This is a genomic window from Azospirillum himalayense (genome assembly GCF_042657465.1).
GTDB classification, from domain to species: domain Bacteria; phylum Pseudomonadota; class Alphaproteobacteria; order Azospirillales; family Azospirillaceae; genus Azospirillum; species Azospirillum himalayense.
Window position 1 is genome coordinate 1 of sequence record NZ_JBHSLC010000009.1, and the last position, 56,560, is coordinate 56,560.

The window sequence follows — 56,560 nt, forward strand, 5'->3', positions numbered from 1 at the left end:
CCGCCCTGGCCGACGCCGGCCCGGCGGCCCGCACGCTGGTCGCCGAGAAGGGCCTCGACGCCTCGCAGATCGCCGGCACGGGCAAGGACGGGCGCATCACCAAGGGCGACGTGATCGACCACGCCGCCAAGCCGGCCGCGGCCCCCGCCGCCGCTCCGGCCGCTGCGCCGCAGAAGTACCAGTGGACCGCCGGCACCGCGGGCGACCGTCCGCGCGCCGCGCAGGAGGAGCGGGTCCGCATGACCCGCCTGCGCCAGCGCATCGCCGAGCGTCTGAAGGAGGCCCAGAACAGCGCCGCCATGCTGACCACCTTCAACGAGGTGGACATGACCAACGTCATGGCGCTGCGCAACGAGTACAAGGACTTCTTCGAGAAGCGCCACAAGGTGCGTCTCGGCTTCATGTCCTTCTTCGTGAAGGCGGCCATCCAGGCGCTGAAGGAGATCCCGGCCGTCAACGCCGAGATCGACGGCACCGACCTCGTCTACAAGAACTACTACGACATCGGCGTCGCCGTCGGCACGCCGCAGGGTCTGGTGGTTCCGATCGTCCGCGACGCCGACAAGCTCGGCTTCGCCCAGATCGAGGGCAAGATCGGCGAGCTGGGCAAGAAGGGCCGCGACGGCAAGCTGTCGATGGACGAGCTGACCGGCGGCACCTTCACCATCTCCAACGGCGGCGTCTACGGCTCGCTGATGTCCACCCCGATCATCAACCCGCCGCAGTCGGCCATCCTGGGCATGCACAAGACCCAGGAGCGTCCGGTCGTCGTGAACGGGAAGATCGAAATCCGCCCGATGATGTATCTGGCCCTGTCCTACGACCACCGCATCATCGACGGCAAGGAAGCGGTGACCTTCCTCGTCCGCATCAAGGAGAACATCGAGGACCCGCGGCGCCTGCTGCTGGACGTTTGATACGCACAAGGGGACTGCGGGGGGCACCGTCCTCCCGCACCCGACCACCGGTGACGAAAGCCTCCGGAACCTGAAGAAAGGCGCCGCAAGGCGCCTTATTTTTTGCCGTCACACCACCGCACGTCCATCACACCAGCACGGCGGCGATCCGGGCAGCGGTGTCCTCCGGCTTCACCACCCGCTCGGCGGGCAGGCGCAGGGTCATGGTGGTCCCGGCGCCGAGCGTGCTGGCGCAGGTCAGCGAGCCGCCGTGCAGCTCCATGAAGTTCTTGGAGATCGACAGGCCCAGCCCGGTGCCCTCGAACTGGCGGCTGGCCGAGTTGTCGGCCTGCCGGAAGGGCTGGAACAGATGCTCCATGAACTCCTTTGGGATGCCGATCCCGGTGTCGGTCACCGACAGGGCCAGGGCGCCGTCCTCCTCGACGCGGGCGGCCAGGGTGACGCTGCCGCCGTCGGGCGTGAACTTCACCGCGTTGGACAGCAGGTTCAGCAACACCTGCTTGAAGGCGCGGCGGTCCACCCAGACGGCGGGGAGCCCGTCGGACACGCCGTTGCGCAGCTCCACCCCGTTGTCGGCGGCGCGGTCGCGGACCATGGTCAGGCACTGGGTCACCGCCTCGCAGGGGTCGATCACCTCCTCGGACAGCTCATAACGGCCCGCCTCGATCTTCGACATGTCGAGCACGGCGTTCACGATGTCCAGCAAATGCTTGCCGCTGTCGTGGATGTCCTTGGCACAGGATTTCTGACGCTCGTTCAGCGCACCGAAGAACTCGCTGTCGAGGATTTCCGAGAAGCCGATGATGGCGTTCAGCGGCGTGCGCAGTTCATGGCTCATGTTGGCCAGGAATTCGGACTTGGCGCGGTTGGCCATTTCCGCCTGACTCTTGGAGGCGAGCAGTTCCGCCTCCTGCTGCCGACGCTTCGTGACGTCGCGGATGACGCCGACGAAGACGCGCCGCGCCGCTCCCCCCTCCCCGTTCGACTCGCCCTCCCCGTCCGGGCCGCCCAGCCGCAGCGCGCTGACCGCCAGGTTGATCGGGAAGGTGCTGCCGTCGCGGCGCAGCGCCAGGACCTCGCGGTCGTTGCCGATGATGCGCGAGCCGGCGTTCGGGCGGTATTCGGCCATCGAGCGGTCGTGGCCGGCGCGGAAGCCTTCCGGCAGCAGGATGTTGACGCTCTGCCCCACCACCTCCGCCTCGGCATAGCCGAACATGCGCTCCGCCGCGGGGTTGAAGGTCTCGATGATGCCACGGGAATCAATGGTGACCACCGCGTCCACCATGGATTCAAGGATGCCGCGGATGCGTCGGGAGGCGCGCTCCAGCCGGTTCTGGTCCTCCTCCCGCCGGGATTGCTGCCGCTCCACGTACCAGGTCAGCAGGGCGATCACCACGGACATGGCAAGGCCCATGGCGATCCACACCGCGCTGTCGCGCTTCCACTCGCCCAGCGCCTCGGCCTTCGGCAGGGTGGCGGCGACGGTGAAGGGATAGTCGGCGACGCGGCGGACGCTGGCGATGCTGGGGCGCCCGTCGGTGGGCAGCACGCTGTCCAGCGTCGCCGCGTCCCGCGTGCGCAGCACGGCGTCGACCTCCGGCCAGTCGGCCAGCGTGGCGAGGCGCCGGCGGCCCTCGTCCCACGGGCGGTGGATCAGCACCGTGCCGTCGGCCAGCGCCAGGGTGACCGTGCCCTCCAGCCCCAGCCGCAACCCCTCGAAGCCGGCCCCCAGCCGCAGCGGGTTGATCATGGCGACGACCACCCCGGCGAAGCTTCCGTCCGGGTGGGACCAGCGGCGGCTCATCGGAATGACATAGGTGCCGGGGAAGGCCATGCTGGGGATCGGCGCGCCGATGTGAAGCCCGCCGTCCGACGCGCCCTCGTCCCGGTGGACCGCGAAATAGGGCCGGTTGGTCAGGTCGAAGGCCGGCGGGCTGCTGTCGGCGGAGTGGTGCAGCACGCGGCCCTGCTCGTCGACCACGATCAAGCCGGAGATCGGGCCGATGGCGTCGCGCCGGTTGCGCAAAAGGGCGTTCACCGACGGCGCCGCCACGGTGCGCGCCTGCGGGTGGGTGTCCAGAACGGTGACCAGATCGGACAGCAGCAGGTCCACGCTGAACACCGTGCGGACGGCCTGCTCCTCCAGGATGCGGGCGAGGTTGCGGGTCGAGCGTTCAGCCCCCTGCACCGCCTCGGCGTGGCGCTGCCAGACGCCATAGCCGATCATCGCGTTGACCACGACGATGAAGGCCACGCCGGACGCCCTCATCAGGAAGCGCACCGACCCCAGGGTCTCGAACAGGCGCTCCCCCATTCCGGCGGGCCCCGTCCCGGAGGGCGGCAAGGTCGCGTCGCGAACCGGATTGCGGCTGGCCATGGCTGTAAACAAATCTCCGCACGCAGTCCAAACGGGGCCGTTGCGGACCGCCCGCGTGGCAAATCCAACGTGAGACGGTACCGCCACCGGCCACCGTCAATCTCGCGCGAAAACCATAATGGAAGTTTAACCTTAATGCATCAATGAACCCGTTCGGCCGAACGAGCGATTGCCGCTTTGCCTGACGCTCTCCGGGCGTTAAGAATTCGCGGGGGTCGGGGACGGTTGCGCAAAGGAACAGGGACGATGGACAGCCAGAAAGACCGCAAGGCCGCGATCCTCGCCGCCACCCTGTCGTCGCTGTGGACGGACACCGAACCCGCCGTGCGCGAACGCGTGACGGCCATCGCGCTCGCCGAGGCCGAGGCGATTTCGGAGGTCTTCTACGCGATCCTGCTGGACCGCCCGGACAGCAACACCTTCCTCAGCCATACACTGGTCCAGGAACGGCTGCGCCCGTCGCTGGCGCGCTGGATCGGCGCGCTCTTCACCGCTTCCACCGATGAGGCCATCGCGGCGGTGCTGGAGCAGAATTACCAGGTCGGGCTGATCCACGCCCGCATCAACATCCCGCTGACCCTGGTCAACGCCGGGATGCGGATCGTCAAGAAGGAGCTGTCCGCCCGCCTGCTGGCCGCCGACCTCAGCCGCGCCCAGACGGCATCCGCCATCCTGTTCGTCGGCGAGTTGCTGGACACCGTGCTGGACAACATGCACGAGGCCTATCTTGGCGACCTGCTGGGCAACGTCCGCCACCAGCAGTCTCTCAAGATGTTCATGAGCGGCCCCAATCTGGCGCTGGAGGGCGAGCGGCTGAAATCGTCGCTGTTCGACTGGCTGCGCAACACGGTGGTGGCCTTCTACGCGCATGAGGACAGCAACCACGCGAGCCCGCCGCCCATCGAATCCTCCGATTTCGGCCTGTGGCTGAACCACAAGGCGGAGCTGACCTTCGGCCGCGTCACCGAACTGGACCTCATCCGCGAGCGCACCAGCCGCATCAGCGCCAAGGTGACCGCCGCGGTGGAGGGCGGCTGGATCACCCCCGCCTTCGTGAAGGAGCTGAACAACGACGTCACGGAGATCGCCTATGTCCTCGGCACCATCATCGAGAAGGCGATGGAGATCGAAAGCGGGCGCGATCCGCTGACCCGCCTGCTGACGCGGCGCTTCATGCCGGCGATCTTCCAGCGCGAGGTCGCCATCAGCCTGCGCCATGGCAAGCCTTTCGCCGTGCTGCTGATGGACGCCGACCATTTCAAGTCGATCAACGACACGCTGGGCCACCAGGCGGGCGACTCCGTCCTGTCGGACATGGCGGAACTGTTGCACACCCACGTCCGGGCTGGCGATTTCGTCTTCCGCTACGGCGGGGAGGAATTCCTGATCCTGCTGACCGAGATGGACGAGGCGGCGCTGCGCGTGAAGGCCGATCAGCTGCGCCGGACGGTCGAGGAACACCGATTCCATAGCGCCGGGGGCGCCGGGGGCGCCGGGAACGGGCTGCGGGTCACCGCCTCGATCGGGGCGGCCCTGCACGAGGGGCACCCGGATTACGAACACACCGTCCGCCGGGCCGACGCCGCGCTCTACGAGGCCAAGCGCCAGGGCCGCAACCGCGTGGTGATCGCCTGAATGGTGGTCGCCTAATGGCGGGCGCCCGAGCGCATCTGCATCCCGGGATCGGGCGTTGCCCTGCGGGGACGCATCGGCTACGTAAGACCTTTCCCTGCCGAGACCCGCGAATTCCATGTCTGACGGACCGCTTTCGCTCTACCGGGCCCGCCGCGGCACCGGAACGCTGCGCCCCGACCCCGACCAGGAGCTGGCCGCCGAGAAGCTCCAGAGCCTCTACAAGGCGCTGACGGGCTACAGCCCCCAGCCCGCCGGGAAGGCCGGCGGAGCGAAGGCCGGCTGGCTGGAGCGGTTCGGGCTGGGCCGCCCGCGCTCCGAACCGGCGGAGGCGCCGCAGGGCCTCTACATGTACGGCGGCGTCGGGCGTGGCAAGTCGATGCTGATGGACCTGTTCTTCGACACCGCCCCGGTGGAGAAGAAGCGCCGCGTCCATTTCCACGAATTCATGCTGGAGGTGCACGAGCGCATCCACCAGCACCGCCAGTCGGGCAAGAGCAAGGGCAAGGACGCCGACGACGCGCTGCCCGAACTGGCCCGCGCGCTGGCCGACGAGGCGTGGCTGCTCTGCTTCGACGAGTTCCACGTCACCAACGTCGTGGACGCGATGATCCTGGGCCGGCTGTTCACCAGCCTGTTCGACCTGGGCGTGGTGGTGGTCGCGACGTCCAACTGGCCGCCGGACATGCTCTACAAGGACGGGCTGCAGCGCGAGCTGTTCCTGCCCTTCATCGCCCTGCTCAAGGAAAGGCTCGACGTTCTGGCGCTGGAAGGGCCGACCGACTACCGGCTGGACCGGCTCCAGGGCAAGCCCGTCTATTTCTGGCCGCTCGGCCCGGAGAGCGACGCCAGGATCCGCCAGACCTTCGAAACGCTGACCGACGGCGCCCGGGGCGAACCGACCCATCTGTCGGTCCAGGGCCGGAAGGTGGAGATCGCCTGCGCCGCCAAATGCGTCGCCCTGGTGGATTTCTGGAGCCTGTGCGGCAAGCCGCTGGGTGCGGCCGACTACATCGCCATCGCGACGCACTTCCACACCGTGCTGATCCACGGCGTGCCGACGATGAAGGACGAGCTGCGCAACGAGGCCAAGCGCTTCATGACGCTGATCGACGCGCTCTACGAGCACAAGGTCAACCTCGTGGTCGCCGCCGAAGGCCCGCCGGAGCGGCTGTACCCCGAGGGCACCCACGCCTTCGAATTCGAACGCACGGTCAGCCGCCTGATGGAGATGCAGTCCGAGGACTACCTGCGCCAGCAGCATCTGACCTGAGGGGCCGGGGCGCCTCGCCCCGCCCGTGTTACCACGGCGATGCCGTCCTACTCCCGTTTCGCGCCGAAGATAATTGGGCGCCCGACGTTGTATTGCTGAACGTCGGTCCAACGGCGAGGGAGAGGGCGAAGCATGCCTTGGCGGTCCCGGTGCGGTGCACTGACGCTGGCGCTTTTTCTGACGGCACCGATCCAGCCCGCCCCCGCCGCCGGGGCGGGCAGCGTCGACTGCTGGCTGCTCGACGGGGACGCGCTGACCCAGGCGCGCGACAGCGGCTGGTGCAAGGATGCCTTTTCCCGGAATTCGCAGACCGGGGCGGCGCCCGCCGTCACGGTGACCGCGGCCCCCCTGCCCGCCCGCAAGCCCGACCCGCCCCCGAAGAAGCGGGTCGTCACCGTCCAGCGCAAGGCAAAGGCCCAGCCCGATTCCCAGGCGGCTGCCATCGTCCGCCCGGCCGGCCGCGGCAATGCGGTCGCCGAGGCGGATTTCGGCACCCAGTTCAAGCGCGACTGGAACGCTCTGATGAAGAAGCTCTTCGAGCCCTGAGGAGCCGCCGGGTCAGGTGGCGGGTCAGGTACGGGCCTCGTCCAGCCACTTCCTCACCGCCGGCGGCTCGTAGGCGGCGAAGGCGTCCAGGATGCCCGGCGCGGTGTCGCGGACGATCAGCATGTCGCGGTGTTTGGGCTGCATGAAGCGCTCCCCCGCCACATGGTCGAGGAAGCCGGCCAGCCCGTCGTAGAAACCGGAGGCGTTGAGCAGGCCGCAGGGCTTGTGGTGACGGCCGAGCTGCGCCCAGGTCCACACCTCGAACAGCTCCTCCAGCGTGCCGATGCCGCCGGGCAGCGCGATGAAACCGTCCGACAGCTCGGCCATCAGGGCCTTGCGCTCGTGCATGGTGGAGACGATCCGCAGCTCCTGGAGCCCCTGGTGGCCGACCTCCTTGTCCATCAGGAATTGCGGGATGATGCCGGTGACCGTGCCGCCCGCCGCCAGGACCGAGTCGGCGATCCGCCCCATCAGGCCGGTCCGTCCACCGCCGTAGACGAGGCCGATGCCACGCTCCGCCATGTGGCGGCCAAGCTGCTCCGCGGCCTCGCCATAGGCCGGGTTGGTGCCGGGGTTGGACCCGGCATAGACGCAAATCCGCATGTCGTTCCTCTGTGCGCGCCGTCTCTTGGACGCGTGTCGTAACAGGTGGCTTACCGGACGCGGGTGGCCGTGAAGCGCTGGCCGGGGTTCACGAACTCGTCCTGCGCCGCGATCAGTTGCAGCTCCCGCGTGCCCATCCGGCGGGTGGTCTGGAAGATGGCGTAGATGGCCGCCGCCGCCTGCTCCAGCGCGCCGGCCGGATCGAAAGCCTTCAGGTAATGGGCCAGGAACAGGGCGGCCACCGCATCGCCCGACCCGTTGGGCGGCGGGTCCAGCGGCAGCCGCGGGGTGGAGACCAGCCACGCGCCGTCCCGGTCGTCGGCCAGCATCTCGATGTGGCCGGGATCGGCGTCCTTGCGGGTCAGGCTGGTCACCAGGACCAGCCGCGGCCCGCGCTCCCGCAGGGCGGCGGTGGCGGCCAGCGCGTCGTCCAGCGTCTGCACCGTCCGGCCGGTCAGATACTCCAGCTCGAACTGGTTGGGGGTCATCAGGTCGGCGGCGGGGACGGCATGGTCGCGAATGAACTCCGGCAGGCCGGGACGCACGAAGAAGCCGCGCCCGACGTCGCCCATCACCGGGTCGCAGGCGTAGACGGCGCGCGGGTTGGCCGCCTTCAGCCGGGCCGCCGTCTCGACGATCACTTGGCCCAGCCCGACGTCGCCCATGTAGCCGGACAACAGCGCGTCGCAGGTGGGCAGGACGCCGCGCGCGGCGACGCCGTCCATCAGGTCGGCCACATGCTCCGCTGTGAAGACCTGCCCGGTCCATTCGCCGTAGCCGGTGTGGTTGGAGAACTGCACCGTGTTCACCGCGATGGCGTCGCAGCCCAGCCGTTGCAGCGGGAACACCGCGGCCCGGTTGCCGACATAGCCGTAAGCGACGTGGGACTGGATCGAAATGACGGTCTTCATGGGCGGACGATCCGAAAGGTTGGGGGCGCATCCTAAACCGTCCGCGCCACACGCTGGGGATGTTTCCATGCAGACCAGAGTTTCACGCCTCACGCGCCGCATGGACAGCCCGCGCTCCGGCGGCTAATCCTGCGGCAACAAGATCGCTTGAGGGAATGCCATGGCCGCCACCGCCCGCCCGCGCCGCAGCGTGCTCTACATGCCCGGCTCCAACGCCCGCGCCCTGGAGAAGGGGCGCAGCCTGCCCGCCGACGGGCTGATCCTCGATCTGGAGGACGCCGTCGCCCCCGACGCCAAGGCGGAGGCCCGCGCCACCATCAAGGCGTCCATCGCCGCCGGCGGCTATGGCGGGCGGGAGCTGGTGGTCCGCAGCAACGGGCTGAACACGCCCTGGGGCTACGACGACCTCGTGATGGCGGCCTCCAGCGGGGCCGACGCGGTGCTGCTGCCGAAGGTGGAGAGCCCCGACATGGTCCGCCAGGCCGAGGCGGTGCTGCGCGCCAACGGCTCGCCCGACGGGCAGACCATCTGGTGCATGATGGAGACGCCGCTGGGCATGCTGAACGCCAAGGAGATCGCCGGGGCCAGCCCGAAGCTGGGCGGGCTGGTGATGGGCACCTCGGACCTCGCCAAGGACCTGCACGCGGCGCACACGCGCGACCGGCTGCCGATGCTGACCAGCCTGGGCCTTTGCCTGCTGGCGGCGCGGGCCTACGGCCTCGCCATCTTGGACGGGGTGCATCTCGACCTGAACGACGACGCGGGCTTCGCCGGGTCCTGCGCCCAGGGGCGGGAGCTTGGCTTCGACGGCAAGACGCTGATCCATCCCAAGACCATCGCCGCCTGCAACGCCGCCTTCGCGCCGAGCGAGGACGAGGTCGCCCAGGCCCACCGCATCATCCAGGCCCATGCCGAGGCCGTCGCCCAGGGCAAGGGAGTCGTTCTGGTCGACGGGCGGCTGGTGGAGAACCTGCACGTCGAGAACGCCCGGCGCCTCGTCGCGCTGGCCGAGGCAATCCGGGCGCTGGAGGCGGCGGGCTGACGCCCACCGCCCCTCTCATGGACTGAGCGCTCAGGAATCGCGGCGCGCCTGCGCGTCCTTCACGAACTGCGACACCCGCCCGATCTCGCGCGGATCGGTGTCGACCGTCCGACGCCCGCTGGGGATCGGACGCATGCCCTTGCGGGGGGTGCGTCCGGGCGACGGGTGCTGGGGCTCCGCGTCCCTCCTGCGCTTCAGGGCGTCCTGAAGGTTGGCCTGGATGATCTCCCGCCGCCGCTCGGCGCGGAACCGCTCCAGCCGCCCGTTCACCCGCTTCAAGGCCCGCGCGTAGACCTGCTTCTTGGCGGACAGGCCGCGTTCGCTGGCGTCGGCCGATTGCTGGCCGGTGCCGCTGGCCTTTCCCCGCCGTCCGCGGCGGCGCGAGGCGATGATGTCGCGCGCCCGGTCGCGCTCCCCGCGCAGCCAGCGGGCGAGCGTCAGGGTTTCGTCGGGCGGCAAAGCCTCCAACTCCGGATAATGGCTGCGGCGGACCTGTTCGAATTCCTTCTCGGACAACAACCGTCGTTCGGCCGTGAGTTCGACTCCCATCGTTGAACCTCTCTGCTTATGGCGCTCTGCTTCGTGGTCCCGCTTCGGCTTACCCCCGTCCGCTCAACCGATCGGGAGGCGAAGCGTTCCCGGATGCAGTCCAATGGATTCCGATGCCACTTAGGGGTGCCGAAGGAATCGGAATCACGACCTCCCCGGAACCAAGTCGCCCCCCATTGGTTTTCCGACATGTGGCAGAGGTGGAGGTTGAAGATGGCCTCGAAAGACAACGGCCAAGACGAAGTCCAATCCGGGAGCGGTCGCACATCGAACCGCGGCTTCGCGTCGATGGACCGTGACCGGCAACGCCAGATCGCCAGCAAGGGCGGGGAAAGCGTGCCAGCCGACAAGCGCAGCTTCTCCAAGAACCCGGAACTCGCCGCGGAGGCGGGGCGGAAGGGGGGCCGGAGCGTACCGGCGTCCTCCCGCAGCTTCTCCAAGAACCCATCCCTGGCCGCCGAAGCGGGGCGGAAGGGTGGGCAGGCGAGTCATGGCGGACGCGGGGCCGCCATACGCCCGGGCGAAGGCGACTGACGGCACCAACGAGAAAAGCCCCTCTCCGGAACCGGAGAGGGGCTTTCTTTTCGCCGTCCGCTGGTCGTCGTGGCCCGTCGGGCCGGCGCCGCAACCGGTCAGGAGGCCAGCTTGTCCAGCTCGCGCAGGATCGAGTCGCCCATGACGGTCGTGGAGCAGCGGGCCATGCCCGGCGCCATGATGTCCGCCGTGCGCATGCCGCCCGACAGCACGTTCTGCACGGCCCTCTCCAGCATCTTCGCTTCCTCGTCCATGTTGAACGAGTAGCGCAGGCACATGGCAAAGGACAGCAGCGTCGCGCAGGGGTTGGCGAGGTCGCGGCCGGCGATGTCCGGGGCGGAGCCGTGCACCGGCTCGTAGAGCGCCTTGCGCTGGCCGTTGGCGTCCGGGGCGCCGAGCGAGGCCGACGGCAGCATGCCGAGCGAGCCGGTCATCATCGCCGCCTCGTCCGACAGGATGTCGCCGAACAGGTTGTCGGTGACGATCACATCGAACTGCTTCGGGTTCTTCAGAAGCTGCATGGCGCCGTTGTCGGCGTACATGTGCTCCAGCGTGACGTCGGAGAACTCCTCCTGATGGAGCTTCGTGACTTCCTGGCGCCACAGGAGGCCCGATTCCATCACGTTGGCCTTCTCCATCGAGTGGAGCTTGTTGCCGCGCTTGCGCGCCAGCTCGAAGGCGACGCGGGCGACGCGGCGGATCTCGCTGGTCGTGTAGACCTGGGTGTTGACGCCGCGGCGCTCGCCGTTGCCGATGTCGGTGATGCCGCGCGGCTCACCGAAATAGACGCCGCCGGTCAGCTCGCGGACGATCAGGATGTCCAGGCCCCTGATGACGTCGGCCTTCAGGGTCGAGGCGTCGACCAGGGCATCGAACACCACCGCCGGGCGCAGGTTGGCGAACAGGTTCAGCTCCTTGCGGAGCGACAGCAGGCCGGCTTCCGGACGCTTGGTGTAGTCGGTGGGGTTGTCCCACTTCGGGCCGCCGACGGCGCCCAGCATCACCGCGTCCGCCGCCAGCGCGTCGGCCAGCGTCTCGTCCTTCAGGGGAACGCCGTAGGCGTCGATCGCCGCACCGCCGACCAGCCCTTCGGTGACGTCGAAGGTGACGTTGCGCTTGCGGTCGAGCCAGTCGATGACCCGGCGCACCTGGCGCATGACCTCCGGACCGATCCCGTCGCCGGGCAAAAACAGAAGCTTCTTGTTGGCGGGCATGGCGCACGCACTCCCCATTGGAGACTTTATCAGTGTTGTCTAATCCGCGGACCGACAGGCCGGAAGGTGGCTCCCACCCCGCCGGTCCGCAAGGCCGTCATGGCCCGATGCCATTGGGCCGGTATCGGTTGGCCCTCACAGCCGGGCTGGTCAGCCCCAGAGCCAGGGCTGGCCGCCGCGCTGCTTGCCTTCATACTGGTCGATGAAGGCGGCCTGCTGCATGGTCAGGCCGATGTCGTCCAGCCCGTTGAGCAGGCAATGCTTGCGGAAGGGGTCGACCTCGAAGCTGATCTTGCCGCCGTCCGGACCGGTGATCTCCTGCTTCTCCAGATCCACCGAGACGATGGCGTTCGACCCGCGCGACGCGTCGTCGAGCAGCAGGTCCACCTGTTCCTTCGGCAGCTTGATCGGCAGGATGCCGTTCTTGAAGCAGTTGTTGAAGAAGATGTCCGCGAAGCTCGGCGCGATGATGCAGCGGATGCCGAAATCGGCCAGCGCCCACGGCGCATGCTCACGCGAGGAGCCGCAGCCGAAATTGTCGCCCGAAACGAGGATCTTGGCGCTGCGGTAGGCCGGCTTGTTGAGGACGAATTCCGCGACCTCGGCGCCGTCCGGGGTGTAGCGCATCTCGTCGAAAAGATGCTTGCCCAGCCCGGTCCGCTTGATGGTCTTCAGGAATTGCTTGGGAATGATCATGTCGGTGTCGACGTTGATCATCGGCAGCGGCGCCGCAACACCGGTGAGAACCGTAAACTTTTCCATCGCCAGAATCCTGTCGCGCAAAAGAGGCGCAAGCGTGTGCATGCGGAGTTCGGTGAATAGCAGACCCGTCCCGCCATTGCCAGAGGAAGCTTGCCGCAAATGCCGCTCGCGGCGCGCGATTCCGCATCCCGGAACACAGCCGGACGCAACGAAATTGCTCCCGATTTCCCTCCGCCGCCTCCGGCGCGGCATCCCGTCCTTGCTGCGCGGCGCTCCCTCGCCTACCAAGGGGCGGACGTCCCCCTGGGTTCCGCGACCTCCATGACCTTGCTTCCCGCCGCCCGCCGCCCGCGCATTGCGGCGCTCGCCTTTCTGCTGCTGGCCCCGCCGCTCTACGGCCTGCTCGGGCTGGCGCTGGGCATGGACGCCAACTGGGACCTGCGGAACTACCATTGGTACAACGCCTACGCCCTGCTGACCGGGCGGCTGGGCATGGACATGCTGCCGGCGCAGATGCCCAACTTCTACAACCCCCTGTTGGACGTGCCCTTCTATCTGCTCGCCAGCCATCTGCCGGCGCGCGCGGCGGGATTCGTCTGGGGGACGCTGCACGGGCTGAATCTGGCGCTGGCCTTCCTGCTGGCCCACGCCACCCTGCGCATCGGTGGCGCGGGGCAACGGGTGGCGCTGGCCGCCCTGCTGGCGGCGATGGCCGGCTTCGGAGGCGGCGCGCTGGGGCTGCTCGGCACCACCTTCCACGACAACATGGTCAGCCTGGGCGTGCTCGGCGCGCTGGTCGTGGTGGCGGGGTCGCTGCCGCGGCTGATCGACGGGCCGGTGCCGGGCGCCCTAGTGCGGGCGGCCGCGGCGGGGCTGCTGGCCGGGGCGGCGATGGGGCTGAAGAACCCCACAGTGATCTACGCGGTCGGGCTCTGCCTCGCCTTCCTGGCGCTGCCGGCGCGGCCCTGGCGGCGGCTGTGGCTGGCTTTCCTCTTCGGTGTCGGGGTGCTCGGCGGGCTGGCGCTGTGCGGCGGCTTCTGGATGGCCCATCTGTGGGTGGAGTACGGGAACCCGGTCTTCCCGCACATGAACCAGATCTTTAAGTCGCCCTTCGCCGCGCTGTCCGGCTACGTCAACGTCGGCTTCTTCCCGGACTCGCGGCTGGAGCGCCTGCTCTTCCCGCTGGTCTTCCCCTTCGCGCCGCTGAAGGTCGGCGAGGTCCCCTTCTTCGACCTGCGCGTCCTGGTGCTGTTCCTCCTCGTTCCCGCCGCCGCGGCGCTGGCGCTGCTCGCACGCGTCTTCCGCCGGCCTTCCGCGGGGCTGACCGACACCGCCGCCACCCGCTACCTGCTGACCGCCATGGCGGTGACCTACGCGCTGTGGGTGGGGATGTTCTGCATTTACCGCTATCTGGTGCCGCTGGAGATGCTGGCCCCGTTGGCCATCGTCATGGCGGCGGGCCTGCTGCCGGTGCCGCGCCGGGCGGCGCTCGTCCTGGCGGCGGCGCTTCTGCTTCTGGTCCAGGCCACCGCCCGGCCCGCCGATTGGGGCCACGTGCCGTGGAGCGACCGCTGGGTGGAGGCCGCCGTGCCGCCCATCGAGAACCCCGACGACACGATGGTGCTGATGGCCGGTTACTGGGCGAGTTCCCACGTCATCCCGGCCTTTCCGCCGCGCATCCCCTTCGTGCGCATCCAGTCCAACTTCCTTCAGCCGGACTCGGTCGGCAACGGCTACCTTGCCCTGATGCGGGACAAGGTGGGGGCGCACCGCGGGCGCTTCCTGATGCTCAGCACCATCCCCGACACGCCCGGCGCCGCGAAGGCCGCCGCCCTGCTGGGGCTTCGGGTGGTGCAGGACAACTGCCGCGTCATCCCCAACAACCTGGGCGAGCCGCTGAACCTTTGCGACGTGCAACGCATGGCGGACCATGAAAGGTCAGTGGATTAAATTGGGCAATTGTGCTGTTTAACCCTACACCGGCACCGTTTCGAAGCGCATCGCCATGACCGTCTCCACCATTGACCGACCGGCCGACCGTCAATCCGACCGGCCCGCGGCGTCCGCAACCCCGACCAGGGAGTCGGACACGGACACGGCCCCCGTGGTGGCGGTGCTGATCCCCTGCTACAACGAGGAGGCGGCCATCGCCGCCGTCGTGCGCGACTTCCGCACGGCCCTGCCCGACGCGACGGTCTACGTCTACGACAACAACTCGTCCGACCGAACGGTGGAGGTGGCGAAGGCGGCCGGCGCCGTGGTCCGGCACGAACCGTTGCAGGGCAAGGGCAACGTCATGCGCCGGATGTTCTCCGACATCGAGGCGGACGTCTATGTGCTGGTCGACGGCGACGACACCTACCACGCCCCCTCCGCCCCGCTGATGGTCAAGCGGCTGTGGGACGACCAGCTCGACATGGTCAACGGCGCCCGCGTCACCGAGATCGTCAAGGCCTACCGGCCCGGCCACCGCTTCGGCAACAAGCTGCTGACCGGCATGGTCGCGCTGATCTTCGGCGACCGCATCCAGGACATGCTGTCGGGCTACCGCGTTTTCTCGCGCCGCTTCATCAAGTCCTTCCCGGCGCTTGCCAGCGGCTTCGAGACGGAGACGGAGCTGACCGTCCACGCGCTGGAGCTGAACATGCCCATCGCCGAGATCAAGGCGCCCTACAAGGACCGCCCGCCGGGCTCGCACAGCAAGCTGAACACCATCCGCGACGGCATCCGCATCCTGCGCACCATCGTCAATCTGGTGAAGGAGGAGCGCCCGCTGCCCTTCTTCTTTGCCATCTTCGCGGCCCTCGCCGCGGCGTCGGTGATCCTCGCCTGGCCGGTGGTGGCGACCTACCTGCAGACCGGGCTGGTGCCGCGCCTGCCCACCGCCGTGCTGTCCACCGGTCTGGTGCTGCTGGGCTTCCTCAGCCTGACCTGCGGGCTGATCCTCGACACCGTCACGCTGGGCCGCCGCGAGGCCAAGCGCATGCGCTACCTGTCGATTCCCGCACCGGGCGTCCATCCGGTCCGCAAGGCCGCCGGGTCCTGACCATGGGCAATCCCATCGGCGCCCTGTCCGACAGCCGGCTCGGACGGCTGGCCGTTCAGTTCGGCAAGTTCGGCCTCGTCGGCGTGGTCGGTCTGGTGGTGGACACGGCGGTGGTCTACGCGCTGGTGTTCGGCGCCGGGTTGGAGTTCTTCGCCGCCCGCATCCCGGCCTATCTGGCCGCCGCCACCACGACCTTCGCGCTGAACCGCGCCTTCACCTTCCGCGGGGCGGCCGACGCGCCGCTCTACCGGCAATGGGCCACCTTCCTGGCCGCCAACGCCTTCGGCGGAGCGGTGAATTACGGCGTCTCGGTCGGGCTGGAAGCCGCCCTGCCGCTGGCCGAGGCCCACCCGGTGCTGGCCGTCGCCGCCGGCTCGCTGTCCGGCATGGCACTGAACTTCGCCGCCTCCAAGCATCTGGTCTTCAAGGGCGCTTGAGCCGGGACACTTGAGGCGAGGCGCCCGACCACCCTCTCCTCTTCCGCATATGACCGGAAGTCCCATTGTGCGCCGCCGCAGACACCCGAAGTCCATGGAATGGGGCGCATCCGACGGGAATGGCCCCGACACCGACCTGCCTTGGCAAAGAGCCGGGAGGGAGCCATGAACAACAGCGACGTGCTGTGGGCCTGGGTGGCTGGAGTCACCGTGTCCGTAGCCCTGCTGGTCGGGCTGTCCCGCATGGGCGGACCGCCGACCCGTGCTGTGGAGGGGCATTTCACGCTGCCCGACATGGCGATGGGAGCCGCGGGTTGGGATTACGAGGCGTGGGAGCGGACCGGCGGAACGCCGCCGCGCCCCGAGTCGGTGGACACCCTCGCCCGGATGCTCGACCTGCTGGAAGGCATCCCCCCCGCATCGGGCGCTCCCCTGCCCGACGGGGACATGGACGGGGACATCGCCGATACCGGTGCGGCCGAAACCCAGTGACTCCGTGAACTGTTTGCCGCGACCACCCCGTGCAGCCATGGACTCCGCAGGCCCGGTCGCCATATAACGGCGGTCATGACGCGCGAATTCCTGAAGATGCACGGGCTCGGCAACGACTTTGTCGTGATCGACGCCCGCAAAACGCCGTACTCGCCGGCCGAGGCCGAGGTGCGTGCCATCGCCGACCGCAAGACCGGGGTGGGCTGCGACCAGTTCATCGTGATCGAGCCGGCGAAAACGGACGGCACGGCGGGCTTCATGCGCATCCGCAACGCCGACGGCGGCGAGGTGTCGGCCTGTGGCAACGCCTCGCGCTGCGTCGGCTGGCTGCTGATGGAGGAGGCGGGGGCGGAGCGCGTCGCCTTCGAGACCAACGCCGGCATCCTGCAGGCCAGCCGCGCCGACAACGGGCGGATCACCGTGGACATGGGTCAGGCCAATCTGGACTGGACGCAGATCCCGCTGGCGGAACCGGCGGATACGCTGCGCCTCGACGCGGTGTCGCACGGCGGCTTCGCCGGTCCCACCGCGGTCAGCATGGGCAACCCGCACGCCGTCTTCTTCGTGGACGATGCCGAGGCCGTGCCGCTGGCCGAGGTCGGTCCGGTGTTCGAGAATCACCCGGCCTTCCCCCAGCGCACCAATGTCGAATTCGTCCAGGTGTTGTCCCCCACCGCCGTCCGTATGCGGGTGTGGGAGCGCGGGGCCGGCATCACCCAGGCCTGCGGGACCGGCGCCTGCGCCACCGCGGTCGCCGCGATCCGCCGCGGGCTGACCAACCGCAAGGTCGACGTGATCCTGGATGGCGGCACCCTGACCATCGAATGGCGTGAGGACGGCCGCGTCCTGATGACCGGCCCGGTTGCCCTCAGCTATACCGGGCGGCTGTCTCCGGAGCTGGTCGCCGTCTGAGCGGTCTCCATTGAAGCATAGGGCCGCCCGTTAGGCTGAAAGAGCATGAGCGACACTGTGACCAACGAGCCGGAGATCGTCACCTTCGGCTGCCGCCTGAACACCTACGAATCCGAGGTGATGCGCACCCACGCCCGCAACGCCGGGCTGGGGGACGTCGTCATCGTCAACACCTGCGCGGTGACCTCGGAAGCGGAACGGCAGGCCCGCCAGACCATCCGCAAGCTGCGCCGCGAGCGCCCGAACGCCCGCATCGTGGTGACCGGCTGCGCCGCCCAGATCGACCCGCAGCGCTACGGCGCCATGCCGGAGGTCGATCAGGTGCTTGGCAACCAGGAGAAGCTGCAACCGGAAAGCTGGGGTCTGGCCCCGGCGGAGAAGGTGCTGGTCAACGACATCATGTCGGTGAAGGAGACCGCCGGCCACCTGATCGGCGGGTTCGAGGACCGGGCGCGCGCCTTCGTCCAGGTCCAGCAGGGCTGCGACCACCGCTGCACCTTCTGCATCATCCCCTATGGTCGCGGCCCGTCGCGCTCCGTTCCCATCGGCGCGGTGGTGGAGCAGGTGCAGGCGCTGGTGAAGGCCGGCTACAACGAGGTCGTGCTGTCCGGCGTGGACATCACCAGCTTCGGCCCCGACCTGCCGGGCACGCCGACGCTGGGGCAGATGGTGCGCCGCCTGCTGGCGCTGGTGCCGGAGCTGCCGCGGCTTCGCCTGTCCTCGCTCGACTGCATCGAGATCGACGACGACCTGTGGCGGCTGATCGAGACCGAGCCGCGGCTGATGCCGCACCTCCACCTGTCGCTCCAGGCCGGCGACGACATGATCCTGAAGCGCATGAAGCGCCGGCACAGCCGCGCCGACGCCATCGCCTTCTGCGAGCGCGTGCGCTCCCTGCGTCCCGACATGGTGTTCGGCGCCGACTTCATCGCCGGCTTCCCGACCGAGACCGACGAGATGTTCGAGAACACGATGCGGCTGGTTGAGGAGTGCGGCCTGACCTGGCTGCACGTCTTCCCCTACAGCCCACGCCCCGGCACCCCGGCCGCCCGCATGCCGCAGGTCGACGGCGGCCTCCGCAAGGAGCGCGCGGCCCGTCTGCGCGCGCGCGGCGCCGAGGCCGAGGCCCGCACGCTGGCCTCGCTGGTTGGGCGCGAGGTGTCGGTGCTGGTCGAGAAGGATGATCTCGGCCGCACCCAGCATTTCGCCGAAATCCGCCTGGGCACGCCCCGGCCCCCCGGCTCCGTCCTGCGCGCCACGGTCACCGGCGTGGCCGGCGGCGCGCTGACCGGCACCCCCCTTTGAGAACAGTGGACACGCCATGATCCTGCGTTGGTTCGGCCGCAAGAAGCCCGAAGAGCAAGCCCGCAAGGACGAGACGACCGCCCCGCTCCCGGAAGCGGTCCCCGCCGAGCCTGCGCCCACCGAGCCGGCACACACGGAACCGACCCAGGAGGCGCCGGTCCCAGAACCGGTCGCCGAAGCACCCCCGGCCCCCGAGCCGCTGCCGGAACCCGAACTCCCGCCCCCGCCCGCGGTCGAGACCCCGCCCCCGCCGCCCATCGCCCCGCCGTCCGGGCCGGAGGAGCGCGAGGACACGCCGGAGATCGTCCGCGACGACCTCCCCGCGGCCCTGACGGCCGAGGAGGAGAAGCCCAAGAAGGGCTGGTTCGCCCGGCTGAAGGACGGCCTGTCCAAGTCCTCGTCCAAGCTGACCGAGGGCATCTCCGGCATCTTCACCAAGCGCAAGCTCGACGACGAGGCGCTGGAGGAGCTGGAGGAACTGCTCATCACCGCCGACCTCGGCCCGACCACGGCGGCCAAGGTGACGGCGGAGCTGGCGCGCACCCGCTTCGGCAAGGAGGTCAGCCCCGAGGAGGTCAAGGCCACGCTGGCCGCCGAGGTCGCGAAGATCGTCGGCCCGGTCGCCAAGCCGCTGGAGATCGACGCCGCGCTGAAGCCCCACGTCATCCTGGTGGTCGGCGTCAACGGCACCGGCAAGACGACGACCATCGGCAAGCTGGCCCGCCAGTTCCGCGCCGAGGGCAAGACGGTCATGCTGGCCGCCGGCGACACCTTCCGCGCCGCCGCGGTCAGCCAGCTGAAGATCTGGGGCGAGCGCACCGGCTGCCCGGTGATCGCCCGCGACACCGGGGCCGACGCCGCCGGCCTCGCCTTCGACGCGCTGGAGGAGGCACGGCGCCAGAGCGTGGACATCCTGCTGATCGACACCGCGGGTCGCCTTCAGAACAAGGCCGGCCTGATGGACGAGCTGCGCAAGATCGTCCGCGTCATCAAGAAGGTGGACGAGAGCGCGCCGCACACCACCCTGCTGACGCTGGACGCCACCACCGGCCAGAACGCGCACAATCAGGTCGAGGTGTTCCGCGACATGGTGAACGTCTCCGGCCTGATCCTGACCAAGCTGGACGGGTCGGCGCGCGGCGGCGTGCTGGTCTCGCTGGCCGAGCGCTTCAAGCTGCCGGTGCACGCCATCGGCATCGGCGAGGGCGTCTACGACCTGCGCCCCTTCGACGCCGACCAGTTCGCCAAGTCGCTGATGGGGCTGCCGTCCCAGTAACGGCGCCCCCCAAGGCACAGGCAGGGGGCTTGTGCGAGAAAGGGACTTCCGACAGCTTCGCCCAGGCCCTATCTGAAGACTATGACGGCTGCCAAGATCTCCCCCTCCCCCGTTCCCCCCGGTCCTGTCGAGCGCTTCACCGACGCGGACGCCGCCCTGGCCCTCGTCAAGGACCTCTACGACCGCAACACCGCCTATCTGCGCGATCGCTTCGCCGCCTTCACCCGCGGCGAGGACGGCGGACGGCGGGAGCAGGCCCATTACCCCTACGTCCGCCTCTCCACCGCCTCGGCGGCCACGGTGGACACGCGGCTGGCCTACGGCTTCGTCGAGGGGCCGGGCACCTATTCCACGACGCTGACCCGCCCCGACCTGTTCGACCGCTATTACCGCGAACAGCTCTCGCTCCTGCTGCGCAACCACCATGTTCCGCTGGAGGTCGGGGTCAGCGACGAGGCGATCCCCATCCATTTCGCCTTCCCCCAGGGCATGCATGTCGAGGGCGACCTGACGCCGGAGCGGCTGGCCGGCCTGCCCGACCTGTTCGACCTGCCCGACCTCGCCCGCATGGACGACACCATCGTCAACGGGACCTACGAGGAGTCGCTGGACGCGGTGAAGCCGCTGGCTCTGTTCACCGCGCCGCGGGTGGATTTCTCGCTGCACCGGCTGCGCCACTACACGGCGACGGCGCCGGAGGATTTCCAGAACTTCGTCCTGTTCACGAACTACCAGTTCTATGTGGACGAGTTCATCCGCATGGCCCGCGAGATCATGGAGCCGGCCTCCGATCCCGAGCTGGCCGCCTACCGCAGCCAATACGACCGCTTTGTCGAGCCCGGCGGCGTCATCGTTCAGAACGCCAATCTGGGGGGCAATCCCGGCGAGGCGCCAACGAACGGCGCGCGGCTGCTCCGCCTGCCGCAGATGCCCGCCTATCACCTGACCCGCCCGGACGGCAACGGCATCACCCTGGTCAACATCGGCGTCGGCCCGTCCAACGCCAAGACGATCACCGACCACATCGCCGTGCTGCGCCCGCACGCCTGGATCATGCTGGGCCACTGCGCCGGGCTGCGCAGCACGCAGCGGCTGGGCGACTATGTGCTGGCCCACGGCTATGTCCGCGACGACCATGTGCTGGACGCCGACCTGCCGACCTGGGTGCCCGTCCCGGCGCTGGCCGAGGTGCAGCGCGCCCTGGAGACGGCGGTGGAGCGGGTGACCGGCCTGTCCGGCTACGCGCTGAAGAGCATCATGCGCACCGGCACGGTGGCGACCATCGACAACCGCAACTGGGAGCTGCGCGACCACCGCGAGCCGCTGATGCGCTTCAGCCAGAGCCGCGCGGTCGCGCTGGACATGGAAAGCGCCACCATCGCCGCCAACGGCTTCCGCTTCCGCGTTCCCTACGGCACGCTGCTCTGCGTCTCCGACAAGCCGATGCACGGCCAGTTGAAGCTGCCGGGCATGGCCGACCGCTTCTACCGCGAGCGGGTCGACCAGCATCTGAAGATCGGCGTGCTGGCCATGGAGCTTCTGCGCGAGCACGGCATGGAAACCCTGCATTCCCGCAAGCTGCGGAGCTTCGCCGAGGCGGCCTTTCAGTAAACCGCCCTCCGAAAGCCATTTTGCCTCACCCGAAAGTGCAGGCGCCAAAGTGCGCCTGCGCCTTATCTTAGGGTGCTCGGCAACGAAGGGAATTCAACCAATATGGCCGTGCGTGCAGGTTGGAGCGTCATCGCCGCCCTTTCTCTCGGGCTGGCGACGGGGCCGGTGCTGGCCCAAAGCGCACCAGAGGCGGACAGCGTTCCAGAAGCGAACCATGTTCCAAACACGGACACCGCTCCGCCGGCGGAAACCACGCCCCGGTCCGGACCGTCCATCGGCGCCTGGGTCGACAACGACCTGTTCGGCGGCGGCACCGACCGCTACTACACGAACGGTGTCCAGTTCTACTACGTCTCCGGCGACCGCCCGACCTACGGCAACATCGACTGGCTGGCCAACCTCGTTCCGTGGATCGGGGAGCATGGGGTGCGGCGCTACGGCATCGCCTTCGGCCAGAACATGTACACCCCCAGCGACATCACCAAGCCAATCCCCGACCCCACCGACCGCCCCTACGCCGGTTGGCTGTACGGCCGCCTGTCGGTGATCTCGGAGGAGACGCGGCAGGTCGACCGCATCGACCTGGACCTCGGCATGGTCGGCCCGGCCTCGCTGGCGGAGCAGACCCAGAAGGCGGTGCACCGCATCGTCCCCGGCGCCCGCTGGCCGGAGGGCTGGGACTACCAGCTCAAGAACGAGCCGGGCATCATCCTCAGCTACGAGCATGTCTGGCGCGCCGAGCGGCCGGCCCGCATCGGCCCCTTCGAGGCGGACATCAGCCCTCACGTCGCCGGCAGCGTCGGCAACGTCCTGACCTTTGGCGGAGCCGGCGTCACGATGCGGCTGGGCGGCAACATGGCGCCGCCGGTCGGCGCGCTGATCCTCCGCCCGACCGCCAGCATCCCCTATCAGGACAGCGTGGCCGCGGGGGAGCCGCGCCCGCCCTTTTCCTGGTACGTCTACGCCGGGGCGGAGGGGCGCGCCATCGCCCGCAACATCTTCCTCGACGGCAACAGCTTCCGCGACAGCCGATCGGTGGACAAGCACAACTTCGTCGCCGCCTTCCAGCTCGGCGTGGCGCTGCGCTACGGCCCGTTCGGCATCTCCTACGCCCAGAACTTCCTGTCGCCGGAGTTCGAGGGGCAGAAATCCTACACCAACTACGGCTCGATCCGCGCCTCCTACCGGTTCTGACCGCTTCCATATCCCCTCGGTCTTCGATCCCTCTCCCGTCCCGGGAGAGGGAGGGACCCACCGCAATGCGGTGGGAGGGTGAGGGTGCCGCCAAGGATCAGTGCCTTGATCCTCGCAAGACCCTCACCCGGCGCCTTCGGCGCCACCCTCTCCCGGGACGGGAGAGGGATTCACTTTATCCCAGGCCCGGTTCGGTCTATGTGAGGATCATGAACCAATACGCCCGACTGCTGATCGAAGCCGGCCCGCTGGCGGCCTTCTTCATCGCCAATTCCCAGGCCGGCATCATGATCGGCACCGCCGTCTTCATGGTTGCGATCAGCATTTCCGTGCTGGTCTCCTGGCGGTTCGAACGCAAGGTGCCGGTGATGCCGGTGGTCGGGGCGGGCTTCGTCCTGCTGTTCGGCGGCCTGACGCTGTGGCTCCAGGACGATCTGTTCATCAAGATCAAGCCGACGCTGGTCAACCTGCTGTTCGCTGCGGTCCTGTTCGCGGCGCATCTGACGCGGCGCAACGTGCTGAAGCATGTGCTGGGGTCGGTGCTGAACCTGACCGATGCCGGATGGCGCACGCTGGCGATCCGCTGGGCGTGGTTCTTCCTGCTGTTGGCCGCGCTGAACGAGGTGGTGTGGCGCACCATGACCACCGATGCCTGGGTGAACTTCAAGGTGTTCGGCATCATGCCGCTGACCCTGCTGTTCAGCGCCCTGCAGGCCCCGCTGATCCTGCGCCACCAAGTGCCGGAGGAGCCGCCGGCCGAGAAGTCCTCCTCCGCCTCCTGACCGCACTCTCTTCCCTACGGAGCGCACCCGCCATGTCCCACGATTACCCGCGCGACCTGATCGGCTACGGGTCCCGTCCGCCGCACCCCTACTGGCCGGGCGGGGCGCGGGTGGCGGTGCAGTTCGTCATCAACTACGAGGAGGGCGGGGAGAACTGCGTCCTGCACGGCGACGCCGCGTCGGAGGCCTTCCTGTCCGAAATCGTCGGCGCCCAGCCCATCGTGGGCATGCGGCACATGAACATGGAGTCGATCTACGAATACGGGTCCCGCGCCGGCTTCTGGCGGCTGCACCGGATGTTCACGGAGCGCGGCCTGCCGGTGACCGTCTACGGCGTCGCCATGGCGCTGGAGCGCAACCCGGACGCCGTCCGCGCCATGCAGGACGCCGGGTGGGAGATCGCCACCCACGGCTACCGCTGGATCGACTACCAGCATCTGCCGGAGGCGGTGGAGCGCGAGCACATGCTGCGCGCCATCGAGATCCACACCCGCGTGACCGGCTCCCGCCCGCTCGGCTGGTATCTCGGGCGGTGCAGCCCCAACACCTGGAAGCTGGTGTCGGAGGAGGGCGGTTTCCTCTACAACGCCGACAGCTACGCCGACGACCTGCCCTATTGGGACGACCGCTTCGGCCGGCCGCAGTTGATCGTGCCCTACACGCTCGACGCCAACGACATGCGCTTCGCGACCAACCAGGGCTTCAACACGGGCGAGCAGTTCTTCACCTATTTGAAGGACAGCTTCGACGTGCTCTACGCCGAAGGGGAAGACCAGCCTAAGATGATGTCGATCGGGCTGCACTGCCGTCTGGTCGGGCGCCCGGGGCGCGCCGCGGCGCTGGCCCGCTTCCTCGACTATGTGCGGGGTCACGACAAGGCCTGGGTCGCCACCCGGCTGGACATCGCCCGCCACTGGATGGCCGAACACCCCTACCGGCCGACCGCCTGAACCGGGAAGAAGCGACCCGGGGTCGCGTCCGCGCCCAACTTTCTCACGCCAATTCGTCGCATCGGCGTTTGAACGAACGTCGAAATACAGTAGAAGGTCTTTGGATCGCGGCGCGGCCCTTTCGGGGCCGCGGTCCCGTGTCTGCCGATTCCTTGCGATCTTCAACTGGGTGCGCACGCCGCCGTGACGTTCAAGGATGAGATGAAGGCCGCCGGTCAGACGGCGGATCACAAGGCGCGCCCCATGGCCGATGCCCCCGCCGACGATGGCGGGGAGGCCCGGGACGACATCGCCCGCCTTCTGCGCGCCCTCAACGACGACCTGAAGGCCGACCCGGCGGAGGAGGACGATCTCCTGTCCCCGGACGCCGGGCGGAAGGCGGAGCGGCACCTGCCCATCGGCAAGATCGCCGCGGCGCTGGCCGCCGCCATCGGCATCGGCGCGGTCGTCGTGATGCTGGACCAGGGCGGGGACGCACCGTCCGCCCCCCCGGCGCCGCTCATCACCGCCGTCCCCAGCGCCCCGCCCCCCGGCGGCGCCTCGCCCGGCACCGTGGCTCCGGCAAAGCCGGAGGCGTTGATCACCCGCGCGGCCCCTGCCCCCGCCCCGGCCCAACAGCCGCCGATGCAGACGCAGACCATCGTCGCACCGGCCGCACCGGCGCCCGCCGTGGCCACGCCGCCCATGGCGCTGCCCCAGATTCCGCCGCCCGCGATGAAGGTGCCGGAACCGCCAGCCCTGCCGTCACCCGCTCCCGCCATCACCAAGCCGGCCGACCCCGTCCCCGCGCCGCACCCCGTGGAAACAGCGGAGAGCGCGAAGACCCCAGCGCATCCGCCGACATCGGCCATGGCTCCGCCCCCGGCCGAGCCCGCCAAGGCTCCGCCCCCCGTCAAGACCACGGAAACGGCAGAGCTTCAGGCCATGCTGTCGGTTCCGCCCCCGCCGGCCGCGGCCCAGCGCCAAGCCGCCACGGCGCGCCCGGCGCCGCAGCCTGCCAAGCCGGCGCCCAAGACGGCCTCCACCCCGCCCGCGCCCACTCCGCCCGCCACGGCGCCATCGTCGGGTGTGCTGACGCCGCCAGCGTCCGCCGCCGTTCCGGATGGGCGCTACACCGTGCAGGTCGGGTCCTTCCAGCAGGCCGACAACGCCGAAGGGCTGGTCCGCCGCCTGCGCGGTCTCGGCTTCAACGCCTACGCGCTGGACTGGACCGACGCCGAGCAGCGGTCCTGGCATGTGGTCCGCGTCGGCGGTTATGCCGACACCGCCGCCGCCCGTCAGGCCGCCGCGTCGCTGAAGGGCAAGGTGGAAGCGCAGCCCATCGTCGTCTCGACGCGCTGACCGCAGGCAACGGCGGCGGCGCGACAAACTGTCGCTTCTCTCTATTCCGCTTCTTTCCTTTCGGAATGCCCGCCCGCAATTTCGGTATTGCGGGCGGGCTTCGTCTTGATCTGTCCTTCTCCTTGCCGCTAACATGGGATTGAACAGGCACGCATATTAGAACAAGCGCAGCCGCAAGAAGCCGGCGCATCAGACCGGCGAACCGGAGGAAACCCTGGTATGAAGCCGACGATCCTGGTCGCCGACGATGAGCCCAGCATCGTCCTCTCCCTGCAGGTCCTGTTGCAGAAGGCGGGCTTTGCCGTGCGCATCGCCCGCAACGGCGAGGAAGCCCTTGAATCGGTTGCGGAAAGCACGCCCGACCTGATCCTGCTGGACGCCATGATGCCGCGGCGCGACGGGTTCGACGTCTGCCAGTCGCTGCGCGCCAACCCCGCCTACCAATCGCTGCCCATCATCATGCTGACGGCCAAGAGCCGCGACGTGGAGCGGCAGAAGGGCATGGCCCTGGGCGCCACGGACTACATCACCAAGCCCTTCTCGACCCGCGACCTCGTCACCACCGTCCGCAAGTACCTGCCACCCGAGAACGACCCGGACGAAACCCAGGGCGGGGCCGCGGAGCCGCAATCATGAGCGCCCCGGCGACCACCGGAAGTGCCGGAACCGCCGCTCCGGCGACCACCCCGGCGGAGCCGCGCCGGATCATCCCGCTGGCCTTCCGCGCCGCCGGCGTCGGCCTGCCCCTGTTGTCGGTGGGGGCCGCGGTCGGCTTCAGCGCGAACAACGACCCCAACGCTTTCGTCACCTACGCCGTCACCATGACCGCCGCCGTCACCGCCGCGGTCTGGGGCCTGTGGGGGCTGGTCGACCGGCGGCTGCTGCGCGCCTCGGAAACGCTGAGCCGCGAGGCCGGGCTGATCGCCCATGGCACGGCGGACGGCAAGACCGGCGCGCGCATTCCGCTGGCCCGCTACGGCGACCTCGCCCCGGTGGCCAAGGCGGTCAACGAGCTGTCGGACAAGCTGGCCGCCGCCCGCCGCGACACCGCGCGCACCGTCGCGGAGTCGACCGCCAAGGCCGAGGAGCAGAAGACGCGGCTCGCCGCCGTCCTGCGCGACCTGCACGAAGGCGTCCTGGTCTGCAACTTGAAGCACCAGATCCTTCTCTACAACCAGACGGCGCTCGACATCCTCCATCTGGCCGGCGACCTCGGGCTGGGCCGCTCCCTGCTGCATTTCGTGGTGGCGGAGCCGGTCATCCACACGCTGGAGCGGCTGACCCTGCGCGTGCGCGAGGGGCGGCATGTCAACCACGAGCATGGCACCACCGCCCAGTTCGTCGGCGCCACGACGGACGGGCACATCCTGCTGGCCGGGCGCATGAGCGCCATCCTGCAGGACCCGCCGGAGGGCTCGGACGAGTTGCCGACCATCACCGGTTACGTCATCACCCTGTCCGACGCCACCAGCGAACTGGCCGCGCTTGGCCAGCGCGACGCCCTGCTGCGCGAGGCGACGGAGGGCTTCTGCGCCCCCATCGCCAACCTCCGCGCCGTGCTGGAGACGCTGGACGACACGCCGGAGCTGGGGCCGGAGGAGCGCGCCGCCTTCCAGGCCGCGCTGATGGAGTCGTCCAACACCCTGTCGGAGCGATTGGCCCGCGTCACCAACGAGTATCGCAGCGTCGTCACCGGCTCCTGGCCGATGAGCGACATCCACTCCACCAACCTCATCAACCTGATCCGCCACCGCGTGGGGCCGGAGGCGCAGTATGGCGTGACGCTGACCGGGCTGCCGCAATGGGTTCACGGCGACAGCTACAGCCTCGTCATCCTGTTCGGCTATCTGATCGAGTACGTCTACGCGCTGACCGGGGTCCCCGCCTACGACCTGTCGGTGGAGCCGGGGGACAGCTGGGTCTATCTCGACATCACCTGGCGCGGCCCGTCGGTGCCCAGCGGCATCGTCGACAGCTGGCTCGACCACCCGCTGCCCGACGCGCTGGGCGGCCTGACGGTCGGCGACGTGCTTCAGCACCACAAGAGCACGATGTGGAGCGAGCCGGTGAAAGGGCCCGGATCGGAAGGCGAGCTGCTGTCGCGCCTGCGCGTGCCGCTGCCGCCCGCGCTGAAGCCGCCCTCCGCCCACACCGCGGCGCGCGGCGGGGCGCGGCCGGAGTTCTTCGACTTCAACCTGCTGCACCAGCCGCTGGCCACCAGCGAGCTTGGCCGCACGCCGCTCGACCAGCTCCATTACGTGGTCTTCGACACCGAGACGACCGGCCTGTCCCCCAGCACCGGCGACGAGATCATCCAGATCGCCGCCGTGCGCGTCGTCGGCGGGCGCATCCTGACCGGTGAGACCTTCAACACGCTGGTCAACCCGAAGCGGAGCATCCCGGCGGAATCGATCCCCTTCCACGGCATCACCGACGCGATGGTCGCCGACAAGCCGACCATCGACAAGGTGCTGCCGCAGTTCCGCGGCTTCGTGTCGGGCGCGGTGCTGATCGCCCACAACGCCGCCTTCGACCTCAAATTCCTGAAGATGAAGGAACGGGCGTCAGGCGTGCGCTTCGACAGCCCGGTGCTCGACACCATGCTGCTGTCGCGGATGCTGCTCGGCGAGGGCGGCGACCACACGCTGGACGGCATCGCCGAGCGGCTGGGGATCGAGGTGGTGGACCGCCACACGGCGCTGGGCGACAGCCTCGTCACCGCCGCGGTCTTCCTGCGCATGGTCGAGATGCTCAAGGAACGCGACGTCCGCACGCTCGACGACGCCATCCGCGGCGCCAACATCATCGTCGAGCTGGCGGCGCGGGAGCGCGCCTTTTGACCGGGGGGCCCGCCCCGCAACCCGCAACCCCTCCACCGCGCCGGGCGGGCGCCGACCGCCTGATCGCGCTGTTCCTGTTCGGCGTGGTCGCCTTCAACCCGCCTCTGCTGCGCGTCTTCGGCGCCGGCGACACGCTGTTCGGCCTGCCGCTGCTGTACGTGTACGCGTTGGGGGTGTGGGGCGGGGTGATCGCGCTGTCGGCGGTGCTTCTGGAACGCAGGGGGCGTTGAGATGCCCTGGCCCACCATCGTCGCCGCCAGCTTCGCCTACCTGCTCCTCCTCTTCGCCATCGCCTGGTGGGCGGACCGGCGGGCCGACACCGGGCGCAGCGTCATCGCCTCGCCGTACGTGTACGCGCTCTCCTTGGCGGTCTATTGCACGACCTGGACCTTCTACGGCTCGGTCGGGCGGGCGGCGTCGCTGGGCATCGGCTTCCTGCCGATCTATCTCGGCCCGACCCTGCTGATGCTGCTGGGGCCGCTGGTGCTGCGCAAGATCCTGCGCATCGCCAAGGCGCAGCGCATCACCTCCATCGCCGACTTCATCGCGTCGCGCTACGGGCGCAGCCAGGGGCTGGGCGGGCTGGTGGCGCTGACCGCGGTGATCGGGGTGACGCCCTACATTGCGTTGCAGCTCAAGGCCGTGGCGGTCAGCTTCGACGTGCTGTGGGGCACCGACCCGTCCGGCGCCACCGGCGGCCTGTCCCTGCCCGTGGTCCTGGACAACGCCTTCTACGTGGCGGTCGTCATGGCGGCCTTCGCCATCATCTTCGGCACGCGCCACATCGACGCGGCGGAGCATCACGAGGGCATGGTGGCGGCCATCGCCTTCGAGTCCGTGGTCAAGCTGGTGGCCTTCCTGGCGGTCGGCGCGGCGGTGGTCTGGGGGCTGCACGACGGCCCGACCGACCTGTTCGCCACGGCCGCGGAGCATCCGGAGATCCGCAACCTCTTCACCTCCGCCCCGGCGCTGGCCGACGGGTCGTGGCTGACCATGACGCTGCTGTCGATGGCGGCGGTGCTCTGCCTGCCCCGCCAGTTCCAGGTGACGGTGATCGAGAATGTGGACGAGCGGCACCTGACCCGCGCCCTGTGGCTGTTCCCGCTCTACATGCTGCTGATCAACCTGTTCGTCCTTCCGGTGGCGGTGGCCGGGCTGATGCGCTTTCCCGACCGGGCGGTGGACCCGGACATGTTCGTGGTGGCGCTGCCGCTGGCCGCCGGGAACGATTGGCTGGCCCTGCTGGCCTTCATCGGCGGGCTGTCGGCGGCCACCGGCATGATCGTGGTCGAGGCCATCGCGCTCTCCACCATGGTGTGCAACGACATCGTGATGCCGCTTCTGCTGCGCGCCCGCAGCGCCCGGCTGGAGCGGCTGCACGACCTGTCGCCGCTGCTGCTGACCATCCGGCGCGCCGCCATCGTGGCGATCCTGCTGCTCGGCTACCTGTATTTCCGCATCGCCGGCTCGGCCTACGCGCTGAGCGCCATCGGCCTGATCTCCTTCACGGCGGTGGCGCAGTTCGCCCCGGCGCTGATCGGCGGCGTCTACTGGGCGGGGGCGACCCGGCGCGCCGCGCTGGCCGGCCTCAGCGCCGGCATCCTGATCTGGGCCTACACGCTGCTGCTGCCCAGCTTCGCGCGGTCCGGCTGGCTGCCCGCCGCCTTCATCGACCAGGGGCCGTGGGGCGTCGCCCTGCTGCGGCCCTACGCCCTGTTCGGGCTGGACGGCATGGACCCGCTGACCCACGCGCTGTTCTGGAGCATGCTGCTCAACATCGGCCTCTACGTCGTAGTCTCCCTGCTCGACCGCCCCGGCCTGGGCGAGCGGGCGCAGGCGACCGCCTTCGTCGAGGTGTTCCAGCACCGCGACACCCCCCTGCCCGCCGGCGTCTGGCGCGGCACCGCCACGGTCGGCGACCTGCAACGGATCGTCGCGCGCTTCCTCGGTCCGCAGCGGGCGGAGGCCGCCTTCGCCCAGCATGTCCGCCGCAACGGCCCGCTGGAGCCGGACCGCCGGGCCGGGGCGGAGCTGGTGCGCTTCGCCGAGCGGCTGCTCGCCGGGGCGATCGGCGCCGCCTCGGCGCGGGTGGCGCTGGCCTCCGCGGTCGAGGGTGGCGAGGTCAGCTACCCCGAGCTGATGCGGATGCTCGACGAGACCAGCCACGTCATCGAGTACAGCCGCCAGCTCGAACACAAGACGGCGGAGCTGCAGCGCGCGTCGGCCGCGCTGCGCGCCGCCAACTTGCGGCTGACGGAGCTGGACCGGCTGAAGGATGAGTTCCTGTCCACCGTGACGCACGAGCTGCGCACGCCGCTGACCTCCATCCGCGCCCTGACCGAGGTGCTGCACGACAACCCCGACATCGAGCTGGAGCAGCGGCAGGAGTTCCTCGGCCTCGTCATCACCGAGAGCGAGCGGCTGACCCGCCTCATCAACCAAGTCCTCGACATGGCGAAGATCGAGGCCGGGGAGATCGACTGGCAGGTCCGCCCGATGGACCTGGGGGCCGCGCTGGAGCAGGCGGCGGCGGCCACCGCCCGGCTGTTCCATGAGCGTGGCATCGCGCTGGCCGTCACCATCCCGCAAGGCTTGCCGCCGGTGCGCGGCGATCATGACCGGCTGGTCCAGGTGGCGGTGAACCTGCTGTCCAACGCCGCGAAATTCACCCCGGCGGGGGGGCGGGCCTCGCTGTCCGTCGCGGTGGACGACGACCACCTGCGCGTGTCCGTCACCGACAGCGGCCCCGGCATCGCCGCGGAGCATCAGGCCATCGTCTTCGACCGCTTCCGGCAGGTCGGCGACACCATGACCGACAAGCCGCAGGGCACCGGGCTGGGGTTGGCCATCAGCAAGCGCATCGTCGAGCATCTCGGCGGGCGCATCCGGGTGGACAGCGCCCCCGGCAAGGGCGCCACCTTCGCCTTCACCGTTCCTTTGGCGACAGCGGCAACAGCCGTGTCACAAAACGATCAAAGCGCGAAAGAACCGGACCACACCGCCGGAACGCGCTCCGGTTGACACAGGTCAGTCCAGTTGCCTTAACGAATCCTTATACGTGTTTCAGGCAGGTTTTTTACCAAATGCCGGACATGATCAGTCTTCCGGACGGGGCATTGCCCGGTCGGGTTGCAAGGAGACGGGCGGTGACTTTGATCAAGTGGAGCGACGAGGGGGGAACGGTGCGGCTGGGCCTGCCCAGCGACCTCGACCTCGCCATGGCGCAGCCCCTGCTGGACAGCCTGCGCGCCGGCTTCGCCGCGTCCCAAACCGTGATCGCCGAAGCCGCGGCCGTGGAGCGGGTCAGCACCGCCTGCGTCCAGGCGCTGCTCGTCGCCTCCCGGCATGCCGCCGAACAGAACCGCACGTTCGCCATCGCCCAGCCGTCCGAGGTCCTGGCGGAAGCCTGCGAGGATCTGGGGCTGGACGGCTGGTTGAAGCAATGGAGCCAAGCGTGAAGAAGAAGGTACTCACCGTCGACGATTCGCGGACCATGCGGGACATGGTCTCCTTCACGCTGAAGGGCGCCGGCTACGACGTGGTCGAGGCCGCCGACGGACAGCAGGCGCTGGGCGTCATCGGCGCCAACAAGGTGGACCTCGTCATCACCGACCTGAACATGCCGGTGATGGACGGGCTGACCCTGATCCGCCGCCTGCGCGCCACCCCGGCGCACCGCACGCTGCCCATCCTGATGCTGACCACCGAGGCCGACGAGAAGAAGAAGTCCGAAGGCCGGGCCGTGGGGGCGACCGGCTGGATCGTGAAGCCCTTCAACCCGGAGAAGCTGATCTCCGTCGTGCAGAAGGTCTGCGGCTGACGCCGCGTCCTGGCTTGTGAGGGGGCGCCCGTGGAAGACCTGAGCCGGTTCAAGCAAACCTATTTCGACGAAAGCGCGGAGCTGCTGGAGGTCGCCGAGTCCGGCCTGCTGCGGCTGACGCCGGGCGAGGTCGATTCCGACGAGGTCAACGCCATCTTCCGCGCCGTCCATTCCATCAAGGGCGGCGGCGGCGCCTTCGGCTTCACCGAGCTGGTCACCTTCGCGCACGAGTTCGAGACGGTGATGGACGGGGTGCGCAACAACACCGTCCCCGTCACGACGGAGCTGGTGGACACGCTGATCCGCGCCAACGACCTGCTGGGCCAGATGCTGGCCTACGCGCGCGAGGGCGACCCCGCCCCGGCGGGGACCACCGACGGCACCGTGGCCGCCCTGCGCCGCCACCTGTCGGGCGGGGCTCCACAGGCCCAGGCTCCGGCGGCCGCTCCCGCCGCTCCGGCGCCTGCCCCCGTCTACGCCCCAACCTACGCCGACGACGAGGACGACGAGGCCGGGCTGTTCGGCGACGCCATGGCGGCCATCGCCGCCGCCCGCGCGGAGGAGGACCCGGTTCCCCCCGGCAAGCTGCGCTGGACCATCGTCTTCCGGCCGCGGTCCGATCTGCTGATGTCGGGCAACGAGCCGGCCTTCATGCTGCGCGCGCTGCGCCGGCTGGGCGACGCCACCGTCGAATGCCACACCGACGCCCTGCCCAATCTTCAGAACCTGGAGGCGGAGCTTCTTCACCTCTCCTGGACGGTCACGCTGATCGCCGACGCGGACGTCGATCTGGACAAGATCAACGACGTCTTCGAGTTCGTGGCCGACGACTGCGACATCCGCATCACTGCGGAAGCCCCGCCGCCCGCCGCCCCGGAGGAGGCGCCGCCCGTCACCGATCCGGTGCCCGTCGCCGCCCCGCCAGCGGTGGTCGTCGCGATCCCCGAAGCGCCCCCCAGAACGCCTGGGGCTGAAACCCCAAAAGCCGAGGCCGCCCGCCCGCGCCCCAACGGCGGCGGGGCGGAGCACGCCGGGCTGACCAGCCACACCATCCGCGTCGATCTCGACAAGATCGACCGGCTGGTCAACATGGTCGGCGAGATGGTCATCACCCAGGCGATGATCGCCGAGCATGTGCGCGAGCTGCCCCCCGGCGAGTTCCAGGAGCTTCTGGAAGGGCTGGAGCAGCTGGCCCAGCACACCCGCGAGCTGCGCGAGAGCGTGATGTCGATCCGCGCCCAGCCGGTGTCGAGCGTCTTCTCCCGCATGCCGCGGCTGGTCCGCGAATGCGCCGCCACGACGGCCAAGGAGGTCCAGCTCGTCACCAGCGGCGAGACGACGGAGGTGGACAAGACGGTGGTGGAGAACCTCGTCGATCCGCTGACCCACATGATCCGCAACTCCATCGACCACGGGCTGGAAGGCCCGGAGGAGCGGGAGCGCGTCGGCAAGCCGCGCGCCGGCACCGTTCATCTGTCGGCGCAACACCGCTCGGGCCGCATCGTCATCGAGATCACCGACGACGGGCGCGGCATCAACCGGCCCAAGGTGCTGTCCAAGGCCATCGAGAAAGGGCTCGTCCAGCCGGGCGCCACCCTGTCGGACGAGGAGATCGACAACCTGATCTTCCTGCCCGGCTTCTCCACCGCCGACCAGGTGTCCAACCTGTCGGGCCGCGGCGTCGGCATGGACGTGGTGCGGCGGAACATCACCTCGCTCGGCGGGCGCATCGGCGTCTACTCGACGCCGGGCGAGGGCTCGCGCTTCGTGCTGTCGCTGCCGCTGACCCTGGCCGTGCTCGACGGCATGGTGATCTCGGTCGGCGAGGAGCGCTTCGTCCTGCCGCTGACCAACATCGTGGAGAGTCTGCGCCCCAAGGCGGCGGACCTGCACGGGCTGGTCGGCAAGTGCGACGTGATGATGGCCCGCGGCGAGTATGTGCGGCTGGTCTACCTGCACCAGCTGTTCGGCATCCCCGGCGCCGTCGCCGACCCCACCCGCGCGCTGGTCGTGCTGGTGGAGACGGAGGACGGCTCCCGCCTCGGCCTCGTCGTGGACGAGGTGCTGGGCCAGCAGCAGGTCGTCATCAAGAGCCTGGAAGCGAATTTCCGCCGCCTCGACGGCGTGGCCGCCGCGACCATCCTGGGCGACGGGCGCGTCGCCCTGATCCTGGACGTCGCCGGCCTGCGCGAGATGAGCCGGCACATGGATTCCCGGGCGCCGCGTCCGCCGTCTTCGCCGGTGGCCGCGCTGCCCGCACCCGCACTCGAACCGGTCTGAGGCCACAGCGATGAGCAGTTCCACCGCGCTCGCCACCGTCGGCGGTAGCCGCACCGACGCCCGCAACGACGTCATGGCGGTCAACGCCGCCGAGGAGCAGTACGTCACCTTCACCGTCGGCAGCGAGGAGTACGGCGTCAACATCCTGTCGGTCCGCGAGATCCGCGGCTGGACGCCGGAAAGCCGCCTGCCGAACCTGCCGGACTATGTGCGCGGCGTCATCAACCTGCGCGGCATCATCATCCCCATCTTCGACCTGCGCGCCCGCTTCGGCGGCGGCGCCACGTCGGTCACCAAGCGCCACGTCGTGGTGGTGATCCAGGTGGGAGAACGCACCCGCGGCATCCTGGTCGACGCCATCTCCGACATCCTGGCGATCGGCCACGACGCCATCAAGCCGCCGCCCGACGTGGACGGCGGCATGGTCGACGCCGAGTATCTCAGCGGCCTCTACACCGCCGACGACCGCATGGTCACGCTGCTGAGCGTCGAGAAGCTGTTCTCCGTCGAGAACAGCGAGCTGGACTCGGCGACCAAGGCCCTGCCGGCGTTGGAGCGGGCGTCCTGATTGGATAACCCTCTCCCCTCCGCTCACGCGCAAACTTCGTTTGCGCTGACGCGACAGGCGGACCTTCGGTCCGCCGAAAGCGGGGAGAGGGTGGCCCGAAGGGCCGGTGAGGGGGGCGCGCTTGTGCCGGACGTGGCGCCACGCACAACCCCCTCACCCTAACCCTCTCCCCAGAGGGGAGAGGGGACATCAAAAGCAGCGACACGGGGGTGCGTCATGTCGCGGCTTTTCACACGGGTTTGTTTCAAATAAGGGCTAACGCCAGCGTGACGCGGCGGGCAAGGGGGATGGCATGGCGAAAGGGGTCGGTTCGTTCGTTGGGGCGATGGGCATCTCGAAGCGGCTGTGGCTGGCCTTCGCGCTCCTGCTCGCCCTGCTGGCCGCCCAGGTCGCCGCCAGCCTGCTGAGCATCCGCAGCCTGAACGGCAGCGTCGACGCGGTGCTCACCGGCGGCGAACTCGCCACCTTCGCCAAGGACCTCTCGGCCCGCCTCGCCAACCAGCGCATCCACGGGCGCGACTATCTGGTGTCCGGCGACCCCGCCGCGCTCAACCGCCAGCGGGCGTTGCGCACCGAGTTCGATCAGGCGCTGGCCGCCCACGGCACGGCCATCCAGCGTTCCAGCCAGGCGGCGGCCTTCGCCGAGCTGGCGCGGCTGCACACCGAGTACCACACCCAGTTCGAGGCGATCCGCGTCGTCCGCGACCGCTACGACGCGGCCATCCACCAGACCATGGACCCGCTGGGCACCCAGATCACCGAGACGCTGGAGCGCATCGTCGAGGGCGCCCAGGCCACCGGCGACAAGGACGCCGCCCTGGTCGGGGAGGAGATGGAGAAGCATTGGGTGCTGAGCCGCCTCTTCGCCAACCGCGCGCTCGGCATGCGCGACGCCGCCGCCGCCGCGCCGATGGAAAAGAACCTGGACGAGATGCTGGAGCATGTGCGCGAGGCGCAGGCCCTGCTGACCGAACCCCGCGTGGCGGCGCTGCTGCGCGAGGTGGCGGAACGGGCGCCGGGCTACCGCGCCGCCTTCCGCGACGCCGTCGCCGCCGACAAGGAGATCGACCGCCTGCGCGCCGAGATCGTCGCCAAGATCGTCACCGCCCTGACCGCGACTCTGGACTCCATCGCCACCACCATCCACGCCGAGCAGAAGGGAATCGAGACCCGCGCCGAAACCGAGGTGGAGAACAGTGTCCTGCTGGCCCTGGTGCTGGGCGGCCTGTCGCTGCTGCTGGGCATCGGCGCCGCCCAGGTCATCGCCCGTTCGATCACCGGCCCGGTCCAGGGCATCCGCAAGGTGATGACCGACCTCAGCGACGGCCATCTGTCGGTCACCGTCCCCCACACCGACGGGCGCGACGAGCTGGGCGCGATGGCCCGCGCCGTCGCCGCCTTCAAGGAGGACGCGGTGACCGCCGTGCGCGCGGGGATCGCGCTCGACCGCGTGTCGTCCTGCATCATGACGGTGGGCGAGGACGGAACCGTCACCGATTGCAACGTCGCCGCGCTCGCGATGTTCAAGGCCGCCGAGAGTGACCTGCGCAAGGCCCTGCCCGCCTTCGACGCCGCCGGGCTGATCGGGACGACTCTCGACGCGCTGGACACCGAGGCCCCGCACCTGCGCTCCAGCCTGACCGGCCTCGCCAGCCCCCACAAGGGCATGGTCAAGGCGGGCCGCCGCAGCTTCGAGATCACCGCCAGCCCGGTCGCCGGGCGCCACGGCGAGAAGCTGGGCCTCGTCGTCGAATGGCGCGACCTGACCGCCGAACTGTCCATCGAGGCGGAGATCGCCGCCATGGTCGACAGCGCCGTGCGCGGCGACTTCAGCCAAAGGATCGCGCTCGATGGCAAGACCGGCTTCTTCCGGCTGGTCAGCGAGGGCATGAACCGGCTGGCCGCCAACGTCTCCGGCGTGACCGAGGATCTGGCCGCCATGCTGGAATCGCTGTCCCAGGGCGACCTGTCGCGGCGCATCGACAAGCCGTACGAGGGCGTGTTCCTGCGCCTGAAGGACGACTTCAACGGCACGGCGGAAAAGCTGTCGGAGATCGTCCGACGCATCAACGGCGCCGCCGAATCCATCGCCGCGGCCAGCCGCGAGATCGCCGACGGCAGCCTCGACCTGTCCGAGCGGACCGAGCAGCAGGCGTCATCCCTCGAGGAGACGGCGGCGAGCATGGAGGAACTGGCGGCCACCGTCCGCTCCAACGCCGACAACGCCCAGCAGGTCAACAGCTTCGCCAACGACGCCCGCCGCGCCGCCGAGAAGGGCGGTCAGGTCGCCGCCAGCGCCGTGGAGGCGATGCGCGGGATCGAGCGCTCGTCGCAGAAGATTTCCGACATCATCGGGGTGATCGACGAGATCGCCTTCCAGACCAACCTGCTGGCGCTGAACGCGGCGGTCGAGGCGGCGCGGGCCGGCGACGCCGGGCGCGGCTTCGCGGTGGTGGCGCAGGAGGTGCGCAACCTCGCCCAGCGCTCCGCCCAGGCGTCCAAGGAGATCAAGACGCTGATCCTCGACAGCGGGGCGCAGGTCAAGGACGGGGTGGAGCTGGTCCGCTCCGCCGGCTCCTCGCTGACCGACATCGTGGCGGGCATCGCGCGGGTCGCCGACCTCGTGTCGGAGATCGCCCGCGCCACCGCCGAGCAGGCGTCCGGCCTGGACGAGGTCAACACCGCCGTCGCCCAGATGGACGAGATGACCCAGAAGAACGCCGCGCTGGTCGAGGAAAGCACCGCCGCCGCCCGCTCGCTGGAGGAACAGGCCGGGCAGCTCCGCCAGCAGATGGCCTTCTTCTCACTGGACGCCGGCCACGCCCACGGCGGGTCCGAGCTGCCCCGCGGACGGGCAGCATGACCACCGCCCCCAGCCCCGCCCCCGCCCCCGACTCGGCCCCGGCCGACCGCGGCGCCGTCCCCGCGGCGACGTCGGGCCGGCGGGAATTCCCGTTCGAGCGGCGGCACTTCGATTTCATCGCCCACATGCTCTACCAGCTCGCTGGGATCGCGCTGGCCCCGCACAAGATCGAGATGGTCTATTCCCGCCTCGCCCGGCGGCTTCGCGACCTGCGCCTGAGCGACTTCGACAGCTACTGCGCCCTGCTGGAGAGCGAGGAGGGGGCGAACGAGGTCGGCTTCCTGGTCAACGCCCTGACCACCAACCTGACCAGCTTCTTCCGCGAATCGCACCATTTCGACTTCCTGGCGAAGACCGCGGTGCCGGAGATGCGTGCCCGCCACGCCGGGGAATCCTCCCACCCGCGGCTGCGCATCTGGTCCGCCGGCTGCTCCTCCGGGCAGGAGCCCTACACCATCGCCATGGTCCTGGCCTCCAGCTTCGGGCCGGAGTTGCGGCGCTGGGACGCGAAGATCCTGGCGACCGACATCGACACCCACATGGTCGACACCGCCCGGCGCGGCGTCTATCCCGCCGATCTGGCGAACAGCATCCCGGCCCCGCTGCGCGACCGCTTCACCCGGCGCCAGCGCGAGGGCGGCGAGCCGATGGTGGTGATGGAGGAGGAGCTGAAGCGGCTGATCACCTTCAAACCGCTGAACCTGCTGGAGCGTTGGCCCATGAAGGGGCCGTTCGACGCGATCTTCTGCCGCAACGTGCTGATCTATTTCGACCGCGTCGGGCGGACCCAGGTCATCGGCAACTTCGCCCGCATGCTGGAGCCCGGCGGCTACCTCTTCCTCGGCCACTCGGAGAGCCTCTACGGCGTGTCGGACCGCTTCCGCCAGACCGGCCCCACCATCTACCGGAGGCTGTGACGCATGACCGCATTCGCAAGCCGCCGTGCGGCGGAGGCCCGGCAGACCGGCGGCTACTTCCATCCGCAGTTCCGCGCCCACACGATGAAGGTCTTCCTGGGCCATCATCTGGTCAGCGACCGCTCGGACGTGATGATGGTGACGACGCTGGGCTCCTGCGTGGCCGCCTGCGTCCACGACCCGGCGACGGCGATCGGCGGCATGAACCATTTCCTGCTGCCCGAGGTGCCGGAGTCCGAGGACGCCGGCACGGGGGCGGCGGCGCGCTACGGCTCGGTCGCCATGGAGCGGCTGATCAACGACCTGCTGGCGCGCGGCGCTCAGCGCGGGCGGCTGGAGGTCAAGCTGTTCGGCGGCGCCCGCGTCATCGATTCCAGCTTCGACGTCGGCCAGCGCAACGCCGCCTTCGCGCTCGACTATGTCCGGCGGGAGGGGCTGAAGCTGATGGGCCAGGATCTCGGCGGCGCCTCGGCCCGGCGCATCCACTATTTTCCCCACACCGGCAAGGCCATGCGCAAGATGCTGCGGCCGGAAGCCCTGTCGGAGACGGCGAACCAGGAACTGCATTTCCGCTCCAGCCTGCGGCACCAGCCGATCGAGGGCGACGTGGAACTGTTCGGGGAGGACTGAGCCATGACACGCTCCATCCGCGTCGTGATCGTGGACGACAGCAGCCTGATGCGGGAGATGCTGAAGGCCATCATCTCCGAGGAGCCCGGAATCGAGGTGGTCGGCGTCGCCCGCGACCCCTACGAGGCGCGCGACGTCATCAAGCGGACCAACCCGGACGTCGTCACGCTGGACGTCGAGATGCCGCGGATGGACGGGCTGTCCTTCCTGGAAAAGATCATGACGCTGCGCCCGACGCCGGTCGTCATGGTCTCCTCCCTGACCCAGGAGGGGTCGGAGGCGACGATCCGCGCGCTGGAGATCGGCGCAGTGGACTGCGTGGCCAAGCCCGACGGCTCCGAGGGCCACGGCTTCGAGGCGATGGCCCACGAGCTGGTCGGCAAGATCCGCATCGCCGCCACCGCCCGCCTGTCGATGCGGCGGCCCAAGCCCGCGACGTCCCCCCTCCAGACGCCGCGCCGCGCCGGGTCGGGCACCCGCTTCATCGCCATCGGCGCCTCCACCGGCGGGGTGGAGCGCATCCGCGATGTGCTGGCGGTCATGCCCGCCGACTGCCCGCCCATCGTCATCACCCAGCACATGGGTCCGAGCTACGTCCCCAGCTTCGCCGCCCGGCTCGACCGCATCTCGCCGCCGTCGGTGGAGGTCGCCACCCAGGGCGCCCGGCTGGTCCAGGGCAAGGTCTACATCGCCCCCGGCGACCGTCATCTGGTGGTGATCCGCGACGCCCAGGGCTATTCCTGCCACATCCAGGACGGGCCGGCGGTCAGCGGCCACCGCCCGTCGGTGGACGTGCTGTTCTCCTCCGTCGCCAAGGCGGCGGGGGCGAACGCGGTGGGGGTGATCCTGTCCGGCATGGGCCGCGACGGGGCGTCGGGCATGCTGGCGATGCGCGACGCGGGGGCCTATACCATCGGCGAACAGGAATCGAGCTGCGTCGTCTACGGCATGCCGCGCGCCGCCCGGGAAGCCGGGGCGGTCGCCGTCGAACTGCCGCTGGCGCAGATACCGGCCGAGATGCTGCGCGCGTTCGACGCCATCGGCGAACACCGCACGCGCGCGAACTGAGGAGCAGCACCATGTCTTTCTACGGCCGCGCGCCCCGCCTGGAAGCCGGACCGGAACCGGAGAAGCCGGACCTTCCCGACGATGGCGCTCCCGTGCACAGCCTGCCCGAGATCGGCGAGAAGATTCCGGTGACCGGGGAGCTTCTGGCGACCTGGATGGGCTACGCCGACATCCAGCGCCGCACGCTGGAGGCCGTGCAGAACGAGCTGACCCGCACCTCCTCGACGGTCGAGGACGCCACGCTGGACCTCTCCCACCGCTTCCGCGAGCTGGCCGAGAAGGCCATGCAGCAGTCGGAGCGGGTGGAGCAGATCGTCGGCATGGCCGGCTCCGTCTCCATCGACGGGGAGCGGGTGCCGATGGACCAGCTGGTCACCGGCATGCAGCAGATGATCGCGGACATGATCTCCAACATCGTCACGCTGTCGCGCCACGCCATGAGCATGGTCTATCTGCTGGACGACGTGCAGAAGGACGTGGCGGAGCTGGAGAAGTCGATCGGCGACATCGACGCCATCAACCGCCAGACCAACTTCCTGGCGCTGAACGCCACCATCGAGGCGAGCCGCGCCGGGGAAGCCGGCCGCACCTTCGCGGTGGTCGCTCAGGAGGTGCGCCACCTCTCCCGCAACACCGGGGCGCTGGCCGACCGTATGCGCTCCAAGGTCACCGCGGTGGTCAAGGGCGTGCGCAACGGCCACGACATCCTGCGCCAGATCGCCGACACCGACATGTCCCCCCAGATGCTCGCCAAGGAGCGGGTGGACAAGACCATGGACAGCCTGGTCGACCAGACCAATCACTTCCAGGCGGTGCTGGAGACGGCGGCCACCGTGTCGTCGGACATGTCGGCCACCATCAGCCGCATGGTCACCGGAATGCAGTTCCAGGACCTGACCAAGCAGCGGCTGGAGGCCATCAACGACAGCCTCGCCATCATGGCGGAAGGGCTGAACGAGCTGGAAAACCGCACCCGCGTCGAAATGCCCGCTTCCTTGGGGCCGCAGGTTCCGCAGGAATGGCTCGACGAGCTGCTGGGCCGCTTCAAGCTGAGCGAGATGCGCCAGCGCTTCGTGCGTCGTCTGCTGCTGGAAGGGACCGCGCTGGACGAGCATGGCGTCCTTGACGTCGATGCCGGCCAGGCCGACAGTTCCGGCGGCGACATCGAACTTTTCTGAGGCCAAGGGATTCTGTGGAATCCCCGGCCTGACTTGCTCCATTCTGGCGTGGTCCGCACAAGGCCACCCGCCCCATTGCCCCTTCAGGAACACCCTTCAGGAACACCGGACCGATGGACTACGGAATTGAGGACAAGGAGCAGGAGACCCTGGTTCGGTTGCGCGGTCGCCTGACCTTCAACGACCACGCCAAGCTGCGCGCCCTGATCCGGGAGATGCTGCAGAACAGGGCCAAGCGACAGGTGCTCGACCTTTCCACGCTGGAATTCGTCGATTCGGCGGGAATCGGCATGCTGCTGATCGCGCGGGAGGAGATGGCGAACGCGGACAAGCAGCTCGTCCTGCGCTCCGCCGCCGGGCAGGTCAAGCGCGTGCTGACCGTGGCCCAGCTCAACAAGATCGTCACGATCGAGGACTGACCCCCTTGGTCCCCTCCCCCACCCGCGTCGCCGCCCTGCAAGGCTTGGGCGTGCCGGCCGACCGGCTGGACCGGCTGTCGGCGGCGCTTCGGCTTCCGCCCCGGCGGCCCGGCTCCCCGGCGGGGGAGGAGTTCGGCGCCTCCGTCCTGCTTCTGGTGGGCGACGCCGGCGCCGTCGAGGCGCCGGAGTTCTGGCAGCGGCCCTTTGGTGCCTGGATCGAGGTCGCCGGCCTGTCCGACGCCCAGATCGTCGAGGCTGCGCGCCGCGCCGCCCGCGCCGACCTGTTCGCCTGCGTGACGACGGTGACCGCAAACCGGCTGCATCTCGCCGGGCGCGTCCTGAACGGGCTGGCCGCCCTGCACCCGATGCCGGAGGCCCAGCGCGACGACATGGAGCTGGCGCTGCACGAAGCGATCAGCAACGCGGTGGTCCACGGCAACCTTCAGGTCGAAGGTATGAAGGGGCTGAGCGTGGAGGCGCTGGAACGCTTCTCCCACGATCTGGCGGCGCGCATGGCCGATCCCGCTTTCGCCGACCGCCGGATCGAGGTCGCCGCCTGGCTTGAGAGCGCTTGCGCGGTGGTGGAGGTCGCCGACGAGGGAACCGGCTTCGCCCGGCCGGAGCGCATCGACTACGGCGCCTCGGGCCGCGGGCTGGACCTGATCGCCGCCATCGTGGAAGAGCTTCAGCTTCTCGACGGCGGGCGCCGCATCCGCATGAGGTTTCCCCTCTGATGGACGACGCCATCGCCGCCTGCCGCATCCTGGTGGTGGATGATACCGACTTCAACCGCACGCTGATCGGGGCCCTGCTCGGCGAAGCCGGCTTCCAGAACGTCGCCTACGCCAAGGACGGCTTCGACGCGCTGGAGCAGATCGCCGCGGAGGCGCCGGACCTGCTGATCCTCGACATCATGATGCCGGGGATGGATGGGTTCGAGGTCTGCCGCCGCCTGCGCGCCGACCACGCCTACGCCGACCTGCCGGTGCTGGTGCAGACGGCCCTGTCGTCCAGCGACGACCGCAACCGGGCCTTCGCCGCCGGCACCACCGATCTGATCTCCAAGCCGCTGGACCGGACGGAGCTGGTCGCCCGCGTGCGCATCCACCTGCAGAACCGGGTGCTGATCCGCGACCTGCAGACCTACCGGGCGCGGGTCGAGGGGGAGCTGGCGATGGCCCGCTCCATGTACGACCATCTCCTGCCCTCCCCGTCGTTGTGCGCCGCGCTGACGGACAGCGCGGGGGTGACGCTGCGGTCGCACACGGCGCTGTCCTCCGACCTGGGCGGCGACCTCTGGGGGGTGCTGCCGCTGGCCGGCGGCCGGTTCGGGCTGTTCCTGCTGGATATGGCCGGGCGCGGCGTGTCGGCGGCGCTGAACGCCTTCCGCATGCACACGCTGATCCACGAGCTGGCCCCTCATCTCGGCGAGCGGCCCGGCGCCTTCCTGACCGAACTGAACGAGCGGGCCGTCTGCCTGCTGGAGCTTGGTCAGCACGCCACGGCGATCTACGGCGTGGTGGATGGCGCGGCGGAACGCTTCACCTACGCGGCGGCGGCGGCGGCGGCCCCAGTCCTGATTCCGAACGACAACGCGGCATTGGTTTTCGGCGAGGGGGCCGGGCAGCCGGTGGGCGTCGTCGCCGGCATCCGCTACGAGGAGCGCAGCCTGCCCTTCCCGCCACATTCCGCGTTGGTCCTGCACTCGACCGCCGTGCTGGAGGCGCTGGGCGGGCGCAGCGGCGGATTCGCCACCCTGCTGCGGAGCGCCGCCGTCCGAAACGCCATGGCTGGCGGCGATGGCGATGGCGATGGCGGCGACGCCTTCGCGGCGGTGACCGCCGCGCTCGCCGCCGCCCAGGGCGACGTGCCGCTCGACGACCACACGCTGGTCTGGATCGGGCGGGGGGGTGCGCGATGAACGATCTGCCGGAGGTTCCGGGGCTGGAAACGGCCCGCGTCCTGGTGGTGGACGACAACCGCGTGAACCGCCATCTGCTCCAGGCCCTGCTGGAACGCGGCGGCGTCACCCGCATCGAGATGGCGGAGGACGGCAACGACGCCTTGGCCCGGCTCGACAGCTTCCGGCCCGACCTGATCCTGCTCGACCTGATGATGCCGAACCTGGACGGGTTCGAGATGTGCCGGCGCCTGCGCGCGCTTCCCGCCTGGAAGGATCTGCCCGTCCTCGTGCAATCCAGCCTGAACCGGGCGGAGGACCGCGCCAAGGCCTTCGCCGCCGGGGCCACCGATTACGTGACCAAGCCGATCAACGCGGTCGAGTTGCTGGCCCGCGTGCGCATCCACCTGCAGAACCGCGCCCTCCTGCACGACCTCCAACGCTTCCGCGAGCGGACGGAGAGCGAGCTGTCGCTCGCCCGCAAGATGCAGGAACGGCTGATGCCCTCGCCGGGGCGGCTGGCCGAGATGGAGGCCGCGGCGGGGGTGGGCATCGCCGCCCATTTCGCCCCCTCGTCGGAGTTGGGCGGCGACTTCTGGGACCTGCGGCACGACGGCGGCGAACCGGGCCGGGGACGGGGCCGGACCATGCTCTACATGGTCGACTTTTCCGGCCACGGAGTCGGGGCGGCGCTGAACACCTTCCGCCTGCACGCGATCTGCCAGCAGATGGACGTGTCCGGCCTGACCCCGGGCGAGTTCCTGTCCACCGTCAACCGGCGGCTGTGCGCGCTCCTTCCCAACGGCCAGTTCGCCACCATGCTGGCCGGGGTGGTCGAACCGGCGGAGGACCGCTTCGTCTACGCGTCCGCCGGATCGACGCGCCCGATGGTCTGGGCGCCGGGCGATGCCGAACCGCTGCTGGGCGACAGCGCCGGCCTGCCGCTCGGCCTGCTCGCCTCGGCGGAGTATGAGGAGCGCTCCCTCCCTCTGCCCCCCGGCGGGCGCCTGTTCCTTTATTCGGACGGCGCCATCGAGATCGCGGTCGGCAACGACGTCCTGGACGAGCCGGGCCTCGCCGCCCTGGTCGCCGAGCGAATGGGCGAGACGGACAGCGGCCGCTTCCTGGACGGGTTGCTGGACCGCCTGCGCGCCATTGGCCCGATCGACGACGACCTGACCGCGCTGCTGCTGACCCGCAAGGGCTGACCGGCGCCATGGAACCGACAGGCGCATGACCGCCAGCTCCCCCGACGACGCCCGCCTCTTCCGGGCCGTTCTGGACACCAACATCCTCGTCGGCTACGCCCTGCTCGGCGCCGAGGTGCCCCGCCGCAGCCTGGCCATCCAGCGCAGCGTCGAGGCGGTGCGGGCGCAAGGAGCCGCCTTCGTGTCCGACGCCACCCTGGCTGAGCTGCGGGAGGTGCTGATGCGCCCGGACTTCGACCGCTACCGCCCGGCCGCGGAGCGCGCCGCCTTCCTGGCCGCCTTCGCCGCGGAGGCTCAAAGGATCGAGCCCGCTCCGGTGGAGCGGCTGTGTCGCGATCCCGACGACGATATGTTCCTGGCCGTGGCGCTGGCCGTCGATGCCGACTGGCTGGTGACGGTGGACCGGCAGCTTCTGTCGGTGCGTCAGGTGGGCCGCACCCGCATCCTGCGTCCCGAGCGGTTCCTCGATGCGATCGCCTGACTCAGCGTTTCACAGGTCCGTCCTAAAAGTTTCCACTCGACTTCCGGCCTTCGTTCTCTAGAATGAAAAGAGAACACTTCGCAAACTAGCGGTGAACGGATCGCGGGTGACCGGATGAGCACGCAACCTCTCCTGTTCGACAGCCTGCCCGAGACGGAGCGGGCGCGCAAGCCGGCGCGCCGGTCCCGCGCCTCCACCGTGGCGGCGCCGGTGGCCGTCGACGTGCTGCGGGAGGACGTTCCGTCACCGTCGGCGCCGCCACCGATGACCCTCGCCCTCGTCCCGCCGCCGCCCGTCCCGATGGCGCCGCGCGCCGACTTCGACCCGGCGGCCCTGACCAACGCGGAGCTGCGGGCACTGGCGCAGGCCTTGCCCGACCAGAAGCTGGCCCATCTGCTGATCGAAGCCGCACGCGAGTTGAAGCGCCGCGCCGCGCCGGGAGTTGGCTCCGGCGCCTGGGAGGAGGATGAGGGAGAGGACGGCCCGTCCGAACCGAATCCCCTGCTGCTGCGCGCCGCCCGGCAGGCGGTCGGCGAGCTGTCGGGCGAGGACGGCTGACCAAGTCACGAACATTGACCGATTCACAGAATACGTGTCCGGACACAAAATAATCCCGCGGCAATAGATCGTTTCGTACCCCAACTTTGTACGGTTGCCTCCCCCCGATTCGGGAATGATTGCGCGACAAGACACGCACTTATGTGCAATGATGTGTCCGTAGCCTGACCAATGGCCGCGCCTGCGTTTCCCTGGCGCCTCGCCGGCGGTCCGAGCCGAAAAGGAACGACCCGCGGGGAGGGTGATTTGGACTGGATGACCTGGCTCCAGGATTGGGGCGATGCCTTCTATCCCCTGGCCTTCATATGGGCCTTTTTCGAAGGCGAGACCTTCGTGATTTTCGGCGGGATGGGCGCGCACCTGGGGATCATCAACCTCTACTGGTTGGTTGCCGCCGTCTGGATCGGCAGTTTCATGGGCGACCAGTGCTATTTCTGGATCGGCCGCAAATGGGGCGCCAAGGCGCTGGCCCGCTTCCCGGCGGCGGAGGCCCGCGCGACGCGCGTGCTGTATTGGCTGGAAACCTACGGCGTCGGCTTCATCCTGGCCTTCCGCTTCCTCTACGGGGTGCGCAACATCGCGTCGGTCGCCGTCGGCACGTCCCGCATGCCCTGGCGCAAATTCCTGTTCTGGAACTTCATCGCCGCCGGCATCTGGGCCTGGAGCTTCGCCGGGGCCGGCTACCTGTTCGGCGAGGCCGCCGCCGCCATCGGCGAGAACGGTCCGAAGATCCTCCTGCTCATCGCGCTGGGCATCGGCGTCACCATCTTCGCGGTGAAGAGCGTGATGTGGGTCCGCCGCCGCTACGCCGCGTCCGAGACGCAGGCGTAACGGCGCCCCTTCCCCCGAGACTCAGGCAGAAGGGCCGCCGCGGACGACCGCGTCGGCCTTTTTCGTTTCCAGGCTGTGGTGTCCGGGCTTGCCCTCACGCTCGGCGGGCGATCCACACGGCGGTCAGATCGTCGCGCAGCGGCAGGCTGGTGCGGGCGTAGAAGCGCTCCAGCAGCGGCCCCAGCGGGCGGGCGCGGTTGGCGGCCATGGCCCCGCGCAGCAGGCCGGGCACCCCGTCCTGACCGATCGGCTCGTTGTCCGGACCGCTGCATTCGATCAGCGCATCGCTGTAGAGGAACAGGCAGCTCCCACGCGGCAGGCGCAGACTGCGGTCGGCGTAGACGGCGCGACGCGACGCGCCCAGCACCAGCCCCGCCGAGTCGAGCAGCCGAAGCTCCCCGGCGATCCCCGCCACCGGATTGGGCGCCCCGGCCGAGGCGTAGGTCAGCGTGTCGGTGTGCAGGTCCAGGATGCCGAAGAAGGCGGTGGCGAACTGCCCGACCGGCAGCACCTCCTTCAACGCCCGGTTCAGCCCGGCCAGCCATTCCGAGGGCGGCACATGCTGCATGGGAAAGCGGTCGATCAGCGTGTGCAGGCGGAAGGTGTTGATGGCGGCGGTGATGCCGTGCCCGGCGAAATCGACCAGCAGAAAGGCGACGCGGTGGCTGTCCAGCGGGTAGACGTTCCAGAAATCGCCGCCCAGCTCCGACGAGGTTTCGAAATGGGCGTCCAGCACCAGCTCGTACCGCTCGGCGACGGCCTCCAGCTCCTTCGGCTCGGGCAGCAGGGACAGCTGCATCGCCTTGGCGTGCTTCAGCTCCCGCTCCACCCGCGCGCGGAAATCGGCAAGGTCGGTGAACAGCTTGCGCTTTTCGAGCTGGTGGCGGACGCGGGCGACGCACTCGCCGGGCTTGATCGGCTTGGAGATGAAATCGCTGCCGCCTGCCTCGAAGCAGCGGACCTGCTCCTCGTCGCTGTCCAGCGCGGTCTGGAACAGGATCGGCAGCTCCTCGTGGGTCAGCCGCTCGCGCAGGCGCCGGCACATCTCCAGCCCGTCCATCACCGGCATGCTGACGTCGAGCAGCACCAGATCGGGGCGGAAGCTCTCCACCTTGCGCAGCCCCTCCACGCCGTTCTCGGCGACTTCGATCTGGGTCAGCCCGGCGCGGCGGATCATCAGGGCCAGCGACTTCCTGTTGAATTCGTTGTCGTCGACGATCAGGACACGGCTGGCGGCGAGCGAAATGGGCATGCGCGGACCCGCCCGTCCGTCACAGGTCGAACTGCAGCAGGGTGCAGCGCCCGCCGTCGGTCACATGGATGCGCCGGGCCAGCGCCCGCATGAACACGAAGCCACGGCCGGAATGGGCGCCGCTGTCGGTGTCCTGCGGCAGCGCCGCGGCGTCGAAGCCGTTGCCCTGGTCCACCACCGCGATGGACAGGCTGTCCCCGGCCCAGCGCGCGAAGATGTCGATCCGCCGCTGCCGCACGGTCCCGTCGCCCAGCCGTTCGCGCAGCAGCCGGCTGAACAGCCGGTAGCCCTCCGGCTGCTCCTTGGTCGCGCTGGGAATCCCGAGATTGCCGTGGACGATGGCGTTGGCGATGGCCTCGTGCAGGCACAGCTCGACGTTGCCGCGCCGCTCCGGCGTCAGCACGCCGCGCCGGGCCAGCTCGTCGCAGACCAGAACCGCGCATTGCAGGCCATAGGCGGTCCCGGTGGTCAGCGACAGGTAGAAACCCTGCTCCACCGGCGGAGCACCCAGCCAGTCGGCGTCGATGGCGCCGGTCCCCTCTTCCCGCTCCGTCAGTTCCACCGTCAGGAAGCGGTTGAGCCCGAAGGCACCGCGCAGGATGTCCCGGTCGGCCTGGGCCAGCAGCACCGCGGCGGCGGCCCCGCCACCGGCCTCGTTCAGGCCGAAGCGCGCGGCGACCCGCGCGGCGATCTCCGCCGGCACGCGATCCCGCACCACGCTGAAGGGGCGCACGGCGCCGGCCGGACCGGGGGGAAGACAGGCGGGGGAACCGTCCATCACCCGCTCACCGCTCGATGGCGACGACTTCGCCGATCCGCGCCAGCTCGATGGATCGCAGCACATCGCCCTGCAGCTTGCGAAGGATCAGCTTGGTGTTGCGCTGCTCCGACTCGTCCTGAAGGATCAGCAGCATGCCGATCCCCGCGGAATCGATGAAGGTCAGCCCGTCCATGTCCAGGATGAAGCGGCGCGTGCCCTCCCCGTTCAGCAGCTCCACGATGTCGGGGAGGCTGTCATGGTCGGTGAACTCCAACCGGCCGCTCAACAGCACCTCGATGGTTTCGGAGGACCGGCGCACCTGGAAATTCATGACATCCTCTTGTGTTGCACCGCGCAAGCGGCTCCCGCGAACAGTAGTGCAAGGCCGATGCCCTCTCAAGCATCAAGTATCCAACTTGTCGTTTTTATCGATCATAAGGAGAATTTTCACGACATTCACACCATAGACGAAACGCATCGGTTGATAGTACAACCTCAATACCGGTGAAGGCGGTGCCGTGCCGCCGGTCCGCCCCGGTCATGCGCCCCCGCAGCGGGATACCCCTTCATGACGGTGATCGAGCAGGCGTGGAAGACGGTGCCGACGGTGTCGGCGAAATTCCTGCTGATCCTGATTCCCATCATGATCCTGACCACGCTCGGCTTCTCCTCGATCTTCTTCTACGGCAAGTACAAGGATCTGCGCGGCGCCCTGCGCGACCGGATCGAGGCGGTGGCGGAGATCAACGCCGTCGCCCTGTCCTCCAGCCTGTGGGCCGTGGACGTGCCGGCCATCCGCAACATCATCCAGGCGATCTCCGTCAACCGCGAGCTTCTGTGCATCGAGGTGGCGGACGAACTGGCCGACGGCCGTTTCGCATGGCCGGACTCCGATTGCCGTCCCGTCGCCGGGCGCGAGACGGTGCGCCGTCCGATCCAGGTGCAGAACCGCCGGCTCGGCACGCTGACGCTCCATTTCAGCTACGCCTCGGTGGACGAGCAGATCCGGCAGGAGATGGTCAACACGCTGTGGCTCGTGCTGCTGATGCTGGTCGGCACGCTGGTCACCGCCCTGACCGCGCACCGGCTGACCATCGGCGTGCCGCTGGGCCGGCTGATCGCCTCGATCCGCACCGCGGAGCAGGAGCATCTGCGCCAGCCCGTGCACTGGTCGTCGGCCGACGAGCTGGGGCGGGTGATCGCCGCCTACAACGGCATGCTGACCCGGCTGGACGAGGAGGAGGCCGCCCTGCGCCAGAGCGAGGAGCGGCTGGGGCTGGCCATCACCGCCACCCGCTCCTCGGTCTGGGATTACGACCTGCGGACCGGCCAGTACTGGTGGTCGAAGGAGTTTCCGGCCCTGCTCGGCTACGGCCCGGCCGAACTGGCGATGACCGCGCGGACCTGGGAATCGCTGATCCATCCGGAGGAGCGGCGGCGGGTCATCGCGGAGTCCCGCAGCCGCGTGCGCGACAAGGACAGCGCCCATTCCATCGTCTACCGCATGCGGCGGCGGGATAGCGGCTGGAGCTGGATCGAGGACCGGGCGACCGCCCTGCGCGACGGCGAGGGAACGGCGGTCCGCCTGACCGGCACCATGTCCGACGTGACGGAGCGCATGCAGGCCGAACGGGACTTGGCGCGCGAGCGGAACGTCCTTCAGATCACGCTCGACAACACCGACCAGGGCATCATCATGGTGGACCGCAACCTGCGGGTCGTCATGTCCAACCGTCGCGCCGCGGAGCTTCTCGACGTGCCGGCGGCCTTCCTGGCCCGCAACCCGCTGTTTCCCGAGATCATCCGGCTCCAGCGCGCCCAGGGCGCCTTCGAGGATTTCAGCATGGATCCCGATCTGGAGCTGGATGAGACCGCCGTGGTTCCCGACCAGCCCTTCGCCTTCAAGCGGCGGCGGCCCGACGGCACGATCATCGAGGTGCGGTCCAACCCCCTGCCGGAGGGCGGCTTCGTCCGCACCTTCACCGACGTGACGGTGGAGGCGCGCTCCGCCGAAGAGGTGTTCCACGCCATGGAGGCGCTGGAGTCCGCCTACGCCGACCTCAAGGAAACCCAGGACAGCTTGGTCCAGGCGGAGAAGATGGCATCGCTCGCCCTGCTGGTGGCCGGCGTTGCGCACGAGATCAACACGCCGGTGGGCATCGCCTACAGCTGCTCCACCCATCTGGCGTCGAAAACGCAGACGCTGACCGAGGCCTTCGCGAAGGGCACGCTGAAGAAGTCCGACCTGACCGCCTATGTGGCGGCGGCGGGTGAGTCCGCGCGCCTGATCGAACAGAACCTGACCCGCGCGGCGGAGCTGATCCAGAGCTTCAAGCGCGTCGCCGTCGACCAGACCAGCCAGGAGCGCCGCCGCTTCGACCTGCGCTCCTACCTGGACGAGATCATCACCTCGCTGGGGCCCCGCCTGCGCAAGAGCCCGCACCGGATGACCGTCGCCTGCCCGGACGGCATCACCATGGACGGCTATCCCGGAGCGCTCAGCCAGGTCATCACCAATCTGGTCATCAACGCGCTGACCCACGCCTTCCCCGATGGGCGGGAGGGGGCGATGGCGCTGACCGTGGCGGAGTTGCCGGACGGCGAGCTGGACATCCGCTTTTCCGACGACGGGATCGGCATCGCCCCGGACAATCTGCCCAAGGTGTTCGAACCCTTCTTCACGACCAAGCGCGGCACCGGGGGCAGCGGACTCGGCCTCCACATCGTCTTCAATCTGGTGACGCAATCGCTGGGCGGCCGGATCTCGGTGGAGAGCCCGCCCCCGACCAACACCCCCGGCGGGGGCACCACCTTCCTTCTGCGGATTCCCGTGTCGGCGCCCCGGATGGCCGGCACCACCGGGAAGAACCCGCCGACCGACGCAGCATGACGGACGCAGCATGGCCGACGAACTGATCATGCCCGACACCGATCCCAACCCAGACGACGAGATCCTGTTCGCCGACGAGGAGGGCGAAGACAGGGAGGAGTGCCCGCCCTGGCCCATCCTGGTGGTGGACGACGAGGACGACGTCCACGCCATGACCGCCCTGCTGCTGGACGACGTGGTGTTCCAAGGGCGCCGGCTGGAGCTGATCGGCTGCCGCTCCGCCGCCGAGGCCCGCGCCGTCCTGCGTGCCCGGCGGGACATCGCCGTCATCCTGCTCGACGTGGTGATGGAGGAGGAGGACGCCGGGCTGACGCTGGTCCGCTGGATCCGCGGCGCGCTGGGCAACCTCGACGTCCGCATCATCCTGCGCACCGGCCAGCCGGGGCAGGCGCCGCAGCGGGACGTGATCGTCGGCTGCGACATCAACGACTACAAATCGAAGGCCGACCTGTCGGCGGAGGGGTTGTTCACCGCGGTGATCGCGGCCCTGCGCTCCTACGACTACATCCGCTCCATCGAAACCAAGGTGGCCGAGCGCACGCACGAGCTGCGGCAGAGCCGCGAACAGATGCGCGTCATCCTGGAATCGAGTCCGGTCGGCGTCTGCGCCTACACCTATGACGGCGTGCTGGTGATGTGCAACGACCGGCTGGTCCATCTGCTCGGCGTGCCGAAGGAACGGCTGATCGGCGTCTCCATCGCCGACCTGTTCATCGAGCCGGACAACACCGAGGCGCACGAGACGCACTGGACCTTCTTCCGCCGCTCGCTGCGCGACGCCGAGGTGCGGGTGCGGCGGGCCGATGGTTCCATCTTCTGGGCGCTGGTGTCGGTGGACCCCACGCTCCTCGACGGCCGCCCGGTCCATCTCGCCTGGGTCTACGACATCACCCGGCGCAAGCTGGCCGAGCGCCAGATGGAACGCGCCAAGGAGCAGGCCGAGCAGACGACCACCGCCAAGTCCGCCTTCCTCGCCACCATGAGCCACGAGATCCGCACCCCCATGAACGGCGTTCTGGGCATGCTGGAGCTGCTGGAGCGCACGCCGCTCGACGGCGGGCAGCGCGACACTGTGGCGACCATGCGGGAGTCGGCGACCTCGCTGCTGCGGATCATCGACGACATTCTCGACTTCTCGAAGATCGAGGCCGGCAAGATGGACCTGGAGCAGGTGCCCGTCTCCATCTCCGCCCTGGTCGAGGGGGTGGCGGACACGCTGGCCCCGGCGGCGCGGGCCAAGGGTTTGGCGCTGCTGACCTATGTGGACCCGGCGCTCCCGCCGGCGCTGACCGGCGACCCGGTGCGGCTGCGCCAGATCCTGTTCAACCTGTGCGGCAACGCCATCAAATTCACCGAGCGCGGGCGCATCGTCGTCCAGGCCACCCTGGCCGCAAGGACGGGTCATGGCGTTCAGGGCGGCACCCGGCTGCGCATCGAGGTGGCGGACACCGGCATCGGCATTTCCGAGACGGCGCGCCGCCAGCTCTTCCAGCCCTTCACCCAGGCGGAAAGCTCGACCGCCCGGCGCTTCGGCGGCACCGGGCTGGGCCTGTCGATCAGCCGGCGGCTGGTCGCGCTGATGGGCGGGACGATCGGGGTGGACAGCGCGCCGGGGGCGGGCTCCACCTTCTGGGTCGAGCTGACGCTGAACGCCGCGGCCGCCCCGGCCGAAGCCCCCTCGGCGCCGACGCCCCCAGCGACGGCGGAGTCTGATCTTGCCGGCCTGACCGTCCTGGTCGGCCTGCCGGAGACGGCGGAGCGCCGGATCGTCGCCGACTATCTGGAGGCCGCCGGGGCGCGGGTGCTGGCCGCCGGGGAGCCGGACGCCCTGGCCGAACAGGCCCGGACGGCCCGCGAAGCCAACGGCGCTCTGAACGTCGTGGTGGTCGACGAGGCGCTGCACACCCCCGTCGCCGCCCAGGCACCGCAATTGCTGGGCCGCCGCGTCGGCGAACCGCAGGTGCCGACGGTGCTGCTGCAGGACCCCACGACCATCGGCGCGCATCTCGCCGACGGGTCGGTCCCGGTGAGCCGCCCGGTCCGCCGCGCCGCGCTGGTGCGCGCCGTCGCGATGGCCGCCGGGCGCGCCCTGACGGACGCCGCACCCGGCGAGGGCCCGTCTCCCGCCACGCCCTGCGCCCCGGCCCCGCTGAGTCCGGAGCGCGCCATCGCCGAGGCCGAGGCCCTCGGGCGGCTGATCCTGGTGGCGGAGGACAACGCCATCAACCGGAAGGTTCTGCAGATGCAGCTTATCTCGCTGGGCCACACGGCAGAGCTGACCACCGGAGGGGCGGAGGCGCTGGCCGCGCTGGGGCGGCGGCGCTACGCCCTGTTGCTGACCGACATCCAGATGCCCGAACTGGACGGGTTCGAACTGACCCGCCGCATCCGCGCGGCGGAACGCGCGACCGGCGCCCATCTGCCGATCGTCGCCCTGACCGCCAACGCCGCCCCGGCGGACATCGAGAGCTACCGGATGGCCGGCATGGACGAGGCGCTGAGCAAGCCGCTGGACCTGGCGAAGCTCGACGCCGCGCTGACCCGCTTCCTGCCACCCCCCGTGGCGGCCCCCGTGGCGGCCCCGGTGGCACCGCCCTCGTCTTCGCCGCCGGAGAGCCCGCCGGTCGACATGGCCCCAATCGACCTCGATGTCCTTCGCCAGCTTTGCGGCGACGACCGGGCGCTGATGGACGAATTGCTGAACGACTTCATCGGAATCGGCCGCCACATCGCCGATGAGGTCGCCGACGCCGTCACCGCGCGGAACGGAACGGCGATCCGCGCCGGTGCCCACAATCTGAAGGGCTGCTCCCGCAACGCCGGCGCGAAACCGCTCGGCGACGCGGCGCAGGCGCTGGAACAGGCGGTGATGCAGGGCCTGCCCTGGGAACGGGTGACCGCGCTGGCCGCGGCGTTGGAACAGGCGATGCGGGAGGTCGAACGCGTCATCGCCACGGCTTCACCCCCCTGAACACCGTCTTGCCCCCTGAACACCGCCTTGAACGTCCTTTGTCCGTTCGAACCGGCGCCCGATTGGGGTATCGTCCCCGCGACCCGCCACGCCGCGAGACGCGCATGAACCGCCGCCAGTTCTCCAGCCTGCTGCTCTCCCTGCCGGTGCTCCCCTATGCCGCCCCGGTCATCGCGCAGGAAAAGGTTCCCGCCCTGGGGGAGGAGCTGACCCCCTTCGGCGCGGTGCGCGGCGCCAGCCGGACGCGGGCCATTCCAGCCTGGAAGGGCGGGCTGACCCAAGCCCCCGGCGGCTGGAAGCCGGGCACCCCCTTGCCCGATCCCTACGACGAGGACGGGCGCTGGTTCACCGTGGGCCCCGCGGATCTCGACCGCTACAAGGTCCGCCTGTCCGGCGGCCTGCAGGAGATGCTGACCAAGTATCCGTCCTTCGAAATCCCGGTCTTCCCCAGCCGCCGCAGCGCCGCCGCCCCCCAGCGCGTCTACGACGAATCGATCGCGAACGCCAGGCGCGCCAAGCTGGGCGAGAACGGTCTGGCGTTGAGCGGGGCGCAGGTGGGCGTGCCCTTTCCCATCCCGGCCAACGGCGTGCAGGCGATGTGGAACCACATCCTGCGCTGGCGCGGAAATTCCTTCAGCCGCACCGGCGCCACCGTCCTGCCGGAGGCCGGCGGCATCCACACCGCGGCGGTCCACCGCGAGGACTGGCAATCCAGCTACGCCGCCGGGATTGACGGCGGGCGACCCTTCCACTACCGCCGCACCACCCTGATGCCCAAGGCGGAGGCCGGGACCACCCTGCTGCTGCACGGCACGCAGAACCCGATCCAGTCCGGCTTCGCCGCCTGGTACCGCCAGGGGGAGGGCGGCAAGCCCGTCCGCGCGCCCGACTTCGTCTACGACACGCCCGACCCGGCCAGCGGCGGCATCCGCACCGCCGACATGCTGGACATGTTCAGCGGCCCGCTCGACCGTTTCGACTTCGCCCTGGTGACGCGGCGGGAGATGTACGTGCCCTACAACGCCAGCCGGATGAACACGCCCGGCCTGGCGCCTGTGGATTTCCTGTGGCTGGGCCACCCCAACCCGCAATTCCTGCGCTACGAGATGCACCGGGTCTGGATCGTCGAGGCGCGGGTGAAGCCCAACTTCCGTCACGCCCTGCCGGAGCGCACCTATTATCTGGACGAGGATTCCTGGCAGATCGTCATGGCCGACCATTACGACGCCAAGGGCGATCTGGTCCGCTACGCGGAGGCGCACGGGATCGCCTATCCCCAGGTGCCTGTCTTCGCTCCGGCGCTGGAGATCACCTACGACCTCTCGGGCGACCGCTATGTGGTGAGCGGCCTCGACAACCAGCTCGCCCCGCCGGATTTCGCCAAGACCCTGCGGCCCGAGGATTTCGCCCCCGACACGCTGGAGCGCAAGCGGCGGCGCTGGTGAGCGCCGGCCGGAGACGAGGTCAGTGCCGGACCGGG

General features: G+C 69.5%; 51 protein-coding genes (1 of these 51 cut by a window edge). 41 read left to right on the forward strand and 10 right to left on the reverse strand.

The genetic code is table 11. From position 1 onward, the window contains the following. Nucleotides 1–917 (forward strand): 2-oxoglutarate dehydrogenase complex dihydrolipoyllysine-residue succinyltransferase (gene odhB / locus ACFPMG_RS06770; RefSeq protein ID WP_376994435.1); only part of this gene is annotated, 917 nt, incomplete at its 5' end. 127 nt (nt 918–1,044) lie between these two features. On the opposite strand, the gene ACFPMG_RS06775 is transcribed toward odhB, so the two are convergent. Further along, nucleotides 1,045–3,294: an ATP-binding protein gene (locus tag ACFPMG_RS06775; RefSeq protein ID WP_376994436.1), complete on the reverse strand. Its 2,250-nt coding sequence runs from the start codon at nt 3,292–3,294 to the stop codon at nt 1,045–1,047. 246 nt (nt 3,295–3,540) lie between these two features. Between ACFPMG_RS06775 and ACFPMG_RS06780 the strand changes: the two genes are divergently transcribed. The 3 genes from ACFPMG_RS06780 to ACFPMG_RS06790 all read left to right on the forward strand — a co-directional run bounded on the left by ACFPMG_RS06780 (nt 3,541) and on the right by ACFPMG_RS06790 (nt 6,745). Continuing rightward, the gene (locus tag ACFPMG_RS06780) at nt 3,541–4,929 is read left to right on the forward strand and encodes a diguanylate cyclase (protein WP_376994437.1); all 1,389 of its coding nucleotides are present in this window, start codon (nt 3,541–3,543) and stop codon (nt 4,927–4,929) included. Nucleotides 4,930–5,044: 115 nt separating this feature from the next. Further along, nucleotides 5,045–6,199, forward strand: a complete 1,155-nt coding sequence (gene zapE, locus ACFPMG_RS06785; RefSeq protein ID WP_376994438.1) for a cell division protein ZapE — start codon at nt 5,045–5,047, stop codon at nt 6,197–6,199. A 132-nt stretch (nt 6,200–6,331) separates the two neighbouring features. Continuing rightward, complete coding sequence (locus ACFPMG_RS06790) at nt 6,332–6,745, forward strand: hypothetical protein (protein WP_376994439.1); 414 nt, start codon at nt 6,332–6,334, stop codon at nt 6,743–6,745. A 24-nt stretch (nt 6,746–6,769) separates the two neighbouring features. Here ACFPMG_RS06790 and ACFPMG_RS06795 read toward each other — a convergent pair whose 3' ends face one another. Then, a complete protein-coding gene (locus tag ACFPMG_RS06795; protein WP_376994440.1) occupies nt 6,770–7,348 on the reverse strand; it encodes an LOG family protein in 579 nt (192 codons plus the stop codon). A 50-nt stretch (nt 7,349–7,398) separates the two neighbouring features. Beyond that, nucleotides 7,399–8,259, reverse strand: a complete 861-nt coding sequence (gene pdxY / locus ACFPMG_RS06800) for a pyridoxal kinase PdxY (RefSeq protein ID WP_376994442.1) — start codon at nt 8,257–8,259, stop codon at nt 7,399–7,401. Between the two features lie 160 nt (nt 8,260–8,419). On the opposite strand from pdxY, the gene ACFPMG_RS06805 reads away from it, so the two are divergent. Next, a complete protein-coding gene (locus ACFPMG_RS06805; RefSeq protein WP_376994443.1) occupies nt 8,420–9,301 on the forward strand; it encodes an HpcH/HpaI aldolase/citrate lyase family protein in 882 nt (293 codons plus the stop codon). 30 nt (nt 9,302–9,331) lie between these two features. On the opposite strand, the gene ACFPMG_RS06810 is transcribed toward ACFPMG_RS06805, so the two are convergent. Next, entirely contained in the window at nt 9,332–9,850 is a 519-nt protein-coding gene (locus ACFPMG_RS06810) for a hypothetical protein (RefSeq protein ID WP_376994444.1), read from the reverse strand. A gap of 213 nt (nt 9,851–10,063) precedes the next feature. Here ACFPMG_RS06810 and ACFPMG_RS06815 point away from each other — a divergent pair, with 213 nt between their 5' ends. Further along, on the forward strand, nt 10,064–10,384 hold the full coding sequence (locus ACFPMG_RS06815) for a con-10 family general stress protein (protein ID WP_014241644.1): 321 nt from the start codon (nt 10,064–10,066) through the stop codon (nt 10,382–10,384). A gap of 98 nt (nt 10,385–10,482) precedes the next feature. Here ACFPMG_RS06815 and leuB read toward each other — a convergent pair whose 3' ends face one another. Together leuB and leuD are read right to left on the reverse strand one after the other, a co-directional pair. After that, nucleotides 10,483–11,598, reverse strand: a complete 1,116-nt coding sequence (leuB, locus tag ACFPMG_RS06820) for a 3-isopropylmalate dehydrogenase (RefSeq protein ID WP_376994445.1) — start codon at nt 11,596–11,598, stop codon at nt 10,483–10,485. A 150-nt stretch (nt 11,599–11,748) separates the two neighbouring features. Then, entirely contained in the window at nt 11,749–12,360 is a 612-nt protein-coding gene (gene leuD, locus ACFPMG_RS06825) for a 3-isopropylmalate dehydratase small subunit (RefSeq protein WP_014241647.1), read from the reverse strand. A 261-nt stretch (nt 12,361–12,621) separates the two neighbouring features. On the opposite strand from leuD, the gene ACFPMG_RS06830 reads away from it, so the two are divergent. The 32 genes from ACFPMG_RS06830 (at nt 12,622) to ACFPMG_RS06985 (ending at nt 47,207) form a co-directional block, all read left to right on the forward strand. Next, the gene (locus ACFPMG_RS06830; protein ID WP_376994446.1) at nt 12,622–14,250 is read left to right on the forward strand and encodes a hypothetical protein; all 1,629 of its coding nucleotides are present in this window, start codon (nt 12,622–12,624) and stop codon (nt 14,248–14,250) included. Between the two features lie 55 nt (nt 14,251–14,305). Further along, nucleotides 14,306–15,346 carry a glycosyltransferase family 2 protein gene (locus tag ACFPMG_RS06835; RefSeq protein ID WP_376994447.1) on the forward strand — a complete coding sequence of 347 codons (1,041 nt, stop codon included), beginning with the start codon at nt 14,306–14,308 and terminating at the stop codon, nt 15,344–15,346. A gap of 2 nt (nt 15,347–15,348) precedes the next feature. After that, entirely contained in the window at nt 15,349–15,783 is a 435-nt protein-coding gene (locus ACFPMG_RS06840) for a GtrA family protein (RefSeq protein ID WP_376994448.1), read from the forward strand. A 165-nt stretch (nt 15,784–15,948) separates the two neighbouring features. After that, entirely contained in the window at nt 15,949–16,275 is a 327-nt protein-coding gene (locus ACFPMG_RS06845; RefSeq protein WP_376994449.1) for a hypothetical protein, read from the forward strand. A 75-nt stretch (nt 16,276–16,350) separates the two neighbouring features. After that, nucleotides 16,351–17,187 (forward strand): diaminopimelate epimerase, encoded by an 837-nt coding sequence (gene dapF, locus ACFPMG_RS06850; RefSeq protein WP_376994450.1) that lies wholly within the window; start codon nt 16,351–16,353, stop codon nt 17,185–17,187. A gap of 45 nt (nt 17,188–17,232) precedes the next feature. Then, nucleotides 17,233–18,492: a tRNA (N(6)-L-threonylcarbamoyladenosine(37)-C(2))-methylthiotransferase MtaB gene (gene mtaB, locus ACFPMG_RS06855; RefSeq protein ID WP_137139859.1), complete on the forward strand. Its 1,260-nt coding sequence runs from the start codon at nt 17,233–17,235 to the stop codon at nt 18,490–18,492. Between the two features lie 16 nt (nt 18,493–18,508). Continuing rightward, complete coding sequence (gene ftsY / locus ACFPMG_RS06860) at nt 18,509–19,768, forward strand: signal recognition particle-docking protein FtsY (RefSeq protein ID WP_376994451.1); 1,260 nt, start codon at nt 18,509–18,511, stop codon at nt 19,766–19,768. An 81-nt stretch (nt 19,769–19,849) separates the two neighbouring features. Further along, on the forward strand, nt 19,850–21,379 hold the full coding sequence (locus tag ACFPMG_RS06865) for an AMP nucleosidase (RefSeq protein WP_376994452.1): 1,530 nt from the start codon (nt 19,850–19,852) through the stop codon (nt 21,377–21,379). 102 nt (nt 21,380–21,481) lie between these two features. Beyond that, a complete protein-coding gene (locus tag ACFPMG_RS06870; protein ID WP_376994453.1) occupies nt 21,482–22,573 on the forward strand; it encodes a lipid A deacylase LpxR family protein in 1,092 nt (363 codons plus the stop codon). Nucleotides 22,574–22,782: 209 nt separating this feature from the next. Continuing rightward, complete coding sequence (locus ACFPMG_RS06875) at nt 22,783–23,355, forward strand: septation protein A (RefSeq protein ID WP_109072107.1); 573 nt, start codon at nt 22,783–22,785, stop codon at nt 23,353–23,355. A 32-nt stretch (nt 23,356–23,387) separates the two neighbouring features. Then, on the forward strand, nt 23,388–24,305 hold the full coding sequence (gene puuE / locus ACFPMG_RS06880) for an allantoinase PuuE (RefSeq protein WP_376994454.1): 918 nt from the start codon (nt 23,388–23,390) through the stop codon (nt 24,303–24,305). Nucleotides 24,306–24,488: 183 nt separating this feature from the next. After that, complete coding sequence (locus ACFPMG_RS06885) at nt 24,489–25,646, forward strand: SPOR domain-containing protein (protein WP_376994455.1); 1,158 nt, start codon at nt 24,489–24,491, stop codon at nt 25,644–25,646. Between the two features lie 219 nt (nt 25,647–25,865). Next, nucleotides 25,866–26,282: a response regulator transcription factor gene (locus tag ACFPMG_RS06890; RefSeq protein ID WP_376994456.1), complete on the forward strand. Its 417-nt coding sequence runs from the start codon at nt 25,866–25,868 to the stop codon at nt 26,280–26,282. Then, nucleotides 26,279–28,486, forward strand: a complete 2,208-nt coding sequence (locus ACFPMG_RS06895) for a 3'-5' exonuclease (protein WP_376994457.1) — start codon at nt 26,279–26,281, stop codon at nt 28,484–28,486. Before ACFPMG_RS06890 ends, ACFPMG_RS06895 begins: the two co-directional genes overlap by 4 nt. Then, nucleotides 28,483–28,716, forward strand: a complete 234-nt coding sequence (locus tag ACFPMG_RS06900) for a hypothetical protein (RefSeq protein ID WP_014241663.1) — start codon at nt 28,483–28,485, stop codon at nt 28,714–28,716. The genes ACFPMG_RS06895 and ACFPMG_RS06900 overlap by 4 nt, the downstream gene beginning before the upstream one ends. A gap of 1 nt (nt 28,717) precedes the next feature. Next, nucleotides 28,718–31,507 carry an ATP-binding protein gene (locus ACFPMG_RS06905; RefSeq protein ID WP_376994458.1) on the forward strand — a complete coding sequence of 930 codons (2,790 nt, stop codon included), beginning with the start codon at nt 28,718–28,720 and terminating at the stop codon, nt 31,505–31,507. 125 nt (nt 31,508–31,632) lie between these two features. Beyond that, a complete protein-coding gene (locus tag ACFPMG_RS06910) occupies nt 31,633–31,944 on the forward strand; it encodes an STAS domain-containing protein (protein ID WP_038529688.1) in 312 nt (103 codons plus the stop codon). Further along, nucleotides 31,929–32,306 (forward strand): response regulator, encoded by a 378-nt coding sequence (locus tag ACFPMG_RS06915; protein ID WP_014241666.1) that lies wholly within the window; start codon nt 31,929–31,931, stop codon nt 32,304–32,306. Before ACFPMG_RS06910 ends, ACFPMG_RS06915 begins: the two co-directional genes overlap by 16 nt. Nucleotides 32,307–32,336: 30 nt before the next feature. Then, entirely contained in the window at nt 32,337–34,586 is a 2,250-nt protein-coding gene (locus ACFPMG_RS06920; RefSeq protein WP_376994460.1) for a chemotaxis protein CheA, read from the forward strand. A 10-nt stretch (nt 34,587–34,596) separates the two neighbouring features. Further along, nucleotides 34,597–35,154 (forward strand): chemotaxis protein CheW, encoded by a 558-nt coding sequence (locus ACFPMG_RS06925; RefSeq protein ID WP_014241669.1) that lies wholly within the window; start codon nt 34,597–34,599, stop codon nt 35,152–35,154. A gap of 292 nt (nt 35,155–35,446) precedes the next feature. Further along, the gene (locus tag ACFPMG_RS06930) at nt 35,447–38,017 is read left to right on the forward strand and encodes a methyl-accepting chemotaxis protein (RefSeq protein ID WP_376994461.1); all 2,571 of its coding nucleotides are present in this window, start codon (nt 35,447–35,449) and stop codon (nt 38,015–38,017) included. After that, nucleotides 38,014–38,934 carry a CheR family methyltransferase gene (locus ACFPMG_RS06935; RefSeq protein WP_376994462.1) on the forward strand — a complete coding sequence of 307 codons (921 nt, stop codon included), beginning with the start codon at nt 38,014–38,016 and terminating at the stop codon, nt 38,932–38,934. Before ACFPMG_RS06930 ends, ACFPMG_RS06935 begins: the two co-directional genes overlap by 4 nt. A 3-nt stretch (nt 38,935–38,937) precedes the next feature. Continuing rightward, nucleotides 38,938–39,564 (forward strand): chemotaxis protein, encoded by a 627-nt coding sequence (locus ACFPMG_RS06940; RefSeq protein WP_014241672.1) that lies wholly within the window; start codon nt 38,938–38,940, stop codon nt 39,562–39,564. Nucleotides 39,565–39,567: 3 nt separating this feature from the next. Next, complete coding sequence (locus ACFPMG_RS06945; RefSeq protein WP_376994463.1) at nt 39,568–40,632, forward strand: protein-glutamate methylesterase/protein-glutamine glutaminase; 1,065 nt, start codon at nt 39,568–39,570, stop codon at nt 40,630–40,632. An 11-nt stretch (nt 40,633–40,643) separates the two neighbouring features. Continuing rightward, nucleotides 40,644–41,810 (forward strand): methyl-accepting chemotaxis protein, encoded by a 1,167-nt coding sequence (locus ACFPMG_RS06950; protein ID WP_376994464.1) that lies wholly within the window; start codon nt 40,644–40,646, stop codon nt 41,808–41,810. Between the two features lie 113 nt (nt 41,811–41,923). Next, complete coding sequence (locus ACFPMG_RS06955) at nt 41,924–42,229, forward strand: STAS domain-containing protein (RefSeq protein WP_306710785.1); 306 nt, start codon at nt 41,924–41,926, stop codon at nt 42,227–42,229. A 5-nt stretch (nt 42,230–42,234) separates the two neighbouring features. Then, complete coding sequence (locus ACFPMG_RS06960; protein ID WP_376994466.1) at nt 42,235–42,963, forward strand: ATP-binding protein; 729 nt, start codon at nt 42,235–42,237, stop codon at nt 42,961–42,963. Then, complete coding sequence (locus ACFPMG_RS06965; protein WP_376994467.1) at nt 42,963–44,150, forward strand: response regulator; 1,188 nt, start codon at nt 42,963–42,965, stop codon at nt 44,148–44,150. Before ACFPMG_RS06960 ends, ACFPMG_RS06965 begins: the two co-directional genes overlap by 1 nt. Then, the gene (locus ACFPMG_RS06970) at nt 44,147–45,337 is read left to right on the forward strand and encodes a PP2C family protein-serine/threonine phosphatase (RefSeq protein ID WP_376994468.1); all 1,191 of its coding nucleotides are present in this window, start codon (nt 44,147–44,149) and stop codon (nt 45,335–45,337) included. Before ACFPMG_RS06965 ends, ACFPMG_RS06970 begins: the two co-directional genes overlap by 4 nt. A gap of 25 nt (nt 45,338–45,362) precedes the next feature. Next, nucleotides 45,363–45,818 carry a putative toxin-antitoxin system toxin component, PIN family gene (locus ACFPMG_RS06975; protein ID WP_376994470.1) on the forward strand — a complete coding sequence of 152 codons (456 nt, stop codon included), beginning with the start codon at nt 45,363–45,365 and terminating at the stop codon, nt 45,816–45,818. 114 nt (nt 45,819–45,932) lie between these two features. Continuing rightward, nucleotides 45,933–46,376, forward strand: a complete 444-nt coding sequence (locus ACFPMG_RS06980) for a hypothetical protein (protein ID WP_376994471.1) — start codon at nt 45,933–45,935, stop codon at nt 46,374–46,376. A 255-nt stretch (nt 46,377–46,631) separates the two neighbouring features. Further along, complete coding sequence (locus tag ACFPMG_RS06985; RefSeq protein ID WP_376994520.1) at nt 46,632–47,207, forward strand: DedA family protein; 576 nt, start codon at nt 46,632–46,634, stop codon at nt 47,205–47,207. A gap of 94 nt (nt 47,208–47,301) precedes the next feature. On the opposite strand, the gene ACFPMG_RS06990 is transcribed toward ACFPMG_RS06985, so the two are convergent. The 3 genes from ACFPMG_RS06990 to ACFPMG_RS07000 are packed head-to-tail and all read right to left on the reverse strand — an operon-like array spanning nt 47,302 to nt 49,550. Next, complete coding sequence (locus ACFPMG_RS06990) at nt 47,302–48,459, reverse strand: PP2C family protein-serine/threonine phosphatase (protein WP_376994472.1); 1,158 nt, start codon at nt 48,457–48,459, stop codon at nt 47,302–47,304. 19 nt (nt 48,460–48,478) lie between these two features. Next, complete coding sequence (locus ACFPMG_RS06995; protein WP_376994474.1) at nt 48,479–49,237, reverse strand: ATP-binding protein; 759 nt, start codon at nt 49,235–49,237, stop codon at nt 48,479–48,481. Nucleotides 49,238–49,244: 7 nt separating this feature from the next. After that, nucleotides 49,245–49,550, reverse strand: coding sequence for an STAS domain-containing protein (locus tag ACFPMG_RS07000; protein ID WP_376994475.1), 306 nt, complete (start codon nt 49,548–49,550; stop codon nt 49,245–49,247). 237 nt (nt 49,551–49,787) lie between these two features. On the opposite strand from ACFPMG_RS07000, the gene ACFPMG_RS07005 reads away from it, so the two are divergent. From ACFPMG_RS07005 to ACFPMG_RS07015, 3 genes are all read left to right on the forward strand, one after another. Then, nucleotides 49,788–52,109, forward strand: a complete 2,322-nt coding sequence (locus ACFPMG_RS07005) for a PAS-domain containing protein (RefSeq protein WP_376994476.1) — start codon at nt 49,788–49,790, stop codon at nt 52,107–52,109. 10 nt (nt 52,110–52,119) lie between these two features. Continuing rightward, complete coding sequence (locus ACFPMG_RS07010) at nt 52,120–55,080, forward strand: hybrid sensor histidine kinase/response regulator (protein ID WP_376994477.1); 2,961 nt, start codon at nt 52,120–52,122, stop codon at nt 55,078–55,080. Between the two features lie 104 nt (nt 55,081–55,184). Beyond that, nucleotides 55,185–56,525 (forward strand): DUF1329 domain-containing protein, encoded by a 1,341-nt coding sequence (locus ACFPMG_RS07015; protein WP_376994478.1) that lies wholly within the window; start codon nt 55,185–55,187, stop codon nt 56,523–56,525. Nucleotides 56,526–56,544: 19 nt separating this feature from the next. Here ACFPMG_RS07015 and ACFPMG_RS07020 read toward each other — a convergent pair whose 3' ends face one another. Continuing rightward, nucleotides 56,545–56,560, reverse strand: partial view of a hypothetical protein gene (locus ACFPMG_RS07020; protein WP_014241688.1) — the 3' end only. The gene runs 209 nt beyond the window's last position; 16 of the gene's 225 nt are visible here — the last part of the coding sequence; the start codon falls outside the window, past its right edge; the stop codon is at nt 56,545–56,547.

Excerpts from the sequence above, each read along its gene's own strand:
- ACFPMG_RS06790 (WP_376994439.1), top strand. The coding sequence starts at position 6,332 with ATGCCTTGGCGGTCCCGGTGCGGTGCACTGACGCTGGCGCTTTTTCTG.
- ACFPMG_RS06990 (WP_376994472.1), bottom strand. The coding sequence starts at position 48,459 with ATGCCCATTTCGCTCGCCGCCAGCCGTGTCCTGATCGTCGACGACAAC.
- ACFPMG_RS06925 (WP_014241669.1), top strand. The coding sequence starts at position 34,597 with ATGAGCAGTTCCACCGCGCTCGCCACCGTCGGCGGTAGCCGCACCGAC.
- ACFPMG_RS06810 (WP_376994444.1), bottom strand. The coding sequence starts at position 9,850 with ATGGGAGTCGAACTCACGGCCGAACGACGGTTGTTGTCCGAGAAGGAA.
- ACFPMG_RS06805 (WP_376994443.1), top strand. The coding sequence starts at position 8,420 with ATGGCCGCCACCGCCCGCCCGCGCCGCAGCGTGCTCTACATGCCCGGC.
- dapF (WP_376994450.1), top strand. The coding sequence starts at position 16,351 with ATGACGCGCGAATTCCTGAAGATGCACGGGCTCGGCAACGACTTTGTC.
- ACFPMG_RS06865 (WP_376994452.1), top strand. The coding sequence starts at position 19,850 with ATGACGGCTGCCAAGATCTCCCCCTCCCCCGTTCCCCCCGGTCCTGTC.
- ACFPMG_RS06835 (WP_376994447.1), top strand. The coding sequence starts at position 14,306 with ATGACCGTCTCCACCATTGACCGACCGGCCGACCGTCAATCCGACCGG.
- ACFPMG_RS06980 (WP_376994471.1), top strand. The coding sequence starts at position 45,933 with ATGAGCACGCAACCTCTCCTGTTCGACAGCCTGCCCGAGACGGAGCGG.
- ACFPMG_RS07010 (WP_376994477.1), top strand. The coding sequence starts at position 52,120 with ATGGCCGACGAACTGATCATGCCCGACACCGATCCCAACCCAGACGAC.
- ACFPMG_RS06845 (WP_376994449.1), top strand. The coding sequence starts at position 15,949 with ATGAACAACAGCGACGTGCTGTGGGCCTGGGTGGCTGGAGTCACCGTG.
- ACFPMG_RS06890 (WP_376994456.1), top strand. The coding sequence starts at position 25,866 with ATGAAGCCGACGATCCTGGTCGCCGACGATGAGCCCAGCATCGTCCTC.
- ACFPMG_RS06930 (WP_376994461.1), top strand. The coding sequence starts at position 35,447 with ATGGCGAAAGGGGTCGGTTCGTTCGTTGGGGCGATGGGCATCTCGAAG.
- ftsY (WP_376994451.1), top strand. The coding sequence starts at position 18,509 with ATGATCCTGCGTTGGTTCGGCCGCAAGAAGCCCGAAGAGCAAGCCCGC.
- ACFPMG_RS06950 (WP_376994464.1), top strand. The coding sequence starts at position 40,644 with ATGTCTTTCTACGGCCGCGCGCCCCGCCTGGAAGCCGGACCGGAACCG.
- leuB (WP_376994445.1), bottom strand. The coding sequence starts at position 11,598 with ATGCCCGCCAACAAGAAGCTTCTGTTTTTGCCCGGCGACGGGATCGGT.
- ACFPMG_RS06975 (WP_376994470.1), top strand. The coding sequence starts at position 45,363 with ATGACCGCCAGCTCCCCCGACGACGCCCGCCTCTTCCGGGCCGTTCTG.
- ACFPMG_RS07015 (WP_376994478.1), top strand. The coding sequence starts at position 55,185 with ATGAACCGCCGCCAGTTCTCCAGCCTGCTGCTCTCCCTGCCGGTGCTC.
- ACFPMG_RS06795 (WP_376994440.1), bottom strand. The coding sequence starts at position 7,348 with ATGCGGATTTGCGTCTATGCCGGGTCCAACCCCGGCACCAACCCGGCC.
- ACFPMG_RS06870 (WP_376994453.1), top strand. The coding sequence starts at position 21,482 with ATGGCCGTGCGTGCAGGTTGGAGCGTCATCGCCGCCCTTTCTCTCGGG.
- ACFPMG_RS06840 (WP_376994448.1), top strand. The coding sequence starts at position 15,349 with ATGGGCAATCCCATCGGCGCCCTGTCCGACAGCCGGCTCGGACGGCTG.
- puuE (WP_376994454.1), top strand. The coding sequence starts at position 23,388 with ATGTCCCACGATTACCCGCGCGACCTGATCGGCTACGGGTCCCGTCCG.
- ACFPMG_RS06775 (WP_376994436.1), bottom strand. The coding sequence starts at position 3,294 with ATGGCCAGCCGCAATCCGGTTCGCGACGCGACCTTGCCGCCCTCCGGG.
- ACFPMG_RS06815 (WP_014241644.1), top strand. The coding sequence starts at position 10,064 with ATGGCCTCGAAAGACAACGGCCAAGACGAAGTCCAATCCGGGAGCGGT.
- ACFPMG_RS06915 (WP_014241666.1), top strand. The coding sequence starts at position 31,929 with ATGGAGCCAAGCGTGAAGAAGAAGGTACTCACCGTCGACGATTCGCGG.
- ACFPMG_RS06955 (WP_306710785.1), top strand. The coding sequence starts at position 41,924 with ATGGACTACGGAATTGAGGACAAGGAGCAGGAGACCCTGGTTCGGTTG.
- mtaB (WP_137139859.1), top strand. The coding sequence starts at position 17,233 with ATGAGCGACACTGTGACCAACGAGCCGGAGATCGTCACCTTCGGCTGC.
- ACFPMG_RS07000 (WP_376994475.1), bottom strand. The coding sequence starts at position 49,550 with ATGAATTTCCAGGTGCGCCGGTCCTCCGAAACCATCGAGGTGCTGTTG.
- ACFPMG_RS06965 (WP_376994467.1), top strand. The coding sequence starts at position 42,963 with ATGGACGACGCCATCGCCGCCTGCCGCATCCTGGTGGTGGATGATACC.
- ACFPMG_RS06970 (WP_376994468.1), top strand. The coding sequence starts at position 44,147 with ATGAACGATCTGCCGGAGGTTCCGGGGCTGGAAACGGCCCGCGTCCTG.
- ACFPMG_RS06780 (WP_376994437.1), top strand. The coding sequence starts at position 3,541 with ATGGACAGCCAGAAAGACCGCAAGGCCGCGATCCTCGCCGCCACCCTG.
- ACFPMG_RS06945 (WP_376994463.1), top strand. The coding sequence starts at position 39,568 with ATGACACGCTCCATCCGCGTCGTGATCGTGGACGACAGCAGCCTGATG.
- ACFPMG_RS06985 (WP_376994520.1), top strand. The coding sequence starts at position 46,632 with ATGACCTGGCTCCAGGATTGGGGCGATGCCTTCTATCCCCTGGCCTTC.
- leuD (WP_014241647.1), bottom strand. The coding sequence starts at position 12,360 with ATGGAAAAGTTTACGGTTCTCACCGGTGTTGCGGCGCCGCTGCCGATG.
- ACFPMG_RS06935 (WP_376994462.1), top strand. The coding sequence starts at position 38,014 with ATGACCACCGCCCCCAGCCCCGCCCCCGCCCCCGACTCGGCCCCGGCC.
- ACFPMG_RS06875 (WP_109072107.1), top strand. The coding sequence starts at position 22,783 with ATGAACCAATACGCCCGACTGCTGATCGAAGCCGGCCCGCTGGCGGCC.
- ACFPMG_RS06940 (WP_014241672.1), top strand. The coding sequence starts at position 38,938 with ATGACCGCATTCGCAAGCCGCCGTGCGGCGGAGGCCCGGCAGACCGGC.
- pdxY (WP_376994442.1), bottom strand. The coding sequence starts at position 8,259 with ATGAAGACCGTCATTTCGATCCAGTCCCACGTCGCTTACGGCTATGTC.
- zapE (WP_376994438.1), top strand. The coding sequence starts at position 5,045 with ATGTCTGACGGACCGCTTTCGCTCTACCGGGCCCGCCGCGGCACCGGA.
- ACFPMG_RS06895 (WP_376994457.1), top strand. The coding sequence starts at position 26,279 with ATGAGCGCCCCGGCGACCACCGGAAGTGCCGGAACCGCCGCTCCGGCG.
- ACFPMG_RS06905 (WP_376994458.1), top strand. The coding sequence starts at position 28,718 with ATGCCCTGGCCCACCATCGTCGCCGCCAGCTTCGCCTACCTGCTCCTC.
- ACFPMG_RS07005 (WP_376994476.1), top strand. The coding sequence starts at position 49,788 with ATGACGGTGATCGAGCAGGCGTGGAAGACGGTGCCGACGGTGTCGGCG.
- ACFPMG_RS06830 (WP_376994446.1), top strand. The coding sequence starts at position 12,622 with ATGACCTTGCTTCCCGCCGCCCGCCGCCCGCGCATTGCGGCGCTCGCC.
- ACFPMG_RS06995 (WP_376994474.1), bottom strand. The coding sequence starts at position 49,237 with ATGGACGGTTCCCCCGCCTGTCTTCCCCCCGGTCCGGCCGGCGCCGTG.